Raw genomic sequence first — 57,671 nt, 5'->3', positions numbered from 1 at the left:
CAATTACTTATGAAGTTTTTTTAAGCAAACCGTTCCATATGTGGGGAGCGGAAATGGGTGTAAATGAATTTGGGCTTTGTATTGGCAATGAAGCCGTTTTCACAAATCTAAAAATAGAAAAACAAAACAATGGTTTGACGGGAATGGATTTAATCCGCCTGGCTTTAGAACGATGTAAATCTGCTAAAGATGGATTATTTCTCATCACTGAGTTATTAGAAAAATATGGACAAGATGCCTGCGGTGGATACAAAAACCGTTCTTTTTTCTATCACAACAGTTTTATCATAGCGGATAGAACTGATGGTTACGTTCTTGAAACTGCCGATAGATATTGGGTTGCAAAAAAAATAAATTCCTTTTATGCCATCTCTAATGGACTGACGATTGAATCAGATTTCGAATATTCATCATCAAACCTGATTGATAAATTAAGAAAAAAAACAAACAAAGAATTTTCATTTAAAGATCATTTTAGTGATCACTTTTATACGATGATGAGCCATTGCAAAGACAGAAGGTTATTACATCAAAAAACGGCTGAAACCTTAGAAAAAGAAAATACAAATTATACAATTAGGCAATCGATAGAAACCTTAAAAACTCATGCAATTGAAACTGATGAATTTGAACCATCTTCTTCTTCGATGAAATCTTTATGTTTACATGCAACTGGCCCAACAACACCAAATCAAACAAATGGAAGTTTAATTGTAGAATGGGATACATCGGAGACAAACCAAGACCCACTTAGAGTATTTTATACAGGAACTTCTACACCTTGCCTCAGCTTGTTCAAACCATTCTTCTTTGGAACCAAAAACTTTATTAACTCATCCAGTTTATTATCGAATGAAACATATTCGGAAACTTTATGGTGGTTACACGAATCGGTAGCAAGGAAATCAAATTTTGATTATCAATCAGTACGTTCGATCTTAGTCCCGGCGCTTATCGGATTACAAGAATCCATTTTAAACATTTCGAAAGAAACTCATTCACTTCAAAAAAAAGAAGAAATCCAGTGGCGATTTCTAAAAGACCATGTGAATGCTCTCAAAAAAATTGATGAGGAATTGCTTCAGGTTAAAATCGGTAGGAGTCGTTGGCAAAATCCTTTTTTTCAAATTTATTGGTCAGGACAAAATTCAAAACTAGGGATTCCCTTCCGCTAATAATAGAATGACGATATCATTTACGTTGGTTCCCGTTGGGCCAGTAAAAAGAAGCGATTGGCTGTCTTTTAGGATTGGATAAGAATTTGATCGGTTTAGCTCCGCCTGCGGATCCCATCCTTTTTCTTTCATCATCCTTAAGCTTTCTGAACTAACAATCCCTCCAGCGGCATCTGTTGGACCATCCGTCCCGTCGGTGCCAGCAGATAAAAAAATCCAGTTTCGACCGCTAAACATCGATTCGGTTTGGATGGCCAGACGAAGGGCCGTTTCTTGGTTACGACCCCCAAGTCCATCTCCATTTACCGGGCAAACCAACTCTCCTCCCAGTAGAATCATTTGTTTGTTTGGATTCTTTATAGCATTCGTTAATTCAACTACCATCCGTTTGGCGGTTTCCTCACTCGACAAATCCCAAGAATCAGAAATTGTTTTTACTTCATAACCCAAACGAATGGCCTTTTTTCCAATAGCTGCAATAGAGGAAGATAGATTCCCCATGATATAGTATTCGCTTCCAGGATAACTTGGGCCTGAAGAGATAATCCGAGGATCATCGCCCAATACATCAGAGATAACAAAGGTAAATACTTTTAAATTAGGATCTAATTGTTTGAGTAACTTACCTGCCTTTACCGAAGACAACTCCATTCTTTTAAGATTCATATCCTGAATCGGAAGTCCTTGTTTGAGTAAGCCCTGGTTGAATTGAATGATTTCTTCTATTGTATATCCTGGTAAAGGAATTTCAAATAAACTAGAACCACCACCGGACAACAAAACAATCAGTTGGTGGTCTTCACCAAGTTTTTTAAGATCTATTAAAACTTCACGAGAGAATTTTTCTGAATTGGAATCCGGAAGTGGATGTGCGGATTCTCTACATTTCCAAACACCCATTTGGCCTTTTGATCTAACTTCTTCAGGAAGGTGATTGTATTTGGTGAGGATAAATCCACGATCTACTGGAAAATACTCTTGGAAAGACAAAGCCATTGCATAAGCCGCTTTCCCTAAAGCAAAAACATAATTTTTCTTTTTTGGATTTGTGAAAAGATTCCTTAGTTCAGGATGTTCCTTCCAGAATGGAGCGGCAAGATATTTGGGAGTCGCAACATTTACGCCCTCCCAATAAAGTGATTCAATATCTTCCCTTAAAGTAGACACTACTTTTCTAATTTAGCAGGAATGCTATCATACAAAATGCCAGTAGGCAACAATTGCCCAAATTCCAAAACATCAGTAGGACATAAAGAAACACAAGCCGAACAACGTACACATTGTACGCTATCTAATGGAATTCCTCGACTAGCATAACCCATTACATCAATTCCTTGATGGCAATTTTTTGTACAAATATTACAAGAAATACATTTTTTCTTCTCAGAGAAAATACGGAACCTACTAAACTTAGCATAGATATGCATAAGCGATGCAAGCGGACAAAACATCCGGCACCATATTCTTCCAGAAAATAAAAAATAAAACCCAACGCCAACAATACCTGCAAGTCCAATATCAACTACCAGATCATAAATCCATTTGATTGAATCTGCGATAAATTCACCCATTTCAAATCCTGGATGAATTGTTTTCCCATAGACCCCCACTAATTTTAAGGCAGTCAGGATAAAGGCGACAAAAAGAATGTATTGACCCGAATGTTCTAATTTGTAAGCCCACTTCCCGTGTGGCATTTTTTGTCTATGTTCATCACCTAAAGTTTCAGCAAGGCCACCACAAGAACAAATCCATCCGCAATAAGCTCCCTTTCCATAACGATATACCAAAAAAGGAATTAACCCAAAACTAAACAGAATCCCATAACCTAACCAGAAATTGGTGATCCCACCATCATACAAAACACCCATACTGAGAGGCCAAGCCAAAATGAATCCATAGGCTTTCCAATAGGCATCATTTGGAAAAATTTCCCGACGAACAAATCCATCTGGACTCCCTAAATATCCAAGATCTCCAAGTTCAGGCAAAATGAGTTCTGGCAAAAGAAACAAAAAGAAAATTTGTACAAAAATCAAACTGAGAGTTTGATAGAGTATATACTTTGTTTTGCGAACCATAATCCTTCTGATTCCAAATACCAAAATGGTTAAAGAATATAACATCGTATAATGGAAAGAAGGATACTTTCCAAATAAGGTATAACCAAAATAAGTTGCGGACAAATAAACAAAAAGAAAATAGAAAAAAAGTGCCAAAAGATAAGTATTACGAATCAATATCCATGGTTGGAAAACCTGTTTTCTCTTTCCCCATTTCAAAAAAATAAATAACAACAAACTAACGATTGTTAAACCAGAAAAACCAGTAGCCAAGAGAGAGAACCAACCAGGGCCATAAAAAGAAGCTTTTCCCAAATAGGCGAGCCCAGCGAAGGAAAAAAGAGTAAAAAAACCGACCCAATCTGAAATCGATTTTTCATTCTGAATTTTGATTCCGATTTTTTTAAGAAACGAAATAGGTGCCAAATTTCCAATAAGAACATAAACCAAATCAGCCTTACGTTTGCTAGATGATACAGGTGATTTTATAAAAACATTCTGTTCCGAAATTTCCGTTATTTCTGATTCCTGAAGGAGTTTGATTTTCCCTTCCTTGATTTTTTCCTCTAGTAGGATTTTATTTTGTTCTTTTGGTCTTGAAAATTCTTTTCCTCGATGAACCAAAGATACTTCATTTGCAAAATCAGAACATAGAATGGCAGCTTCAACAGCGCTGTCTCCACCTCCGACAATCACAACCGATTTGTCCTTAGTATCTTTAGGATCAAAAAAACGATAGAACACATTGGGGTTAGATTCACCTCTTACACCCAATCGTTTAGGATCTCCCGATTTTCCAATCGCAATCACTACGGAGTTAGTGAGATAAGAATCTCCTGATTCTGTTTTAACTATGTATAAAGAACCTTCTGATTGAATAGAGGAAACTCGTTTCCCAACATACAATTCAATCGAATCTTTTTTTAATAAATCATTTAGGTATTTTAATAAATCTTCTTTAGTAGAATCAAAAATTTTAATTTTTGATTTTGTTTCAGTTTGTTTAGGTTCTGCGAAAATTGGTTTTTGTTTAGGATAACTATGGATGGTTTGAAAAGGAAGATTTGCTTCTAGAACTACATACTTTTTTTGTAACCGACTAGCCTCATAAGCACAAGATAATCCGGCAGGCCCAGAGCCAATAATGACAACATCCAAACAATCTGTTTTATTTTCTCGAATGTGTTTCCAAACATTCACCCCACTTTCCGCTGCTAGTTTCAACAGAGGAACACCCGTTAGGTCACCGATCACAAATATGTTAGGGAGATTCGTTTCATAGGAATCTGAAATTTCCGGATAGATTTCTACACCACCGGTGGGAACAGATTTGGTTAACCAGCTAAAATAAGAAGAAGGCCACATATTTTATGATTTAAATTCGGTATAAAAAAAAAGAAATGAATTTAACGTGCAAGAGGCAATTGGATGATAATTTTTGTTCCTATCTCGGGATTACTTCTCACACGAAGAGATCCTCCTTGTTCTTTTAGCAACTCCATACAAACCAAAAGTCCAAGACCTGTTCCTTTTTCACCAACAGTGCCAAATCCAGAAGTAAAACGTTTACCTTCGACAATCTTTTCCAAAAGTTCATCTGTCATCCCAATTCCTTCATCCTGAAATCTAATTTCCATAAACGAAGATACTGGTTCCGCTTCTATGATGACCTTTCCTTTAGGATGAGAATATTTTATCGCATTGGATAATATATTACGCAACACAGTTGAGGTCATTCGTTCATCACAATAGATCGAATCACCATTTAAAACTTTTATTTCCCAAGTTATTTCTTTATTAGTGGCTTGGATGTTAAGTATATCCATAGCATTTTTTAATAATAAAGATAAATTTAAATTTTTGGGATTGTATTGTGTTTTCTTTGTTTCGTTCCGAACCCAATCAAGTAAACTTTCTAATACTAAGTAAGATTGATTAGTACTCTTTTTAAGTTCTTTTAATCCAAAAATCAGCTCGTCCCTTTCCGGTAAGGAACTAGTCAGATAACCTAAATAATTACTCATTGTACCAATGGGGCCTTTTAAATCATGAGCTAAGATAGAAAAAATACGATCTTTATGATCATTGATCCGAACCATTTCTTTATGAATCCGATTGATGTTTCTCAAAAAATAAAACATAAACAAAGCCACAAAGGATAAACAGGATACTACAGAATTAATTCGAAACAGATCCTGAACTTGCTTTTGATATAAAAGAGTCCCCTCTTTGAAAACACCTGGAGTACCAAAAAATTCAAACCAAACATAAAACATCGTGTTCATCAAAAAAAGAAAAAGAATCCACCACTTATCATCGTAGGAAAAAAGCACAAAAGGAATAATTGCAAACACTAGAAAATAATAATAAAATCCACCCGAAGTTCCAAAACTAAAGGTAGAAACACATAACAATGGAACTGAAATAATAAATACTAAGATGATCCGAGATAAAGAGTATTTTCCTTTTACATTTAAATATAATATCACTAGGAATACAAAGACAACAAAGGTATGAATATAGTTCATAAACTGATAAAAAGGAGCTTCTGCTATGGTAAAAAAGATAGAGTATTGTATATTTGAAAAAATACCCAAAACCGCAATTAAGTTAGAAAGTTGTACACGGACAGAGGCTTCCAAACCTAAATGTTCAGTCACGCCTAAATTCAGTAACTTACGGATGCCTAACCAATCCAGTATCACTTTCATTTGATATCGATCGTAAAGTATGTTACGTCATCTGACAAACGAAATGCGAAATTTCGAATATCCTTTTTGATTTTTTCGTTGAGGTCATGTAAGGGAAGGTCGATACCAGCGGCCAATTGTTCCCTTAGTCGCATTTCTCCGTACAATTCCCTGTTTTTATTTTGGCTCTCCGTAATCCCATCGGTATAAAAAAAGAAACGATCCCCAGATCTTAGTTCTCTTGTAAATGTCTCGACAAAGACATCCTTCTTCCAACCCATAATGGGACCACGCCCCCCGAGAGGAGTTAAAGATTTTGAATTCACGTTCATCGAATATGGGCTTGGGTGACCCATAACCGAATACTTTAGTATAGATTTTTCTAAATCAAAATGACTAACAACAGCCGTAATATAATTTTTTTCGACTACAGGTAACATTTTAAGGTTTAATTCAGATAAAAAAAGCGCAGGGTCTTTTTCTTTAGGAGCAATTTCCAAAAAATTTACCTTTAACATACTCGCAATCAATGCGGCAGCAATTCCGTGGCCCAACACATCACATAACAAAAAACTAATGGAACCATCTTTATGAATAAAATAATCAAAATAATCACCGCCTATTTTTTCCATAGGCATAAATACAGAAGCAACGCTTAAACCATTATGTTTAAACTCCATAGGAGGAATTAGTTTTGACTGTAGTCCAGCTGCCATCACCAAATCATCATGTAAAAGTTTATACTGTTTATGTAACTCTTGTGTACGAAGGGTGACTAACATTTCCAAAGATTCATTTAGATTTCGAAGTTCTCTTCTAGTTCGTGCACTTTGTAGGGCAATGGCAAGTACTCCCGAAAACAAAAATGTTAAGATTCCGTATTGGGTTAAATAAGCGTTTTTTCCGGTCAGTATGTCTGTAATGACATCGGCAATTCCAAAAAAAGTTGCGACAAGTGCACCGAGCGAAACAACAATTGCTTCGGCGGTTTTTTTATAATTCTTTACTAACAATTGAATGAGAATCGGGACCTTTATCCCAAGCAATAGATACCAAATATATACAAGATAAAACCGACTATCTGGATCCATAGAAAACAACTGAAAAAAAGCAAGGACAGTATCCAAAAAGAAAGTGATCACAGCCAGCTTAGTGATGCGACGATCAAAAAGACTATGAACAAATAACATGATAAATACAGGAAAGATAAACTGACTAAAGAACAACAACCGAACCAAAATTTCGGGTTCAATCAATAGAAAATGAATTTTATTGAGAACCGGCAATCTCCAACCTACAAAAAATATTGCAGTGCCAGCAAGATACAGTCCTGACTTAGAAGATCGATTTAATGCGTAACCAATCGCTTGTTGTAAAAAAATCCCAAAGAATAAAGCTGCGATTAAAATTTGATTCACATCTTCAAAAACCATTTTGTCTTTAATTTGGTCTTGAGTTCCGAAAATTGGTACCGAACGAAAAATCCCACACCTAAACTGTGTTTCACGACACTCTATTTCAACAGTGAGTTCATTTTTCCCCTCTCTCAAATACGAAATCGGAATTTCATAATAACGAACTTTGTGCCAATAAGGATAATACTCGGGAGAAAAACTTCCAGTCGAACCGATGGATTTTCCATTCCAAAATGTTTGGTCTGCGGAATGGATTCTATCCATATAAATGGCTTGGGAAGATTCAGGAAAGGTTGGAAACGGAATTTCCAATCGATACTTACCACGTAAAGGAACTTGGTAACCTTGGTCCACCAAAGGTACACCGACTAGCACTGGTTTTGAATTGGTTTCTCCCTCTAACTGGAATGTCCAACCCGAATCCAATGATTGAACCTCCGCACTGAGTGATGCAGTCAAAAGAAACACGAATGAAAAAACGAGTTTCATGGAATTTCTGGAGAACACCGAAAGGATTGAACAAAACTTCTAAAGAAGTGCAAGGATTTTTTAAGGTTGGTAAATATTAGAAAACCCTGCCTGCCTTTGGCAGACAAGGGTTATAGGCTTATAAGCCAGTTTTTTCTGCGATTTTTTTTCCGTATTCAGGATCACATTTGGTAAAATGTTCAACATTCTTTTTTACCAAATCTTTAGGAATCCCTTTCATCGTTCCTGCAATGACCGAGGTAAGACGTTCTCTTTCTTCCGGTTTCAACATTCGATACAAATCACCAGCTTGGGAAAAATCATCATTCTCCTTATGGCTATTGTAACGATCCGCATCTCCTGAAATTCGAAGTGGTGGTTCACTCACCTGTTCGTTCTCAGTAGGCCCAGAAAAACCATTTGGTTCATAGTTATCATAGGAAGGGTTTTCTTCTGAACGGTAACCATCCACTTGATAATTTTTTGTAGGAGAAACAGACCGATTTACAGAGATTAGTTGGTAGTTTCCACCTAATCGATACCTCTGTGCATCAGGATATGCAAAAAGTCTTCCTTGTAACATTTTATCAGGAGAAACTCCAATCCCAGGAACCAAATTACTTGGACTGAAAGCCGCTTGTTCCACTTCAAAAAAATAGTTTTTTGGATTTCTATTCAATTCAAGTTCACCGACTTCAATCAAAGGATAATCTTTATGAGACCAAACTTTCGTTAAGTCAAAAGGATTTACCTTATAATTCTCCGCATCCTTTTCAGGCATAATTTGAATACAAACCTTCCATTTTGGAAAATCCTTTTTATGAATGGCTTCAAACAAATCTCTCGTCGCATAATCTGGATCGGATCCTGCTAACTCTCCTGCTTTTTCTCTTGTTAGATTTTTGATTCCTTGTTTGGATTTAAAATGAAATTTCACCCAAAATCTTTCAGACTTCTCGTTCCAAAAACTAAATGTATGGGATCCGTATCCATTCATAAACCTGTATCCATCAGGAATCCCGCGATCACTAAATAAAATTGTGATTTGGTGCATTGCTTCCGGTGACTTAGCCCAATAATCCCACATTCTTACAGGATTTTTATAACCAGTCACAGGATCTCTTTTTTGTGAGTGAATGAAATCAGGAAATTTTAATGGATCTCTTTCAAAAAACACGGGAGTGTTATTTCCTACAACATCCCAATTCCCATCTTCAGTATAAAACTTCACGGCAAAACCACGCGGATCACGTTCGGTATCTGCAGAACCTTTTTCACCTGCAACAGTAGAAAACCTTAGAAACATTGGTGTTTCCTTTCCGACTTTTTGAAACAGTTTTGCAATCGTATACTCAGATAAATCTTTTGTTAGGCGAAATACTCCATAAGCACCAGCTCCTTTTGCATGGACCACTCGTTCTGGAATTCTTTCCCGATTAAAATGTGCAAGTTTCTCAATCAAATGAGTATCCTGAATGAGAACGGGACCTCGATTTCCTGCGGTTAAGCTGTGTTGGTTACTAGATACAGGTTGTCCACCTGCCGTTGTTAATTGATTGTTGCTCATATTTGAGCCTCCTTTTTATTTTTTAAAAATGTATTTCTTATGGTTTGAAGAAAAAATTGGATCCAAAGAATCCATTTCTTTTGGTTCCCTTTGATTCTGCTTATGGGATATGTCGTAAGATAGGTTACGATTTTCTTTCGACCAAACATCGTAGCGTAATCAAGTGCAGTGAATCCTTGTGGATTTTTATAATTAGGATCTGCACCGAAACGGAGAAGTAAGGAAACAACTGCTAGGTGTCCTTTAAAAGATGCTCCCATAAGAACAGAATTTCCTGACCGGTCAGATTCATTTGGATTTGCACCCCACTCGAGTAAATGCCTCGTGAGATCTTCGTGGCCATGATAAGAAGACAATAATAAAAGTGAATTTCCCTTTTCATCCTTCCAATCCAAAGCCTCTGGTAGATGGATTTCCTTAGAAAGTCCCGCAACATCTCCTATCCGTGCAAAATGAAAGGCAGTTTCCTTTTCCAGATCTGCGCCCTGAATTGTAGATTGGAATTCCCTCCATGCAGTGGATTCATTCAATTCATCCATTCGACCTTGTTTTTCTGCTTCCATCTGGTTTCCCTCTACCGATCCCCTGTTTTCAGAAAGACCGTCATTTAGACTAAGTCTAAATTTATACCAAATACACTCAAATGATTTTTTAGACTTAGTCTAATTATTGACAAAAAAATGCGTTCGGAGAACTTGAAACTGAGATGGATCTAAGTTACCAAAAAACCAAGGAATTGCTTGAATCCCACGGGATTCGGCCGACTTCCCAAAGATTGGAAATGGCGCATTTGCTTTTGGAACGCCACCAACACCTCTTTGCCGAAGAGGTATTTCATTTGGTGAATTCCCATTTCCCCCATGCATCACGAGCGACCATTTTTAATAACCTCAAACTCTTTGCTGAGAAAGGAATGTTAGGAACTTTGGAATTAAAAAATGGGGTAACTCATTTTGATTCGAATATTGATCCTCATCACCATGCTTTAAACGAAGAAACGGGAGAAATCACGGATGTGGAAATGGATGAGGTACTAGAATCTAAAGTTCTAGAGGAACTAAAAGATAGTTACTTTAAGAAGACAGGAAAGAAACTAGATAACGTAAAACTTGTCATCACTCTTAAAGGAAAATAATTCCTTAGTTTCATTTCATATGCCAAATACTTTTCCCTCCATTGCGATCAGTGGGCTTGGATCCGTAACGGTAACCATCATTCACGCACTTTATCAAAATAAAGTGCCTTTCAAAATCCTTTGCCGAAATGAAAACAGATTACAAACTTTAAGTAAAACTCCTTTGCGTTTCAAAGGTCCCAATGGAAAAGTCACAGAAATCGATCTCAAAGATCATCTAACAAACATTAATAAAAATACAGAGAAGTATGATTATATTTTTATTGGATGCAAAAACCAAAATCTAAATGAATATTTAGAAGAAACAAAGGTCTTATTATCTTCCACAGGAAAATGGATTCTAATTCAAAATGGAATTCCTGAATCCCATTTTGAAGCCTATCAAGACAAAATCATTGGCGGGGTTGTGGGCTGGAATACCCAAACATTAGCAGATGGATTGTATTACCAATCCAATGTAGGTAGTCTCATCCTTGGAGAGGCAAAAGGTATAAAACCAAATCTATTTTGGAATCAGATTCTCCCACCTTTTTTACCAGTAATTTTGACCGACAAACTCAACGGATTTCGATGGCATAAACTAGCAATTAACTCCATTATCAATGGACTTGCGGCTGCCAAACATCAAAGTTTAGGAGAATTATTCCTAAACAAAAAATCCAGAGATGAAGCCCTTGAGACATTAACGGAAATCAAACAAATTATAAACAAACTTAACATCGAAGAACAAGTAGTTCCAGGATCATTTCCAATTGCTAAGTTAGGTAGTGGCAAAGGGTCTTTACCAACATGGATCCGTCACTTAATTCTTATTGTCCTTGGCTTAAAATACTTTCGCATCCGTACTTCGATGGTACAAGATTTAGACAATGGACGGAAAACGGAAATTGATTATATCAATGGAGAAGTGGTGACAATTGCAAAAGAACTCAATGTCCCTGCACCGAAAAATGAATGGATTGTTTCTAAAGTCAAAGAACGCACAAAATAATTTTTATTACGACTAACTTCGTTATTTTCCCAAACTTAAAAGTTCTGAAATGGAATGATTGGATTCTAGGGGGTGGCGCAACTTTTGTTCTGTTTGGATAAGGTATTGGTTCCTACGTCCATCCTTACTTTTTTCTAAAATTTCCGCATCCGCCAAATCTTTGACAATGGTTTGTACGGCTCTCTCTGTGATTCCCACAAGTAATGCGACATCTTTCAATCGCATTTCAGGATCTTTACTCAAACAAATCAAAACATGAGCATGGTTGGAAAGAAAGGTCCATTGAGCGACCTTTTTAGTAGATTCTTGAGGTTTTCTTTTTTGTTCTTTTGTCATTCTTTACATAAACCAATTAGAGTTTTTACATTCGATCAAATTAAATTAAAATTTAATTTTGTTCCTCTGAGAATTTAAAATCCCTAACAAACCAAGCCCAATAAATAAATAAAAACTGAACCGGTAAACGTGCATACAAAGCCCAAATCGGAAATCCATAATCTTTTCCATCTAAGGCGGTTAACAACATATTAATGTTAGCAGGATAGATTGCGAGTAACAATAAGATAATTCCATAACAGGTTATCTTTCGCATTCGTTCATAAAGAACAAGGGAACCAAGGGTTATTTCCGCAAGGCCACTGGTTACATTCAAAAGTTCATGGAAAGGAAGATAATCTGGCATCATTTCCAAATAAAACTCGGGAGAAAAAAAGTGATTAATTCCCGCCGTAATATAGAACCCACCCAGAGAGTACACGAGAAATTTTTTCATCACCGAACTAGAACATAAGGGAAGAAAAAATCATTACAATTTTTTACCCGAAGGAAATTTCTAGCAAAACTTACGATGTTTTAAGCGACAATTTGCCCTTCTTTTGATTTGTAATGCCCCAATTTTTCTTCCAACCTTTTGCGACTTTTAATGGTAATTCTACTTGGTTCGATGACTAAGTTGGTATCACTCAGAAATTCTTTGATGCTTTCTGATTTGACTTTGATGATTCCACACATATTACAAAGTTCTTCCATCTGAATATAGATGGTATGGGCATTGGCCAGACTTTCATCTAAACTTCTCCCCAAACGAATGTCTTGGTCTCGAATGGAATTATACAGATAGGCATAAAGACGGATCACAGGAGTTTTTAGTCGTAGGATCACCAAACGTTGGTGAGAGAACCAAATACGTCTGGCGATACTTTCGAAAATTTTCTGTAATAGAGACGGTCCAACTGATTCAAATAAATTTTCTGCCGTCACACGAAGGATTTTACTTTTGGTTTCAGTGATAGCAGAAGCCATCCTTGGTGCATTATCAATTAATGACATCTCACCAAAAATTTCACCAGGTCCCAAAACATCGATTACGTATTCAAAACCTCTAACAATTCCAAATAGTTTAACGTTTCCTTCTAACACGACATAGATTTCGTTACTCTTTTCACTTTCGACAAAAAGAATTTCACCCGGTTCCAAATTTGCTTGCATACTATCCCAAACAAAAGGTTTGTAATTGGAACCAAAAGATTTTAGTAAATCGGTTGCTTCTGTTAGGTTCTCTGTGGAATTATTTTCTTTAGACCAGTTCAAAAAACTCTGAATCGAATAGGCTGCTAAATTTGGTTTTTGCCAAGATAAATAAGTTCTAGCATTCAGAACCAATCGTTCTGGATGGTAATCTCGGTCAGCTGGTTTGTTTGCTTTGGAAAGATGTTTTTGGAGTGTTCGAAGTTCTCTTGAATAAAGACTCAAAATCTTCATCGCCAGTTCTTTTCTTTCCTTTAGGTAGGAACCCAAAAGTCGAATGGGAATTTGAACCAGTTCAACATCCGTATCGGCAAATAATGTCACTAAAAATCGATGTTCGGTTAGCGCCGATACGAGTCCAAAACTGTCACCGGCTTCATAATACGCGAGTTCGTGATCAACAACTATGTGTTCGGAATCAACCGAAACACGGCCAGACCTAACAATAAAAAAATTCCCAGTATTGATGGAATTCTGCACAACAATGGCAGCACCTTTGGAATAATTAACGACTTTGATTTCTTCTACGGACACTGAATCAAAAATATTGGTTTTGAAGGTAAAGAGTCAAACATTTAATAAATTCCAGAAGTCATCTGATTCCAAATCAAATCGTACACTTTATTAGCAGAAATTTCTTTTTTGGAATATGGGATTTCCGAAGAAAAAATTGGATAAAATTCTTTTTTTCCATGAATGGCCCCATGAGAGCCTTTTACCAAATTGGCATCGAGCGGAATGACATTCATCAGGTAACGAAATCCCAGTTTTTTGCGGAGCAATTTAAGACCAGCTCGGAGACGAATTCCTGGTTTATGGGGATCCATAAACATTTCACAAGGATCATATCCTGGTTTTCTATGAATGTCCACCAAACGAGCATAATCTGGAGCATTTTTATCATTTAACCAATAGTAATAAGTAAACCAAGAATTTGAATCTGCCACAAGAACAATGTCACCAGAACGTTTGTGATCTATATTGTATTTTTTTTGTGCTTTTTTATCTAGAATAAGGGAAATTCCGTCAATATTTTGTAACAATTTTGTGACTTGGGTTTTTGTTTTAGAATCCTTACAATAAATATGAGCTATTTGATGGTCAGCTACGGCAAAGGCAGAAGAGGCGCCGGGATCAAGAAGTTCATACCATCTCTCTTTACGAACAGCAACAAGCCCCTCCTCCCTTAGGATTCGATTGATATGAATCGGACGAAAGACTGGAGTGATTCCGTATTCGGACAACAATATGATTTTTGTATTTTTACTTTCATAGTATTCGATCAGTTGTTTGAGAACTGAATCAATTTCCGAAAGTTCTTTTTTGATTTCTGGAAGGTTTGGCCCAAACTTCTGAAGGCAATAATCTAAATGAGGAAGGTATACCAAAGTGAGTGTAGGATCATATTTTTGATCAACAAAGATGCTAGCGTCAGCAATCCACTTTGTTGATTTGATATTAGCATTGGGTCCCCAAAAATTAAAAAGTGGGAACAATCCAAGTTCAGATTGCAATTCATCTCTTAACTCTGGAGGATTGGAATAACAATCGGGAGCTTTGACACCATCAGCATGGTATTGTGGTCTCGGTGTGACTGAATAGTCGGCACTAGAATACATATTGTACCACCAAAACATTTTGGAACAAGTGAAGTTAGGATCCTTTTTTTTAGCACGTTCCCAAATTTTTTCTGCTTCCACCAAATGATTGGATTGTTTCCAAAATTTTATTTCCGCATCATCATGATCATACCAACCATTTCCGACAATTCCATGTTCACTCGGCCACTTCCCTGTCAAATAAGTTGATTGAGAACTTGTCGTGAGCGCCGGCAACATCGGCTCAATCAGTAGAGTTTGTTTTTTTTCCAAATATTTTTTCAAAAAAGGAGTATATTCTCCCACCAAATACGTGCTAAGTCCCACGACATCAATCACAACTGTCTTTTGAAAGGTTTTTGAATTTGGTTTTTTCATTTTATATCCTATTCTATTTTATCATTTTGATTTTCCAAAACCGACAACACCCACTGTACCTCTCGAATGATGGAATCAGATATTGGTAACTGTAATTCCTTTGGCAAAACTCCCCAAGTATAGGTTTCTATCTCTAAAGCATTCGTAAAAAGATATTTTTTTTGTAAACTTAAGAGTTCTAAAAGTTCATTTCTAGTGGAGGATACGAGTCCGTAAGAATCTAAAAATACGGGAACATGGAAATGGATCCGCCATTCCTCGTTTGGTTCTGCCCCTTTTTCTAACGCTTCTGGTAAATCGGGAAAGGAAACCAATTCAGAAGAATTCTTTTTTGAAAGGACTTGATGGAGATAAGTTGGTTCATTAAAACTCGTCAATAAATCGAGTTGTTCTTTTCTTTGTTGGTTAAAAATTACTTTTAAAGCGGAACTAATTTGAATTCGACCCACTTGGATCAAATTCTCTTTTAAAATATTAACAATTGTTTGGTTTCTTTCAAAACTAACAGCAGAATGACAAACATCTAAACAAATACGAATGTGTTTCCTGATTGTATCTTCTGCAATCTCTTTTGAAAATCCAAAGTGGTTTTGTATTTTGGAAATTGCTAGCGGCAAAAACAATTCGATAAACCATTTTACCCAAAGGTTAACATTTCCCAAAATCCCATCTGGTTCTGGTTCTATATCTAGATGTAAGGTTTTACCAGTTTCTTTTTGGATTTGGATTAAATGGAGAAGGATTTCTAAAATATTCTGAGTCGCAAAACTTATCCTTTTGTTTCGTTCGGAATCACTAGAATCAAAATATTGGTAGGATAGAGGTGGTGTAGAAACTCCTCCTTCCATCCCTGCGGGAAGTAGTTGCGATAAAATAGAAAATAACCGAATGGTATATTCCAATCTTTCCTTTGTTGCCCAATCAGGTTTGTATACATTTTCCTTAACATTCGTTTGATGAAAATTACCATAAGGGAATCCATTGATTAAAAAAACATAAAACCCTTCGTCTTTTAACCAGGTTTGAAATTCATACATGGTTTTTGGATTTAAAAGTTCAATCGAAGCTTCATTTGCTAATCGAAGGCCCAATCCCATTTCTGAATTTGGTGCCATCGTTTTACGAATTTTGGGAAGGTTTTCTTTTAATTGCAAAAAATGGTCCGACCAAGTTTCTCCAGGATGGATGTTAGAACAATATGTTAGGTGGCCATATTTAGTTTTCACTATAGTGTTTCCAAAAAATCAACAGAAGTTGCTAGTTTTTTTGGATCCATTTCATGAACTTCTCTCGATTTACCAATACCAGTTAACAACATAATGGTGAGCCTTCCGCCCAAATGTTCCTGAAACTCTTGTAATCCCAAATATAAATTCTTTTTTTCTCCGGCAGATAGTTGCGGATGATACAAAGTAAAACCAATTGTTTTTAGAAGGGAATGAATCCGGTTTCTATCTTCTTCAGATAACATTTGAGTTTGAAAAGAATACTCTGTATCTAATGCCATTCCAATCGCAACAGCTTCACCATGTCGTAACGAAAAATCGGTGAGGTATTCTAATTTATGTGCTGCCCAATGCCCAAAATCAAGTGGTCTGGAGGATCCAAACTCAAATGGATCTCCTTTCGCAATATGTTCCATATGAAGTTTGGCACAAGTATGGATCAAGGTAGCCATCTTTTCTAAATTACGATTCCGCAGAGCTTCTGCATTCGATTCTATCCAAAGAAAAAAATCTTTATCTTTGATTAGTGCTACTTTGATTGCTTCCGCCATCCCAGAGCGCCAATCCCGATCATCCAAACTTTCTAAAAACAAAAGATCATTAAATACGGCAACAGGTGGTGCAAAACTTCCTAAAAAATTTTTTTTACCTTGGAAGTTGATTCCGTTTTTAACACCAACACCAGAATCATTTTGGGATAGCACCGTAGTGGGGATACGTACCAATCGAATCCCTCTATGAGAAACAGACGCTACATAACCAACCAAATCCAAAATGGCTCCACCCCCAATGGCAATGATATAAGAGTGTCGATCAATTCCATACTGATCAACAGCATTGACTAGCGATTCCCAAAGTTTCGGATGATTTTTGCAATCCTCTCCGCCTGGAATCACCATTACCTCATTCATTAAGTGGATAATCGAATCCAGTTTTTGAAAGTATAAACGAATCTCTGAAACTAAATTAGGATGATGAAGGATCAATCCTTGGTCGATGATGACTAAAGCTTTCTTGGTGATTCCTTCTTTTTTTTCTGAGACAAAAAAATCATACAGACAAGGGTTGTTTTGAAAAAATATTCCATTGGTAAACTGAACAGTATAACGAAAAGGAACTTGGAATTCGGAGGAAAGAGCGGGAAGAAAATCTTCATTCATAATAAACTCTAAGTTACAGAAAAATATTTTGCTAACACCAAAGATAGTGGCAACAAACAAAGAATAAAAATTGCCAGAGGAAAAAATCCAAAACTAACAGCAAAACTAGCATCCAAAATGATTAATGAAATCACACCCATTTTCACCGCCTTACCAATATTTGGTCCAATTGGAGTTAGATAAGCATTGTATAACGGAGGAAAAACCATTCCCAGATGCAAAATAATAAATGGTAAACTAAATAAGAAATTTCCCATTTGAAATGATAAAAAAGACAAAGTCAAAAAAACGGATACATATAATATTCCAGCAAATACTAAGGGAGTTTTTTTCCCACCATGAACTTCATCCCGACTAATCATTGTGATGGCAGCAATATAAAGAATTGGCAAAAAAGATAATGAAGTTTCAGAAACCGTCAAATCAGACACTAAACTCATCCCTAAAACTAAATTCCCACCTCGACACATTCCCATCACAATTGGCCCCAAAATGGAATGATGCTTCGCAAAACGGTTGTAAGCAAGAATAAGCAAAACAACAGAAGAAGCGATAAAACCACTTTGTATTTGATAAAAAAAAGCAAAACCAATACCCAAACCTAAAAGCGTACTTCCAAAAATCAAAGCCGAAGATTGGGATATTTTTCCACTAGGAATTGGCCGTTCTGGTCTTTCTTTAGTATCAATCGATACATCAAAATAATCATTCAGAACCACTCCACCACCATACAAACAAATGGTGGAAATAACCAAAAAGAATGGGGTTTTATCATTCCAAACAAAACCGACAATCGCCATACCGGCAAGTATATCAGCCACCGCAGTGACTACATTAGCTGGTCGTAATAAAGTTAGATATGCCTTTAGATTCATTTATTGAATAAACAAAGAATTTTTATTAATCACTGGTTGTTGACCACCACGAAGGATCGAATTACCGTGAAATTTTGCATTGGGATCCGGTTGGCTATCTGTTTCAAAATCAGTGACATCAATTTGTCCACTTTTAGCAAAAGCATCAATGGCATTTTGATAAGTTACCTTACGAATGACATCCAAAGGAATTCCTCTCTGTTTCATAAGGGCTGCTGTTTTAGGGATGGCAAGAGGATCTGAAATTCCCCAATCTGCACTTGAGTTTATCATAATCCTTTCAGGGCCGTATTTTTCAACAACGGCAACCATTCTTTCATTTCCCATTTTGGTAAATGGATAAATGGTAAAGGCAGCCCAAAAACCTTGGTCTAACACAGACTTAACGGTTTCTTCGTTATTGTGATCTACAACAACCCAAGAAGGATCCAGTCCATGTTCTAAAGCAATCGACATACTTCTTTCCGTTCCTCTTTTTTTGTCGCGGTGTGGAGTATGAATTTGCACAGGCAAATTTGTTTTTTTAGCAAGATCTAGTTGTAAACGATAATATTTTTCTTCCAATTCAGTTTGGTCATCAAAACCAATTTCTCCAATGCCAACAACACCTTCTTTATAAGCAAACAACGGCAAAATTTCCATTACTTCTTCCGCCAGACGTTCGTTATTTGCCTCTCTAGAATTTAATCCCATGGTGCAATAATGTTTAATTCCAAATTGAGAAGAACGAAACCTTTCCCAACCAACAAGACTACTATAATAATCCTTAAAACTAGCGAGACCCGTCCTCGGTTGGCCTACCCAAAAGGCAGGTTCAATGATGGCCACAATTCCGGCTTTCGCCATCATTTGGTAGTCATCTGTTGTTCTTGAAATCATATGAATATGAGGGTCAAAAAACCGCATATCCTTGATTAGGTTTTGATAATCCTCCCACAACAAATCTCTGTGAGTTGGAGGTCCTTCGTTTTGGCCTGTGGATTCAAAATGCGAAGGATGATTCGTTTTATCGTTTGGATTATGGCACATAAAATTTCTATTCGGGAATGATCTCAAACTTAGACCATTCCAACTCTCCCTTTTGTATTGATAATTCGAATCCTTGTTCTTCCTTTAATAAGGAACGAATCTTAGCATCTTTTGATTCATAACAAACAAGTGCTGCCACTTCTTTTTCTGCTTTGATATCAGAGGAAAACATATGAAGTAATTTATCAGCCATTGTCTCACTAGTAAAACCAGAGAGTAACCTCCATATCTGAAGAGGGACGGTTCTTCCCGCGGCCGAACGTTCACTGATGAAATCAGAAATGGATATGGCTAGTTCTTTATTTTTACGTTTATCGATTCCAGAAATCCAATGAATGGGTTTTCCATTAAAAATGGTTTTTAGTACAAGTTGGTTCCATGCAAATTCTGGAAAATATAGTTCTGGATATGGATTCCGGAGTGCAATCGAATCAAATACAAAACCCATATTGGAACGGACTGCATCTGTGGCTCTTGGTAACCATTCAGTAGGATAAGGCAGAAGTGGTAGAGCAGAATACAACGCAACCAGTTCACCAAGTTCAGCAGTATCAAACAATGTTTCTATATTTTTAATAAATTGTTCTTTTGGTTCCGAAGGTAAATGCAAAAGCAACCAAACTCTCGCTAAACGGACTAAATTCCAACCATCTACGTCAAAACCTGGCAAATTAGGAATCATAGTCCCCATAGATTTTGAATCATATGAAATATTCTTTTTAGATAAAAAACGTGGTGTCGCAACAAAAGCTGTCATCAAATCCAAAACATTTGATTTGATTTTCTCTTCTAACCATTCACGCTCTATCTTAGTAGTTTGTTCAAAAAGGAATTGAGAAAAATTTGTGGGAAGATTTGCCATAAGAAACTAATAATTGAAATCTTCTGACGATTCCCTCACTTCGTAAATCAAATATTCCATTTAGGTCTCCCTTTCCCAAACAATTTGATTATTTTTTTATGAATTCTTGAAAAAATCAATCCAGGGTATCATAACTTAGATTACACTCATTTCCATAGAATCAAAACTGGTAATTCTATTACCGAAAAATTTAAAAGGATTTTTTGGTATGTTTAAAGATATGTCCGAATATAACGAAGAAACAGTTCTTAACCAAACCAAAGAATGGATATTAAAATCTGTGATTGGACTCAATCTCTGCCCTTTTGCAAAACCAACATTTCATTCAAATACAATTCGTTATGTGATCAGCCATTCTAAGAACAAAAAAGATTTGTTAACTGATTTAAAATCAGAATTATTATTTTTGAAAGAGGCAGATCCTCTCCTTACGGAAACAACCCTCCTAATTCATCCTTATGTTTTGGATGACTTTTTAGACCAAAACGATTTTTTAGATGATACAGACTTACTTTTAAATCACTTGGATTTGGAAGGTATCATTCAGATTGCAAATTTTCATCCAAAATTTCAATTCGCTGGGAAAAACAAAAATGACATAACAAATTATGTAGGCAGATCCCCTTATCAAACCTTACATTTGTTACATGAAGATAGCATCAGCCGCATCGTTGACTCTCATCCAAATATTGACAGTATTTTTAAAAACAACCGGAAAAAATTAAAAGAACTGGGGCATGAAGGTTGGAAAAAACTGGGATTGTCTTTCCTTCAATAATTGCTTACAAAACGTACACAAACTTTCAGAAAACCTAGGATTCCTACCAATCAGTAAATATAAGATTTGAATCTTGAATCTATCTGTGTCCACTGGCTGAAATACAGGTGGTTTCAAATGTCCGCATACAAACAGCGAATCGCAATAGGACTTGTTTCGCTAGGATTTTTCCTATTTACTTCTACTTTGCCATTGGATGCTCAGTTCATCACTCCCGTCAAAAAAGAGGTTCCGGAAACTCCCCCACCGCCGCCGCCACAACAGCAACAGCAACCGCCTGCACCACCGGCTCCTCCTGAAGAACCTGTTGAATATGTTAGCCCACAAAAAGGCAATCTGTCTGGCGAATATCTCAAAAGCATTCAGGTTACCGCCAAACAAAGAAAGGCGATCCAGGAAAACACAAATCTTTGGTTTGCTGATCGATTTCGAGTTGGTTTTGGAATTCGACCTAAAGCGGATTCTCTTTACAATACAGACTTTGATAGATCCACTCCAGACAATCGAAACACTGTTAGTAACCAAACACAGTTTTATTTAATCGGAGATTTATCTCCCAACATTGCATTCAAACTAAGTTTTCAAGATGTTAGGCTATGGGGTGGAGAAATTGTAAACGGCTCTTCTGATCAAAAGTTAGCTGTGATTCCAAATTCCGGCAACTTAATTGATACCTCTAAACAAAGAGACGTTGCAATCAATAACTACACTGGATTTCGAGAAGCATTTTTAGATTTAAAAACAACCAACCAAATGTTTCGAGTGAGAACTGGCCGACAAATTTTAGATTATGGTGATGGTCGTATCGTTGGATCGCGTAATGATAGTTTGAACGGAAACTCTTTTGATGCGATTCGAACGACAATTGCTGTTCAAAAACATAGTTTAGATTTTTTTGGTGCCATCATCGGATCTGAAAACAATGCAAATAGTATGGTTTCCAATAATTCCACTCGTGTGGGAGGAACAGGAAATGCATCTTATTATGGGGCACATTATGGATTCAAACCTTGGGAATGGTTAGGAATCGAAGTTTACAACTTCACTCTTTATAAACAAAAACTAAAAGCAACCAATACAACTGCAAATTATGGATCCGATATTTATTACCGAGGTCCTGACCAACTTAATACTTCTGGATTTCGCCTCACCAATCGTACGAAAGGAAACATGATTTCTAGCGAAACAGGAATCGACTGGATGGTTGAAGCAGCTTGGCAAACTGGATTTACCGGCGAACGTGTATCTCCAGATTGGCTTAACAAAACAGGAACTTACACTACAGATAAAAAAACAGGGGAAGCCCCTCCCCTTTCCTCACCTGTTCAATATAAGGCGAATATTGTTGCCGTCCAATTGGGATACACCCCTGTTAAAGAATTTCGGATTGGAATACAATATGTCCAAGCATCAGGTGATCCAAATCGAAATGATGGTAGTGTAGCCACTTACAATCCACTATTTGCAACAAGAAGGATGGCAGGCGGAGGATTACCTTTCGCTGGAAACGGAAATTCAGGAATGGTGTTTTGGCAGAATGTCAAAGACTATTCGATTCATTTAAAATATGAATCTTCTAAATGGGGGATATTTATTTTGAACCCTCACTGGTATTATAAAGTGAAACTCCAAGACGGTTATTACGATAACAACAACTATGTTGCAGGAAGTAAAGCCACTGGAGAAACCGCTTCGACAGAAGATTATTTTAATACAGAAGCTTATAACCCAAACAGACCAAAACTGGGTAGGCATGTTGCGACAGAAATTAACTTTATCTATATTGTAACACCCTTTGAAAATGTCTCTTTTTGGTTTGGCGCCAGTTCCTTATATGCAGGTGATGCAATTCGAAATCAAAAAAACAATCCATACGAAACCGACCCTTACCACAGATATGATTTCAAACCAAACTCTAGTTATTTCACAATACAAAGTGTATTTGCCATTTAGTTAAAAGAATTTCATTGACACCTCTGATTAATCTTAGTTTGTTTATCAAAACTAAGATTAATCAGGAAAATATGAGAACAATCATTACATTAGCAATTACAATTACACTATTCAATTGTCGCTCCAAACCGGACATTTTGCCGAATTATCCCAATAAATCTTCGGCAATTGTATTTGAGCTTGGCGTACCCAAACTTTTCTTTGGTGATGCTGGCGCCGAAAAAGTTTGGCTAGTAAAACTTGAAAAAGGTAAAAACAAAATCAGCGAACTAAAATTACTCGAAACAAACTTTCGCTCTAGGTCTCGTTTATATTATTTAAACATTGAACCAGGTGAATATGCATTTGTTGGAGCGCATATATATCAAAAGGGAAACCAAAACCAACCGGAAGCTAATTTTTATCACGTTTTTGATAGAATCAATCTTGAAAAATCTAAATTCACGGTAAAACCTAACCAGATTCTTGTTTTAGGAAAATATCGAATTGAGTTTAACGGAACTCCTTTAGAACAAGATCCGGATATGGATAACGTGGGCGAATCCATTGTTGGAAATTTTAAAACGGGTATTGGTATCAAAATTGCTGCAGCAGTCGCAACAGCATTATTAGGTGGAGGAAGTCCCGATAGTTCTGGTTATTCAGGATTCACCGAAATTGTTCAGACTCCAGAAATGAAAGCCGAAATCGAAAAAGAATCTAAATTAGATTTAGAAGGAACTGAATGGTTTGTGATTCCTATAGCAAAATAAAATATTCTAATTTTATTTTCTATTGAGAAAATTTAGTCTAATGCACAAAACAATCATTAGACTAAATTTACCAAACTATTTTTGTTTTTCAAACCTTTGTAAATCAGCAGAAAACACTTTAGTTTGTTCCAGTTTTAATAATTTGGCTCCTGCCGGAACAGAATAAATAGCACGAATAGTTCCCTTTCCTCCATTTTGCGCCAACCAACCAGTAGTAGTCCTTCCAGCATCTGTATCTCGCGACATAGGAATCCCATACTGACAAGCAGTCATGGCAGCGGCATAAACATTCCCATTCACTTTTGGAAAAAGTGGTTTGCCTCCATAAGTAGCTGTTGGAACTAAATTTTGGTTCGGAATCTCAACAAACAATTTCATTTCAGGAAAACCAACAAGAACGTCGTCTTTTTCAAAACGTGCTGGTGAAGTAACATAATAGCGGGCATAATCTGAATTTTTGATTGTCCATTCTAAATTTCTTTCTGTAAGTTTATCATCACAGATATTGAAAAATCTAAAATTTTTAGTTAAGTTGGTTACCTCAAGAGTAACAACATAAAAATCTTCGCCCCACCAATCATTGTTAACTTTGCGGTAAAATCCTAATTCCACTAAGTTGATTTTAAAATCGCTTGTTAGGTTTTCCTGGCTTGGTGAGTTAAAAAAAGGGGCTTTTGTTTCCAAAGATTTACATTGGTAAAACAATCCGAATAACAAAAAAACAGAAACAAATTTAAATTTAAACATATTGGACAACCTAACTAAAAATTAATTCTTCTGTAAATCTATTTTCTGATATTCCATTTGGTTAGAAACTACTAAGATTGATCTGAATCCAATTTAGTTTTTAAAGTTTATTTGTGCTTCAATCCATCTAAAATTAAATTCAGACCAAACTCGAAGTTATGCAGACCATCATATTTTCCTTCAATCACTTCTTTTGTAAGATTGGTAAGGTATGGATATGGACTCGATTCTAATAATGGCAGAAACCCTTCTGCTTTTTTGGCATATTCATCTGGTTCGATTGGAAAATTCAATTCTTGTAATATATAACCATAAATATGACTATCGATTGTATTGATAATATGATCTGCCTCTTGAAGAGAAAAACCCGCTGTGTGGAGGCATCCTAGTGTCGTGTCAAAATAAGTTAACATGGCGTTCCCGACATTCATACGAGAAACAACAAGTAACGTAGCCCAAGGATGGAGGATCAAAATCTCACGAACAGACCTTGCCCTTTTTTTCATTTCATCCTTCCAGTTTGCACCTATTACCGGTAAGGTGATTTTAGAAATGACAAAATCAACCATACTATCGAGAAGATCATCTTTGTTTTTTACATGATTGTACAAAGACATTGCCTCAACACCAAGTTTCAATGCCAAGTTTCTCATCGATAACTCGTCGATTCCATACTGATCTGCAAAACTAATGGCAGCTTCTAAAACCAATTCTTTCGAGAGGGTTTGACGTTTTTTAACTTTTTTAGAAAGTTTAGCAGTAGTTACCTTTTGTTTCTTTTTTTTCTGCACTTCCTCTCCTATATTTATTTTCTATCATAAATTCCCTGAAAATTCCAATATTTTCTAAAAATAGGGCGTGGAATATATTTTCTTGACAAACTTACAGTGTAAGTTTATTTAGTGATTCAGGAGCTCACCATTGAAAGTCATCACATGCCGAAATTACGGAACACCCGAAGAACTCCGATTAGAAATCTGGGGAACACCCACTCCCAAAAAAAATGAAATTAGAATCAAAAATCATAATACATCCGTTAATTCCGCAGACTGGCGTTTACGAAAACCAGACCCTAAACTGGTTCGATTGTTTTTTGGGTTAACCAAACCAAGGCAACCCGTCCTCGGTGCTTCAGTATCTGGCGTGGTTGACGCAGTTGGAAAAAATGTAACAAAATTTAAACTTGGAGATCGAGTTTTTGGATCCACCGGAATGAAAATGGGAGCTTATGCAGAATCAGTTTGTATTTCCGAATCCTCTGTCATTAAAATCCTTCCACAGGAAATTTCATTTCCAGAAGGAGCAGCCTTACCTTTTGGTAGTTTAACAGCTCTTGACTTCATTCAAAAATGTAATATTCAAAAAGACCAAACCATCATTATTTATGGAGCCTCGAGTTCGGTCGGAACCTCTACGATACAGTTGGCAAAACATTTTGGTGCTACCGTAACGGCTGTTTGTAGCAAGGGAAATTTTAAAATTGTCCAATCACTGGGAGCGACAACGGTTATGGACTATGAAGAATTTCATTCCGAAACCCATCAGAAAAAATATGACATTGTATTTGAATGTGTAGGAAAGTCGACCATTCCATCCAACTTAAGAGTTCTTTCTAAAGATGGAGTTTTGGTTCTCGTAGGTGCTACGTTTAAAGAAATGTTCCAAGCAAGTTGGTTATCACTTACGAAAAAAATAAAAATTAAGTTTGGCCCCATCACCGAGTCTTTAGAAAATTTAGAATTTTTAACCGAATTAACCAAGAATGGAAAGTTCAAAGTGTTCATTGATAAATCTTATCCACTAGAAAAAATTCCTGAGGCCCATAGATATGTAGAAGCAGGCCATAAAAAAGGGAATGTAGTGATTGATATCTTTAGTTAATGCGGTAGACTTCGAGGATTTGTCCGACTACTAAATCCTAACCTCAAGTGATACATCGCTTTTTAATCTCAATCTATTGGTTACATTGGAATCGGAGGTAGAACGTAAAACAAAATTGCAAAAAAATGGCAGATACTACCAGACAACACAAACAAATGCCAAATGGCATGATTGAAGGGCAAACTATCCCAAAGATAAAAAATGACCCCTACCGTATAACTAAGTCCCCCAGCCACAAGCCAAGAAATTCCACCAATACCGATGGCGGCTCTGATGTCCTTAACAACAAAAATCACAAGCCAACCCATTAGGAGATAAACCACAACCCGAGCGCCACTATATTTACCAGGAAACAATAACAATAATAAAACGCCAATGATGGCAAGGGTCCAGATGATGATAAAAAGTGCCCAGCCCCACTCCGAATGTTCCCGCAAACTAACAAGAGTAAATGGTGTATACGTTCCTGCAATCAGTAAATAAATAGAAGCGTGATCTATAACTTTAAAAATACGTTTCGTTGCTGTGTGATAGATTCCATGATATAAGGTGGATGCTAGATAAAGAATGATAAGAGTAACACCATAAATTGCAGAACTCACAATATGCCAAACATTTCCATAGAGAACTCCCATAGTCAATAGAAGAGATAAACCTGCAATGCTTAGGCCACCTCCAATCCCATGAGTGACTGCATTAGCAATTTCGTGACCGATCGAATACTCATGAATGGTATCGATAAGTTCAGAGACTGTATGATTTGGCTTTGAGTCCAAAGAAATTTTTAGTTCTTTGGATTTCAGTTTAGAGATTGTATTTTTTTTAGAGGAGGCAGTCGCTTTCTTGGATTGTTTTTTGGCTAGGACTGACTTTTTTCGCGGTTGGGATTTAGATTTTTTCGCGTTCATGGGTTAATTCTCCATAAGAGAAGAACAATCCGTTCATAACGTCAATCGAAAGAAAACTTAAGATTGACGTTATGAACCAAGAGAACCATTTTTAAAGAATCAACTGACCCGCTTCTGTTCTTATTTGAGGTTCCAATATGCAAACCAAGTCCAATCCCTCTCCTTGGTGGCAAAATCCAATCGACGAAACGTTAAGATCATTAGGTGTGGGAACCTCTGGTCTTAATGCAGATGAGGTAACCTCAAAACTCAAACAATTCGGTGCCAATATTTTTGTGGACCGCAAAACAAAACCAATATGGCGAAAACTTTTATCTCGGTTTAGAAACCCTCTAATTCTACTTTTATTATTTGCCAGTGCTGTTTCAGCATTTATGGGAGAATTTTCTAATTTCATTATCATTACTGTTTTGGTTTTTTTTAGTGTTCTTCTAGATTTTATCCAAGAACACAAAGCGGGAAAGGCTGCAGATAGTTTACGCCATTCCGTTTCTGTTCATACAACGGTTGTTCGCGATGGACTGCCAATAGATATTCTTGTTTCAAAAATTGTTCCAGGAGACCTTGTATTACTTTCTGCAGGTGATCTAGTTCCTGCTGACGGAAGGGTGTTAGAAGCTAAGGATTTTTTTGTCAAACAAGCTTTACTAACCGGCGAAACATATCCTGTTGAAAAACATCCAGGAGAACTGGGATCAGTATCTAATGATATCACGGATGCATCCAATGCCGTTTTTATGGGAACCTCTGTGATTAGCGGAAGCGCCAAAGTACTAATTGTGAATACAGGTTTGGATACTGCGATGGGAGCCATTGCGGACAACCTAACAGTCTCACCACCACCCAATTCCTTTGAACTCGGTACAGAAAAATTTGGAATTCTTATCATGAGAATGACCATTCTTCTTGTACTTTTTGTTTTATTGGTAAATGCAATTTTGCATAAACCTTGGCTTGATTCTTTTTTGTTTGCAGTGGCTTTAGCAGTTGGTTTGACACCAGAATTACTGCCGATGGTAACTTCCATCACACTCTCTCGTGGTGCCATGTTGATGGCAAAAAAGAAAGTCATCGTAAAACAACTTTCATCCATCCAAAATCTTGGATCTATGGATACACTTTGTACGGATAAAACGGGAACTCTGACTGAATCAAAAATTAAACTAGAGAAACATGTAAACATTCATGGAGAATCGGATACAGGTGTTTTAGAGTTAGCTTACCTAAACAGTTATTTTGAAACTGGATTAAAAAGTCCATTGGATGAGGCCATTTTAGAACATAAAGAGGTCCAAACAGACCATTGGACAAAAATAGATGAAGTTCCATTTGACTTCGAACGGCGAAGGGTATCTGTTTTATTAGATCATTTAGACAAAAAAAAACGAATGCTCGTGGTAAAAGGAGCTCCAGAAGAAATCATTCGACTCTGCACTCATTACGAATCAAACAAAGAAACCTTTCAATCCATTGACTCTGATGCATTAGAAAAAATTCGTTCCGTTTACACTTCCTTAGAAAAAGAAGGTTTTCGCGTATTAGGAATTGCCTGGAGAGAAGAAACAAAAGAACATATACATGCAGTTGTCAGTGATGAAACGGAACTAACACTTTCTGGGTTTGCCGCTTTTTTAGACCCACCGAAAGAAAGTGCTAGAACCGCCTTATCTGAATTAAATGAAATAGGAGTTTCTGTAAAAGTCATTACTGGTGATAGTGAACTCGTTACTTTACATGTATGTTCTGAACTAAAAATGCCAATCCAAGGAATTCTCACAGGCAAAGAACTGGATCAAATGGATGATTCGGCACTGAAGTTTCATATAGAAACAACCAATCTATTTTGCCGGATGAATCCATCACAAAAAAACAGAATCATTTTAGCACTAAAAGAAAAAGGCCATGTAGTTGGGTATTTGGGGGATGGTGTCAACGATGCACCTTCACTGCACTCTGCGGATGTTGGATTGTCCGTGGATTCTGCAGTGGATGTAGCGAAAGAAGCCGCGGATATGATTTTATTAGATCACGATTTACATGTGTTATATGAAGGAGTGATGCAAGGGAGAAGAACTTTTGGGAATATCATGAAATATATCATGATGGGAACAAGTTCCAATTTTGGAAATATGTTCAGTATGGCAGGTGCCGCTTTGTTTTTACCATTTCTTCCGATGTTACCTACACAAATCCTTCTCAACAATCTATTGTATGATATTTCGGAAATACCCATTCCCTTAGATGAAGTAGATAAAGAAGAACTAAAATTCCCGCGAATCATGGACATTGGTTTCATTCGAAACTTTATGTTAACAATTGGACCAATCAGTTCTGCTTTTGATTTTTTGACCTTTTATGTAATGTTAACACTTTTACATGCAAACGAAGCTTTATTCCAAACGGGTTGGTTTGTGGAATCCCTTTGTACGCAAGTTCTTGTAATCTTTATCATTAGAACACGAGGTAATCCAATCAAAAGTAGACCAAACAGAATACTTGCAATTGTTTCATTCAGTATCGCGGCCATTGGTGCCTTGTTACCATTCACAGCCATTGGATCTTATTTTGGATTGGTTCCCCCGCCGATGGAATTTTATGCGATTTTGGCTTCAATGGTTGTGATTTATTTGATTGTGGTGGAATTGGTGAAACGAATGTTTTATCACTTTCAATATAGAAAATAAAATCCAAGCGCCAGGGATCGTAGTGGAAATCCTTTACACGAATGTGTAAAGATTGGAGCGGAGAGCCCGGTCGGATTACAATCGAATGATGATATTGAATCCAATCCGAGGCGCCCGCACACAAACGGTTGTTATTCTGAAGGTTTAGTTTTTTTTTCGTCTTTTTTCTTTTTGGCTTCTTTGACTTTGTCTTTCATTTCTTCTTTTTTCTCATCCCGTTTTTCTTTCCTTGCTGATTTCATCTCTTCTAAAGTCACAGATCCATCAGCGTCTTTATCAAGTTCGGTAAAAAATCCCTCATGAAATTTTTGCCATTCTTCTTTGGAAATTTTGTTATCACCATTAGTGTCCATTTTTTTGAAATGATCACCTGGCATTCCATTTTTTCCGTGACCTTCATGGTCGTGGGCAACAAGGGAAACGAAGGAAAGAAAGGTTACACCTGTCAATATGGTTAGAATTTTTTTCATAGAAAAACCTCGGCTGTAGTTTTAAGCAGATTTTTATCCGAGTCAACATCTTCGTTAGAAATTTATTGATTTCATATTTTTTATATTGATTCTAGTTTTTGATTTCCGAAACGATTTTCGTTCGTTTATCGTATTGGATCGGGAATAAGTGGTTTCTTAATGGAAAACAAATCAAAAAAAATGGCCAGAATCCAAGAAAGACCCTGACCATTTTCCTCTTACATTTTGCCTACTGTAACATAGACAACTTACGACAATCTCATTCTCTTTATCCGAAATTTTGAATTCGATACAAAGAAGATTGGGCAATGGCTGCACTATCGATCACAAAGGCTCTGCTGTCTTTTTCCCAAGAAAGTTTTGCATTTGAGTCTGTGATTTTTGGAATTGATTTTTCGTATAACAAACTGCAGAGGTACCGAGCCATTTGGATCATTAGGTTTTCTGCAACCGTTTCTTTTCGAACCTCTTCTTCAATGCCTCGCATCACTCGAATGGATTCTTCCAATACTCTCTCTTGTTCTAATAAAAAGGAGGATGGTGAAGGAATCTCTGCTTTTAACGAACTCAAATACTTTCTAAAGTTTCCATCTCCTGCCATACCCGCAAGGATGGCACCTGTCGCAATGCGAACGTGGATTTGGCTTGTGCCTTCATAGATGGTATTGATACGAGAATCACGAAACATTCGCGAAATATCATAATCTTCTGTATACCCTGCTCCACCAAATACCTGTACGGCGAGATTTGTACATTTATGTCCTTCTTCGGAACTATAATACTTGGCAATGGGAGTGAGAGTGGAGGCAAGAGTGGACCAATACTTTACCTTTGTGTCTTTTCTGATTTCCCGATCATCCTTTCCTGCTTTTTCCATTCGAATTTGGTGGTGTTGGTACATATCAATCACTCGAGCGGTTTCCAAAGTGAGAAGTCGCATTGCATTGGTTTCACGTTTGATTTTATGAACCATTTCTGCTACTGCTGGAATCTCACCAATGGCTTTTCCAAATTGTTTTCTTTCGTTGGCATACTTTACACATTCATAATAGGCAGCAGCTCCCCCACCGCATCCACCGGAGGCACTAACAAGACGCATAAAATTTGTCATACCCGCTGTATAACGAGTGAGGCCAAGGCCCTCTTCCCCTAAAATTTCGCCGTAAGTGTTTTCATAAACAATCTCACATGTGGGAGAAGCATGGATCCCCATTTTTTTCTCGATACCCGCAACAAAAACATCTTCACTTTTTACAATGAATACAGAGAGTCCTCTGGCTCCACCCTCAGATTTTCCGGTGCGTGCTAAAGTGAGAAGAAGCGCAGGATGATCACCCAATCCACAACCTTGTGAAATAAATCGTTTAGTTCCCGTTAAACGGTAACTTCCATCTTCTTGTTTGACTGCATAAGTTCTGACATTATTAAGATCCGAACCATAATCAGGTTCCGTGAGAGACATTGCAAACAAACATTCACCCGTCGCAGCCTTTGTAGCATAGGTTTCCACTTGTTCGGGAGTTCCAAACCGGTCTACAATTTGAGCTAAGTTGAGTAAGGTGGTTGTCATACAAAATGCAACATCGGCTCTTGCCATAAGCATGGCATAAAGTGCACCAACAGTTGCCGGGAAAGCAAGACCACCCGCCTCTCTGGAAAGGGAATACGCCATAAGGCCGGTGTTACGAAATTTTTCATAGATCTCTACTGTTTCTTTGGGAAAAATCACCTTTCCATTGGAATACTTCAATTCATTTCGATCCATAGTTTGGGATTTTTGTGAAACATCGTTTCCAAAAAAATCACCCATTGCATCCAAACTCGAAGTGTATAATTCGATAGCTTCTTCTTTTGTGGAAGGAGCCATTTCGTAACGAGGGTTATTTGTTTTTACAAATGTTTGGTGGTCGAAAAAACCTTCCCCTTCGGTTTCTTTAATGATGGAATCCCAATCAAGAAGTTGGTTAAAAATTGTTTGTAAATCTTCGTCTTCTGAAAAATAGTTATTTGCGATCATATTTATCTCCTAATGAATGCTATGTGCTGCTTCTAAACCTTCTAAAAATGCTCTTTTGGCATCAATGTTCCTTGGATCTTTTGCTCCACCAATCACGATGGTTTGTTTGTTAGGGTATTTGGTTTGAAATTCTTCAAGAACGGAAGTTTCCTTTTCCTGACCAACACACAAAACAAGAGAATCACAAGGATACAAAAATTCTTCTCCGTTTTTTAGTTCTACTTTTAATCCCTCTTTTGTCACTTCTTTGTATGTGAGTCCATGATAGAACTCAACTCCCACAGACTCTAACTCTTGTTTGAGTGCCCAAAACGTTGTCGGCCCAAGACCAGCTCCATGTTTTCCATTCCTACGAAACACGGCAACATCTCGGTGTGCTTTTTCTTTTTGAACCACAGCATTGGTAAAGGAACTGATATTGTATTTTTTATCATAGGAGTTTAAAGTAGGATCTTCTTCTTCCGTCAATCTATGTGCTACGTCCACACCAATCCCTCCTCCCCCAATCACTGCCACACGTTTTCCTGGTTTGAATTTTCCTGTGAGATAATCAGTATAATTTCCAGACGGAAGATTTTCTAGTCCTTTTAAAGAAAACTCACGTGGTTTCACACCACTTGCAAAAATGGTAACATCCGGATTTTCTGTTTCTAACAATGTTAAGGTTGCATCTGTGTTCAAACGAATGTTTACACCGAGGACTGGAAGTTCATTGGAAAAATAACGAATGGTTTCTTTAAACTCTGACTTACCCGGAATGTTGGATGCCAATTGGAATTGACCACCAAGTACATTTGCTTTTTCTACAAGAGTGACTTTGTGTCCGAGACTGGCACTCGCACGTGCCGCTTCGAGTCCCGCAGGTCCCGTTCCAATCACGAGGACTTTTTTTGGATCCTTTGTTTTTGGTTTTGTAAATTCCAATTCATGAACAGCTTCTGGATTCACAATACAAGAAACAAATTTTTCTTGGAAGGCATGGTCAAGACAGGCTTGGTTACAAGCCACACAAGTGTTGATTCGGTTTGACATTCCCTCTTGGAATTTTTTAACAATGGATGCATCTGCAAGGAATGGCCTTGCCATCGAAATGATATCGGCTTTGTTTTCATCAAAAACCTTTTGCATCGTGATGGGATCATTCACTCTATTTGAGGCAATAATAGGAACTCCCGGTGTGTTCTCTTTGATACGACTGGCAATGGGGATCCAAGCCCCTCTGGGAACTAATTGGCTAATAGTGGGGATTCTTGATTCATGCCAACCAATTCCAATGTTTAAAGCAGATACTTTTTCATCTCGCAAAACCTGCGCTAGCCGAATGACTTCTTCAAAACTTGGATTTCCTGGGATTAGATCAATCCCTGACATACGAAAGATCACAGGGAAACCTTCGGGGAGTTGTTTTTTTACAGCCCGCAAAACCTCAATGGATAAATTCATCCTCCGTTCTGCATCCCCACCAAAATAATCATCTCTATGATTTGTCACAGGAGAGAAAAACTGATTTAAGAGGTACCCTTCACTCCCCATAATTTCAACAGCTCCAAACCCAGATTCTTTGGAGAGTTTTGCAGCCACGCCAAAGTCTTCGATGGTTTTCCAACATTCATCTTCTGTAAGAGCTTTTGGCACATAACGATTGATTGGTGCACGAATTGCAGAAGGAGCCACACAATTTCTATCAGCAGCATACCGACCTGCATGGAAAAGTTGCGCACACATTGTCCCTTTGCCTAGGAGTAGTTCGTTCATACGTTTTAACTCTTTGGCATGTTCTGGATTTTGGATGTTAAAAAATGTTCGTGAACCCTTTCCCTCTTCATTCACACTGATCCCACCAGTAACAATGAGAGAAACTCCACCTTCGAACCGTTTGCCATAAAAAGCCGCCATCCTTTCGGCAGTTCCGGTTTCTCCTTCCACACCGAGGTGCATGGATCCCATAATAAAACGATTGGGGAGAGTTAAGTTTCCAATGGAAATAGGTGAAAATGCTGTATTCATACTCGCGAAATATCCTTAGATCTGAATAATTTACCATTGGTAACATAATTACAAATGGCGACAAGCCGTAAATTTACCACCGGTAATTAACACTAGTCACTAAAAGAGTCCTTGGTAGAATTGGGGAAATGGCGGTTTCAAAAAAAAAAATTAGTCTCAAAAAACCAAAACCGGTAGGCCGCCCTTCCAAAGAAAATGGAATGAATGTTCGTGAGGCTCTCATCCAAGCAGGAGTAGAACTACTCGAAAATACTTCTTTGGAAGATATTTCCCTCCGCAAAGTGGCGGCAAAAGCTGGGGTGAGCCATGTCGCCAGTTACCATCACTTTGAAAACAAAAATGCTCTCTTTTCTGCGATTGCGGAAATTGGTTTTCAAAAGTATTTCGAAACTTACCAAAAAGAATTAGAAAAAACAGACCAAGACTTCAAAGGAAGATACCGTGCTCTAGGATGGACTTATTTTCAATTCATCATGGCCAACAGACAATTCGCAAGGATTATGTTTGGTGGGATGGGTGTGGACCTTAAAAACCATCCGACACTTTCTGGTGTATCAAGAAGGACCTATCGTCAGTTACATGAAATCATTCGAATGGGCCAAAGACTCGGATTTTTGGAACAGGGAAAAACGAGAGAAAAAACATTAGCTTCTTGGGCCATGATCCACGGGATTGCGATGTTGTTTTTAGAAGGTCGCTTACAGATGAAAAACGATCCAAAAGAGATGGAAAACTTCATCCAAACGGTCACAGAGTACGCATATATCGGAATGAAATAAATTTACCGAGATTCTAAGAAATCCTTAGAAATTCATTGCCTATTTACCAATTACAGATATCCTACTGATTCATCTGTGATGCGAAAATATATAAAACCTTCCCAAACGAATCTAATCTTAGTTTTTGTTCTTATATTTTTTCAATTCCATTGTTTGTTGAATCCGATTGTTCGGGAACTTTTAGATTTAGATCCCTCCAAAAAGAAGAACAACCTTCTCCAGTTAAGTATCCTTCTCGGTTTGTATGGGGGCCCTTCCGCCACCGTCACTCCGTCAGTTGGATGTGTCATTCTCGCCAACACAAAAATCCGAGTGGTCTTCAATCGGAGTATGAATCCGACTTCTCTTTCCGCCGTTTTAGGAACTCCACTCGATCAAACTTGGTCAAACACTTTCGCGGCAAACGATACTGTAGATCTTTCTGGTTCCCTCCCAGTAGGAAAAAACAGTTTCCAGTTGGATGGGAATGACTCGAATGGATTTCGTTTAGCAACCGTTACAGGAAATTATACTGTTCTTGCTACCAATACAAATTTATACTATGTTAGCCCCTCTGGCAATAATGGTAATCCAGGAACCACACCAGGAAGTGCCAAACTCACAATTCCTTCTGCCATCACAGGAGCAACCGCTCCCGCAGCCATTTTAGTCTCGGAAGGGAACTATCCTGTGGACAGTGGGCTCGGAACTCAAGTTAGTTTGGTAAATAATGTTTCGTTATACGGTGGGTTTAGTTCTGATTTTTTAAATCGGAATTCAAATCTATACATAACAAAAATTGAGGATACAACAGTATCAGTGGTTCCCGATTCTCTCACAATCAGTGCAGGCGCCACCATCACATCCTCTACCATTTTGGATGGATTTACGATACGAGGATCATCGAATCCAAATGCCACCACAGGAACCTTCATGGCGATCTATTGCTTTTCTGGTTCACCGACAATCACAAACAACCGTGTGGAAGCTGGCTCAAACATTAACGGAAATTCGGTGGGTATACTCTTAGAGTCATCTTCTGCAAATATAGCAAACAATACGATACATGGAGGAGTTTCGACTACCCAATCTACTTTTGGAATCTCCGTTGGACTTAGTTCCTCACCAACCATTACCAGTAATGTCATATATGAAGGAAATGCTCTTGATTCTGCTCATGGAATCTATAACACTCCCGATGCGAACACTCCGACCATTATAAATAACACAGTTGCGGGAGGTACTGGAAATATTTCTTATGGGCTCAATTCTAGTCATCCTTCTAATTCCATTGTCACGGGAAACAGTTTTGATGGAGGAACGGGTAACACTAGTATGGCGATCTATCATGGTTTTGGCGCCGGTAATGTAAATGCCTACCAGCAAAATACACTTTTTACCACTGGCGGAACCACTCGGTATTGTTTTTATGAAGGTGGGGGAACCAATCCCATAAGTTTCAATGGGAACAGACTTTATAATTGTCCCACAGCCCTATATTTTGATAACGCAACAACCTTCATTAACGATATTGGAACCATCAATGGAGGGACTGCTGGTGGTGCTAGTTTTACTGGTAACTACCAATAAAAACACATTTCTATTTTGGTTTGCAAACTTCTGGTAGATAATTTTTTAAATACGAGATCGTTGCCTTTTTTGCTTCTCCCACCATCCAAGGAGTAAAGTCTCCATAGGTTCGGTAAGAAAGTTTCAAAAGAGAATCGGCAATGGAAAAGGCAACCGCAAAGATAGGATCTGTATTTTCAAAGGTTGGTAGTTCGAACCGATCCATCAGTCCCAGTTTGGCAAGGTTTGCTAGTTTTGCGTCTAACTCTTGGCCCACTTGACGCATCTCAGGGTTACTCATCCTGTATCCATAAATCAAACGAGGAAAAGCAATTTCTTTATTTGTGACTTCCACGGCCACGTCGATCGAACGTTCGATATATTGTTCCCAAGAATGAAAGGTTTCTCTTTTTAATAAAAGTGATTTTTCAATCAAGCTTTCGGAGTGTAATAACCGGATTCCATGGAAGATGGCTTCCACATTGGGGAAAAAATGATAAGCGGAAGGCCTGGGGATTTTTGCCTCTTTGCAGATATCAGCAAAGCTAATCTCTTCTGGAGATTTTTCCCTAAGGAATTCCAATGCAATGGTTAACAAACGAGTGCGTCTACTCCTCCCTTGTTTGCTAGTGAACTTAAAGGGCCTAGAAGCGAGGTCAGGGGATAAGGATGCGTCGACCAATTTATCCATAGTACGAGCCTTCTAGGAAATGAAACCTAGTCAATCCCGTTGCAAAGAAAATACCTGACCTTTTTAGGGGTCAGGCAAGTGAGTTCAGATATTACTGCACTGTGAAATTATTTGTGACTCCTTGGTAAGCGCTGATGGCTCCCGTCCAACCACTTTTCCAATGGCCACGGTGGCGGATGCGGTAAGTTCCCGATGGGAAGGAGCTCGTTTTCCAAGTGACGGTGACTTTGGAATAGGCAATCCCATCCCTTTGCCATTTGTAGGTAGTGGAAGGATCATTATCTCTAGCCACCACAGTCCAAGTAGATCCATTTTGTTTTTCCACATCCACAAAACTACTTCCGATGAGCATATTGTTTTTAGGATGGGCGCCCCAAAATACAGCGCTCACAGTGGCTCCGTTTGCATAAGAAGATGCTGGTTGTGTGAAAACATTTCCAAAACTTTTAAAGAGAGGAATATCATCAAAGACAACTCCAGTTTGAAAAGTTGCTTGGTAGTTTGTTAGATCAGCCGGTGTAGGTCCAGCAGGGGAAACACTTCCGTTTCGCAAAGCGCTTGCTAACTTACCAAATTCTTGTTCATAACCGACAAGTGTGTTTGGTCCAAATTGAGTGGAAGCACCTTCATATTGTTGGGAAGAGTATTCTTCTCTTGTTGTCAGATACGAGGTGTAAGAGTTAGAGAGACCAGCAATCACCGTGTATTCATTGGCCAAAACATTTTTCACAAGAGAACGAAGTCTACGTCCTGCCATTGTCGATACTTCCGCAGGAATGGCAAGAATCGCTAAGTTACCAATTTTAATGATTTGCATGGGGATGACAGGAGGTGTCCAAGGATTCCCATCAAAACTAGCAACCCCTGTAGGAATGAGGACAGGTTTTTCGGCATGGCAAAGTTTGTAAGCTTCACTTGTAGAAGCTGGCCAAAGAACACCGAGTGCTCCCCCAAGGAAACTAGACTTAAACGCATCTGCAGAATTGGTATTCCAATCCAACGAATCAACGGTAGTCCCTTCATCAAAAAAATCAAGAGAGACAGCATTGTCTTCCACACTTCCAGCAGAAAAAGATGCTCCCATACCAGCTTGGCAGGTTGTAGTTCCTACACTGCTTACATAAAGATTGGAAAAGTTAACAAACGTGTGGCGAAAGTCAACGGAACCTGAAAGTTGAGTTGTGGCAGAAGAATAAAGAGATTGGGCGCGGTTTAATTGTTTTTCTGCAATGATGTTTTGTCTCGCATAATCATTCACCCCATCCGCTGGGCCCCAAAGGTTAGGAGTGACATCTCCTGAATTTGTTTGTGCAAAAGCAGCCACAAAGGTTTGGTTTGCTGAATAATTAGTTCCTTTTGTTTTTTCAAAAAGATAAGAAGCGAGACCTTTATTGTCACCACCGATGAGTTTGTTTGTAGGACCAACGTTGGTTGGATGCACTGCAAACCAATTGAGCATCCCTAACTCACGACCATCCGCCGCGACTAATTTTAAAAGAGTCATCGTTTGGTCTACGTTAGAAGAATAAAAATTTCTTTCAGCAACAGGGTTTTTATCATAAGCAGCCACCGAACGGTTTTTACTCGCATCTGTTAAATTTCCTTGGTTGATATAAACATTACCTGGAACTAAATTTTGATGAGCGAGTTTGATGGAACGATAAATTCCATCGACAATCACATCAAAGTTTTCTTTGATAAATCCGGAGGTAGTGGCGTTGTATAAAAAATAATGAGAATACCCACCAGGCCCACTATGTGTATGTGTCGCCGAAAGAAGAACGTTCGCCTGATTGTAATAAGGTGATAGTTCTGCATCTAAGGCAATTTTTTTACTCACTGCTTGTTTGATGGATTGAAAAATCATTCCTAAGTCAGCACTCACAAAAACCACTCGTTTGGATGCATCCCCAATGATATAGGCCCTTGACCAAAGGCGCATATAAATCCCTTCTGTTTTTTGCGCTGATTCCGCAAAACCCATCATCCCTACTTCGGCGGCGGGACCCGTGATATCATAGATCCCTGCACCCACAAGATACGGCGACGAACCAAGAGAAGGAGCAACGGCACGGCTCACACCGGAAGAACTGAATGCGGAACTAGAGTTATCTGTGGCACTAGAATCCACCAAACCGAGGATTGGCGAAGGGGAAGATTTCTCGTCTGAACAAGTCAAAACCAGAAAACAACAAACAATGGTAAAACCCAAGCGCACTCGGGATTCTCTTTTGGAATTCATATACTTTCTCCGAATCTAAATTTCTAAATAAAACGGTTTTTCGCATCCTCTTGTACTGAGAGGGATCTAGGTCAATTTCGGGATATTAGTCTAAACGATGTTAAAAATATGGCAAGCAAATTAACCGACACATGTCGGTTTTTTATAGACCAGTGTTCAGAATTTGACTACAAAGGAGTGGAGATCTCCCCACAAATCTGACAATTAGAGCAGGAAAGGGAGTTTATTTTTCTGAAATTGGAAAAAAGTAAGTCAGTTTCTTTTTCCAGCGACTGTCATTTTTCAGTGATGGGATTTCTAAATTCCATATTTATGGAAATTTGGTGTCAGTTTTTTAATCGACAATTGTCGGCTAGTATGTAGCAAGTGACCGTATCTCCTAATCTCCAAAGGAAATGGGAGCGAGGTACTATGAAAATAAAATCGAAAACCCTATCCGTTTGGTTGGTCTCTGCCATCCTTTTTCTGACAGCGAGCTCTTGTGCTCCCACCAAAGAATCGCCATCGACTTTCCTTCCCTTACTATTGCCTAGTGATGGTTTGTCTTCGCAAACAAATGGTTCTTTCTCACAAACACGGGCTCTCGCAGTATCGGGATCCCTTCATAACCTAGACTACAGTAACTCTTCTGGCGATAGAGAGATTTTTATCTCTGAAAAAACTAACAACCAATTCACAGACCAAATCTTTGTGGATGGGCTTGGACGTGAAGTCAGTTTCCGAGGTTTTAATATCTCAGGGAATATGAAATTGGCACAACATGGATTCAAACCTTTTGCAAATGCATCGGATGCTGAAATAGCATTTGGTCGGCTTGGCAAAACCACAGGGTCAAATATCATTCGTTATACGATTGCTTGGGAAGGAGTTCATCCTGCAGTTGATACCATCGATTATAATTATTTAGATGCCATCATCTCTCAAATGAAAAAAGCAACCGCCAAACGAATGTACATTCTTTTGGATTATCATGAAGATTTATTTTCTCGCCATCTATTTAATAAAAACTCTTGGCATACAGGTAATGGAGCCCCGGCTTGGATCACCAAAGGGGGAAGTTATCCTACCGAATATTGTGGAATCATTTGTGCCAGTTGGAGCCAGAACAATTTAACCAATGAAGCGGTTCGGAGAGCTTTTCGTAATTTTTGGAACAACGCCCCACTATCGACAAGTCTTGGTTCGAGAAATATGCAAACTGAGTTCCTTTGGCAAATTGGAAAAACTTCTGCTTATCTGAAAGAGAAACTGACTGCGGAAGAATTTTCTTATGTGCTCGGACTTGATCCCTTTAATGAACCTGTGGATGGGGGAATGGAAGGATTGACACCTGCACAATGGGACAATCAAAAACTTTGGCCTATGTACAAAAAAGTCAGGACCATTCTAAACCAAAATGGTTGGGAAAACAAATGGGTATTTGCAGAACCTCTAGTATTCTGGAATACAAACATTGGTTCGGCGATTGCACCTGCTACAGGAGGAGGACATTTGTTATCCCCACCTGGTCCTGGTTTTGTTTTTAATTCTCATTTCTATGATGCCGGTCGTATGGGAACAGATCTCACAGGAATCGACAATGCTACTTATTTTAAATACTTAGATGAAATCAGAAAGGAATCTAGATACTTAAAAATCCCTGTTTTCCTCAGTGAATTTGGTATGTGGTTAAAAGGAACGGGGGCAAAAGATACACCTCGAATGATCAATGCCGTTTACCAAGCGATGGAAGTTTCGGATGGAAACCAAACTTCCAAATCTAGGTTTGCCGATTTTTACAATCCTATCGTTTCGGGAACACAATGGCATTGGGATTATTATTATAACAACCATGCGGAGTATATGAATGGAAATCCTTCGAAACTCATCACAACAAAAGATGCATGGAATGAAGAAGACTTTTCTGTGGTTGGAAATTATGGAACCAGTTTTAACCTAAACAACCATGTGATCGAACGTGGGTATTTACGAAAGAGCCAAGGGCGATTGATGAGTAGTCATTACAATGCGGTTGGATCGGATACATGGAATAAAGTTTTTTCTTGGGCGGCTATCAAACCAGGAAATACAGAGTCCAAATATTTTGCCGATAAAAGATTCCAATTGGTCATTTGGAAAGGAAGATTTTCCGATGCGCCCACAGAAGTGTATCTTCCTTCTCACTTTGATCTGACCAAGGCTATCGTGATTTCCGAAAAAAGAATCTATAACCAATCGATACCAACCACCCCGAGCCAAGAAACAAACGAAGCCATTGTCATTCCGGATCGCAACCGAGAGACTGGTTCTGGAAACATTTTACATATTTGGGATGATTTAGATGTAGAGGAAAATCCAAATTCTTCTTACCATTATGTTTTGGTTGTGGATGGGGCGGGTGCATCCTATTCCGCACAGACCTTACAAGAGATCCAATCCAAACTCAACACTCGGATTCTTTTGGAACAAAAAAGTCCCATTTATCTAACAGGAAAAATGACTTATAGTGGATATCCCACCGAACAATAATTAGAGAATCTTTTGATGGATTGACGAATACCTCACTCAATCTCAAAGTTCTATCCCAATCTCACTAGGATTTAGTTTTCCTAGTGAGATCTTTACACCAAGCAAGAGATCCCACTTTGCCAAATTTCTGGAGGTTTTCTCGAAAACTATGGTTCCAAAGGAAATTCAGATGGTAGGTTGGGTAATTTTCCAAATTCCTGATTTGGCTGTTTCTTTCACATAGGTACCAAAGTCTTTTGGCTTTCTTCCAAGTGCCAATTCCAAATCCTTCACTACCGATTCGTTTCTTCCATCAAGGACGGTGCGAAACAAATAATCAATTAGCCATAGTGCATCTTTAGGAAGACCAAACCCCTTTAAGGTTGCAATATAATCATCTAATGGAAGTTCTTCGATTGCAATGGATTGGTTTGTTGTTTCCGCTATCTTTAAAATTACATCCTGAAAACTCAAAAGTTCAGGACCTGTCAATTCATACACCTTGTTACGATGTTTGTCTGTCACAAGTGATTCGAAAGCGAGATCGGCAAGGTCATCCAAATCCACAAATGGTTCCTTAACGGTTAACTTAGGTAACAAAACTCGTCCTTCTTTGATTTGGTCTAGGAACATTCCTTCGCTGAAATTTTGTAAAAACCAACTAGAACGAAGGACAGTCCAAGCCAACCCTGAGTTTTGTACAATTTGTTCGCAAGTCTCTGCTTCCGGCTCTCCCCTACCCGATAACAAAACCAATCGTTTTACTTGGTTTGATTTACAAATTCCCACCAATGTTTGGATCGCACTGAGGGAAGAAGGAACTGCCAAATCCGGTTGGAAGCTGATATAAACTTGATCGACTCCTTGAATCACGGTTTCCCAATCCTCCGGTTTTTCCCAGTCAAAGGCGGGTGTTTCTTTTCTTGATCCCAATCGAACAGGATAACCTGCTGTTTTTAGTTTGGATAGAATTCTTGATCCTGTTTTTCCGCTGGATCCAATGATTAATGTTTTTGGTTTCATGGATTCAGAATAAAGGAAAACAAAAAATAAAAATTGGACAAACCCGACAGGGTTTAAATTTTTTCTCGAAAACGGAAAGGTTTTTGTTTGGTAAAAGATTTGAATTGGCGAATGAAATGAGACTGGTCAGCATATCCACTAACGTATGCTATGTCCGTTAACTTAGATTTCGCCTCACCATTTAATTCATTTAAACTGGATTGGAAACGAATGATACTTGAGAATTGTTTGGGAGTGAGGCCTACATAGTTTTGAAATCTTCTTTGTAAGGTTCTTTCAGAAAGTCCCAACTTTTTGGATAACTTTCCAATTTCACAATTTCCTTTTTCTTCTAAAATTTCTTCGATACAAAGATGTAAGATTGGATCTGGACGAAACTTACTCCCTTTTTTCATAATAAAAGTCATTAAGGCATCTATTGCTAGAGAAGAAGAAAACTTCTCTCTCGATAACTTAAAGTTAGGTTCACTAATCCAATCAGACTGCGGGATTGTGAAACAAGAATTGGTCAGTTCCACTACAGGAATTCCTAATGATTCTTCCACCACAGCTGGAAAAAGTTGTATCATCACAAAGAAAAATGGACCTTCCATTTGGATTCGAATGGGTTCGATGGTTTGTCCATAAACAAAAACTGGATCCATTACTTTGGATTCAGATCCTACATAAACGGTAACTGGATTTTCTGAATGGAAGAATACTAATCCAGGAAATCCATCTGCATAAAAGGGGAGCATTTGTTTTTCTTCCGTATCGGATTCAAAAACAAATACAGATTGTATGAGTGATTTTGTTTCTAAACTTAAATCAGGTTTCCAAACTTTCATTTTATCTTCATATAAACTATCTTAAGTATCCATCTATGACTTTGTCTTTTTTTAGTCATCCCATGTTACAAGACAACAATCACCTTTGGTTTTCAAAGCACTTAGACATTTAGTTTCCGGTTTTAGTTGATTTTTTTTTCGAAATTTAAAATTCAAACATTCTTTCACGCATAACACTTGTATTCGAATTTTGAACCAAAACATGATTTTATTTTTTTACACATTTACACCGGAGAGGCGAAAAAGGGAATGTGTTCTTAATGGCACAACTCTCAATTCTCGATTTAGTATTCATCAACGAAGGAAATACACCCAAAGACGCCTTGGCAAATTCGGTACGTGTGGCACAGGCCGCAGAAAGTTTGGGTTACCACCGTATTTGGGTAGCAGAACATCATAACTTTCCTTCTATTGCTAGTGCCGCTACCTCAGTAGTCATTGGTCATTTAGCTGGTCACACAAAATCCATACGAATCGGTGCCGGCGGGATCATGTTGCCGAATCACTCCCCACTTGTCATTGCGGAACAATTCGGAACTTTAGAAAGTTTATATCCAGGCAGGATTGATTTAGGATTGGGACGTGCCCCTGGGACGGACCAACTCACCTTACGTGCGTTAAGAAGAGATGCCATGAGTTCACAAACATTTCCAGAAGATGTTAAGGAACTACTTTCCTATTTCGAAGATGATGGTAACCAATTACAAGTTCGTGCCATTCCAGGAACAGGAACACATGTACCGGTTTGGATTTTAGGATCTAGTTTGTTTGGAGCACAACTTGCGGCAATGTTTGGTCTTCCCTATGCCTTTGCTTCTCATTTTGCACCCGATGCCCTAATGGAAGCCATCACAATCTACAGAAAACAATTTAGACCTTCCCAGTATTTGGACAAACCATATGTAATGGTGGGAGTGAATGTGATCGCAGCGGAAACAGACAAGGAAGCAAGTTTTTTATTCACAAGTTCACAACAGTCCTTTACTCGTATTCTCAGAAATAGGCGAGGGACTTTTCCACCGCCAATTGAAGACATAGAATCTTATTGGAGTCCTGAAGAAAAACAAATCGCCTCACGAATGTTATCCTATTCGGTTGTGGGCTCTCCTGAAACGGTAAAAGCAGGAATCACTAAAGTTTTAGAGGAAACAAAGGCAGATGAACTGATGACAGTGACTTCGGTTTATGACACCGATGCTAAAATCAAATCTTTAGAACTACTCGCAAAATTGGAACTTGAGGTTCTTCAATGAAATACAAATCTAAATTTCTACTATTTTTACCTTTCCTTCTGATCATTTTTTTTAACGTATCTTGTTCCCGAGGTTGGTTACGAAGTAAAATCCAGGAACGATTCCAAAAGAAAATGGAAGAAAAACCAGCTCCTGTCGCCTCTTCTGACCTAACAACGAAAATTGAAAACCCTGGCGATTATACATTTACCTTTTCCCATGGAGGTTTCCCTCGTTATTACAAAGTGCATGTTCCAAAAACTTATTCACCAAACAAAGAAACACCTTTATTATTAGTTTTACATGGCGGTGGTGGGGATATGGAAATCCAATCGAACGAAGATTATTACCATCAAATTTCCAAATCAGAAGAAAACGGCCATATCACCATCTTTCCGAACGGTTATAGCAAATACAAATCAGGGAAAATTGCAACATGGAATGCAGGTAATTGTTGTGCAGATGCCCGTGACAAAAAAATCGATGATGTGGGTTTCATCAAAGAAATTCTAAACCATGCCAACAAACAACTGCAAATCGATAAAACCAAAGTGTATACAACTGGAATGTCTAATGGAGCCATGATGTCATATCGTCTTGCCTGTGAAATGACAGACCAATTGGCAGCCATCACTACCGTTGCCGGAACCGATAACACCATTAGTTGTAATCCTACAAAACCCATTTCCATTTTACATATCCATGCCAAAGATGATGACAAAGTTTTATTTCATGGAGGGGCCGGAAACAGTTTCAAAGATAGATCCCTTGTGACTGATTTTGTTTCCGTTCCAAAAACGGTTTCTAAATGGGTGGATTTGAATCAATGTAACCCAACACCCAAACGAGTTTTAGAGGAATCTGGTGTGACTTGTGATGAGTATGGTGAATGTAAGGATGGTGTGAAGGTAAAACTTTGTATCACAGAATCGGGAGGTCATTCTTGGCCTGGTGGCAAAAAACCTTCCTTTTTCTTTGGATCTGCCACTCCCTCCAAGGCAATCAAAGCAAATGATGCCATGTGGGAGTTTTTCAGAGCAAAATAATTAGATTAAATTCATTAGTATGTCTTAAATTTAAGACATACTAATTGATAAAACACTTCCAAGTTCCAAAAATTTTTCCCTTTCGAATTAGAATCACTTCGCCCATCTCTGCCATTACCTTTTCACTTTGAGTGGGTCGGAAAAAAACATAATCATCAGGTTGTAAACCGGTGGCACGACTTCCATTCAAAATTCCCTGGTTCGTACTCGCACCATAAAGACCATTATCAAAAAGACCTTGTGGAGATTCTTTTTTGGCAAGGTAAGCCCCGCCATAAGTAAAATAAGTAACCTGCAAATTCGGATTCCAAATAGGAAATATAAAAGAAATTGATTCTAAAAAAGGAATGGTAGTTCCCTCTAATCTTTTTAAGACAGGTGCGGCTATGAAAAAAGCCGGTTTGTGTTCTGTCAGTGTACTCACATCAAAATCAGTAGGCATCACAAGTGCCGATCCTACCGATACATCGTTTACAACATGATTATCCTTCTGGTAAAAACGATACGTTTTACTTCCACCCCCATTCAAAAGAAGTTCCTTATCAAATAAGGATGGGAAAGATTTTTTACCTGAAGAAACAAATTCTTCGTATTTGGACAAAGACAATTGAATTTCTTTTGCAATTGCCTCATTTTTATCACCTAACAAACTTGGAACAGAAGCTACATGTGGTTCATATCCCATAAATCCATCAAACTCCAAGTTGTTTGGATTTTTTTGTATTAGGGAAAGAGTTCGATTTGTTTCGTCGGGATTTCGGAAACCTCCACGATGAAGGCCCACATCAATTTCGAGTACAATATGTAACTTAATATTTTTAGATTTTCCAAATTCTAAGTATTGGTTCAGTCTTGTTTCTGTATCCACTAACCAATGGATCTTTTGGAATCGGTCCACCTTTGTTTTTTTATAAACATCTTCTAATGCACGAATTGGCATAGGTTTACCAAGAAGAATATCAAAGGCAGAAAACTCATTCTCACCAAGTAACATAACCAAATCGCCAGAATGAAAAACCATAAGCCGATTGGTTTTTGTGGCCTTTGTAATGTAACGAAGAAGATCGAGCGAAGGAAGAGACTTAACCACAATCCTATAGTGTAAAGGAGGTGGGATGTTTTGGGAAAGGGTAGATAAATTTTCATCCAACCGGTCCAAATCCAAAAGTACCACTGGTTTTCCAAAACCATTATTTTTAAGTTCTTGGTTGAGTTTGGAAAAGTATTCCTGATAAAGAGCACCTTCGTCTTTCGGTCGTAGAAAAAAAACAAAAACGAACGCAGTGACAAGGATTATTAATAAAAAAAATTTATGACTCTTTAACATCGATAATACGTACTCTCAAAGGATTGGTAAATTTCAAAAAGTTCATCCGAACCAATCTACTGCAAACCGAATTTAGGCCTGATTTTTGAGGACTGAATGTTTTTTAAGCAATTATAGAAGTTTGTATTGGTTAAGAGAATTCGGTTTTCTTCGAAGGGTATTCTTTTGTTCTTGGTTAAAATCTGGCATACCCACTAATGATGCAAAAGGCAGACTCTTTTACTTTGGAATTGAAATGAAAGTTCGTTATCTATTTGCGATTTATTGTTCCTTTTGCCTACTGCCTATCTACGCAAGCCCCAATCTTTCAACCTATTCCCTCGACGACCCAACGGAACTGGTCAAACTTTCTGGATCTTGGAAATTCAATCCCAAAGATGATTTAAACCAAGCATTAAAAGAATTTCCTGATTCCGACTGGGGCAGACTGTCCATACCCGCACAATGGAATAATTCGGGATTGTCTGGATTTAAAATTGGTTGGTATAGACAATCCTTCAAAGTATCAAATACATTCAAAAATCAGAATATCAGCATACTCACTCCTCTCATTGCAGATGCCCATGAAATGTATATCAATGGAGTTCTCATCGGTAAAACAGGAGTCATTACAGAATCGGGAGACCTAATCAAAAAAAGTAGCCGAATCTCAGTGTATTCGATCCCAAAAGAACTCATTGCATACGATTCTGAAAACACAATCGCAGTGAGAGTCGCTGACGATGTTGGTTGGGGTGGATTTGTAAATTCTGAATTTTATATTGGGGAATCTGATCTCATCCAAGGTAAATTTTATAAATACATTATGTGGAATTCCGCATCTTGTTTTGCCTTTGGATATTCTGCACTTTATTGTTTAATTCTTTGGTTGAGAAGTAGAAGGGAGAGAGCTTATTTAATTTATTTCTTTTTTGCAACACTTGCAGGTCTTGTGACTTTTGGAAATTTGTCTCTTCCTTACTTTGTATGGGACGAGTTTTGGTTTAACCATTTTATTTTCCATCCCGGATTGAGTTTAATGGGAGTTATAGGTACACTTTTCTTTTTAGAATTTACAAACCACAAACCATCCAAACTTGTGATAGTTGCCCTTTCTGCACACTTTACCATTGGCCTTATATCGTTTTTTACATTCATTCCCTTTGTTATGGAAATTTATTCCAAATATACATTAAACATTACGAATATTTTTTCACTATTTGAACTAATATACGCCTTTGTTCTCAACTTTCAGGCAGTAAAACTCAAACAACCGGGAGCTCGTATTATATTTTTTGGGCAACTTGCACTTGGAGTCACTGCTGCATTTTCTATATTAAGTTATCTACAAATATATGTATCCATTTTAGATAGATCTCTTTCTGAGGGGTTTTTATTTTATACCTTGAGTTTATCTTTTGCATTATCGATACGATTTGCAAAACTTTATGAGGTCACAAATGAACTCAAAAGTGAATTAGAACAAAAGAACAAAGACTTAGTTGTATTGGATAAAATGAAAGATGAATTTTTATCCAATACATCACATGAACTTAGAACACCATTAAATGGAATCATAGGGATCACAGAATCACTCATTGAAGGTTCCATGGGTGCAGTAAGTGCGGGTGTTTCCAAAAATTTAGGATTTATCATCTCTTCCGCAAAACGTCTCTCTGGATTAGTGAATGACCTTCTCGATTTTTCTATGATGAAAAATCAGAAATTCAATCTTTCCCCAATGACTTTAGCGATCCAACCTTCTGTAGACCTTGTGATTGCTCTACTCGATCGAACTGCTGTTGAGAAAGGTATTCTCTTAAAAAATGAAATCGCAGATGACTGTCCCTTAGTTTTCGGTGATGAAAATAGAATCCAACAAATCCTGTTTAACCTCATCGGAAATGCTCTTAAGTTTACAGAATCTGGTTTTATTTCTGTAACTGCAAAACCAACAGACAATGGTTTTTTTAATTATTTAGAAATAGCAGTAACGGATACAGGGATAGGACTCTCCAAAGAGGATCAGGGAAAAATTTTTGCACCCTTTGCCCAAGCTGATTCCAGTATTTCAAGAAATTTCGGTGGAGTTGGCCTCGGACTTTCCATTACAAAAAACTTAGTAGAACTTCATACTGGAACCATCTCTGTTGAATCCGAATTAGGGAAAGGATCTGTTTTTAGATTTACTTTGCCTTTGGCAGTTGGCCAAAACGAATTTCAAAAAGATCAAACTGATATTACAATACCGCAGACTGATCGTTCGGTGATCGACGAAGATCTCCGTGGAAATTTTGTCGTTCAACAAAACTATGTGGAAAGAATGGAAGTTACCACAAACCTTTCAAACGACTTAAATCGTAACCTAACAATTCTTGCTGTTGATGACGATCCGATCAACTTGGAAGTTTTGAAAATTCAACTTAGCGGATCTGGTTTCAACGTAATTCCAGTTTTAGATGGACCAACAGCATTATCTGTAGCAAATGAAGTAAAACCAGATTTAGTTCTATTAGATATTATGATGCCAAAGATGAGTGGGTATCAAGTTTGTAAAATCTTAAGACAAACCTATTCGATTTATGAAATGCCGGTTCTAATGCTCACTGCAAAAAATAGAATTGAAGATGTTCTTTCGGGATTGGAAGCCGGGGCAAATGACTTTTTAGGAAAACCTTTTGATAAAAGGGAACTTCTCGCAAGGGTCAATACTCTCGTTCTTTTAAAATCTGCTGTGGAAGAAAAAGAAGATTATTTAAGTATCAAAGCAGAACTCAAACTTGCCAAAAAAATCCAAGACTCTTCCTTACCTTTACATCCACCAACAGGTGAAAAAGCAAAGATCGTTTCTAGATACAATCCAATGACTGCTATCGGTGGTGACTATTATGATTTCCATACTCCCGACGAACATAGTTTAGGTGTTGTAGTGGCAGACGTTTCCGGGCATGGTATTCCTGCGGCCATTGTGGCTGCCATGTTTAAAATGGCATTTAACTTACAAAAACATGTATCTAAAAAACCAAACGAAGTTTTAAAAAGAATCAACAAACTTCTCTTAGATTCTATCCACAAACAATTTGTTACAGCATGTTATTTATTCTTTGATTTAAAAAACCAAAGAATCCTTTATGCAAGTGCTGGCCATCCCCCCGTTGCCTTTTATAGGCGAGAAACTAACAAAGTCGAACTCGTTCGGCCGAGAGGGAGGATACTCGGATGTTTTCCTGAAATCCCCGATGAAATTTTAGATATTCCATTTTCCGTAGGTGACCGAGTGATTTTATATACGGACGGAATCTCTGAAGCACGAAACCCAGCCGGGGAAATGTTTGGTGATGAGCGTCTTAGCCATTATATAACAGAAAATTCAGCAAATCGATCTGCGGATTTATTTGCCGATGGTCTTTTGGACCAAGTAAAAGAATTTTGTGGAAAACATATTCCTGATGATGACATAACTCTTGTTGTAGTCGATTTATAACACCTCACCAAACATCTAACTTTTTTCCGAAGGCCTAAAAATTTGTAATGATTAATTTTTATATTTAATGAAAAACTGCTCAGATTCTTTTTAATAACTTAGAGGATATTATGAGCGAATATATTTATTGTTCCGGACCTATGTTTAGCCCTGAAGAACTAAACACAATGGCTACGATTGCTGCCACTTTAGAAGCTGCGGGATACAAAACCTACCTCCCACAAAGAGATGGGATCGAAGTGGCACAGGTTATGGCCATGATCAACACTCCGATCATCTCTGGAGAAATTTTTAGAGACATTATGATTTTTGTTCAAAAGGCAGTGTTTGCAATGGACGTTTATCAAGTTGTCGAACGATGTAGTGCAACAGTGTTCAATATGAACGGAAGACCAGCTGACGACGGCTCTATTTCCGAAACAGGAATTTCATTTGCTACAGGGAAACCAATTGTCATATATAAAAATGACCCTAGAACAGAATTTAATGGTTTGGACAATCCACTCCTTACTGGTCTTAGTTACAACTGGAAATATGTCACAGATATATCCCAAATCCCAACCAAACTTGCCGAAATCATTGTGACCGTAAATGCAGCTGGTGAGAATCTTTATCTCAAAAACCCACCTCCAATGGTAAAAAAGACAATGGAAGTGGGAAAGGAAGTTTGGGAGATTTTAAATATCATTCGTTTCTTCGACCATAAAGAAAAAGATCTACTCGCCATTCTCAAAGTACTTGTAGAAAAACTAAAAGGTTCCGCCAATTTTATGAAGTATTTAGAAGCGTAAATCTTGGTTTTTTAGGGATTTTTTTCAAAAAAAATCCCTAGTTTCAAACAACCCCGCTATTTTGTCCTACCTGGATGGTATTCTGGTTTTTAGAGGTTAACCAATATGGAATACATTGAATCCCTACTAGAAGAGTATTATGATCTTTCTTTGCAACTGGCAGCACTCGGTGGCCCAACAAACCACTCTGAGTTATACGATGAGATTTTATCCATTGAGGAAGAAATTTGTTGGGAATGTTCTCTTCCTGCGTCTGCAACAAACCGTAAACTCTTTCAATTCTTCAATCAAAATGAATCAAAAGAAACCAACATCCAGAATTCCCTTGCATCATTGGAACGAACTAGAACCAAATACTTTTACAAACCTGAAAAAACTTTTTTTCAATACTTAGAATCGGAAGAAGAAACAAAAGATATCAAAAATATTAGAGTTCCTATGGTCAATGGAACTTTTTACGAGTTTTTATATCCTGTTTAAATCTTTTATCAGATACTGAATCAGATTTTTTCCCGAGGGCTTCCGATCAAGGGAGCCACTAGGTGAATTCTTTTTCAAGCCGATCAAATCCTGCGTTTGTCCCTTCTACACGGCCGCGAACTTCCTCTTCTGGAAATCCTTCATTATTACCAGGTTCTTTTAAAAGTACAATTTGTTCGGTAAAAGTCATTTTAGTTCTACCTTCCAGCGGTGACTCAAATAAAACAGTAACCAAAGAAACAGAAATACGAATGTCATTTACATACATACCAAAGGCATATACAATTCGTTCATTGGGGACGATGTCATAAAAAGTTGCATCAAAAACATGACGACTTCCTGAAGGAGTCACTACTAAATTGGATTCTTTTCCGCCCACTTTAAAATCCAAACTAAACTCAACAGTTTTCCAATCATCATGGCAAGCAAACCATCTTCGTTTGGAATCTGCATTCGCCCATGCGGCAAAAGATCTTTCTTTAGAAGCCGGCAATATCCTTTCGATAGTAAAAGTAGAGTGGTTCATTTGTCCTCCTTTCATTTTATGTTCCGTCGGAATTTTCATCCGATGATTCGATTAAAAAACTTTCCAACTTGTCAAAACGTTTGTTCCAAGCAGCTTTTCTTTTTGCCATCCAAGAATCAATACTCGAAAGTTGGGCAGGATCCAATCTATATGTGCGAACCCTTCCTGACTTCTCAGAAACAACTATGCCACCCTCTTCCAACACTTTTAAATGTTTTAAAACAGAAGGTAACGCCATAGAGAGTGGCTCTGCCAACTCTTTCACAGATAGAGGACCTAGGCTCAATCGTTCCACCATATTCAACCGACTGCGGTCACTAAGTGCATGAAAGATATGTTCCAAACCAATGGTATTAGACTTCATAAAGTAATAAACATCATCATCTTGTTCATATGAGATTATCCTTAATTTTTTTCATTTAGAAATCGTTTGGGAATTTTATCATAAAGTGGATACATATGAAAATATGGTTCTGCTTCAGCTATCATACGTTTTACGGACTTTCTTTCGAGTAACCGTTCAAAATAGTTTGTGAGTTTGGGATGTGTATTCCGAAAACTTAGAATTGTATCCGCGTAAAACAAAGCAGGCACAGCCGAACAATCTGCCATACTAAAAGTTTCACCAGCGATGAAGGGCTGAGATTGTAATTGTCCCTCCAACATATCATAAGCAATGGGAAATTTCTGGTATGCTTGTTCTACTCCAAGTTTGTCGCTCTGACCCTCTGGTCGCAAACGATCCACAACGATCTTCTGCATAGGTTCGCTGATATAGAGATCGAAAAAACGATCCCAAAGTCTCGTTTCCAACGCAAGTGTCGGGTCACTGGGAATGAGTTTTTCTTTCCCTGGATAAAATTCGTTTAGATACTCAATGATGATGGAGGTCTCAGGAACCGTTTTCGCCCGCATCCGGTCTCGAAGCAGAGGGATTTTACCAACAGGCCAATAAGCAAAGAGTTCTGCACTGGACTCTTCTGACATCAAATCCACAATCCGAGATTCAAATTCTGTTCCATTTTCATAAAGGGCAATCAAAACCTTATGACAAAAGGAGGCAAGGGGGTGGATGTAAAGCAATAGGTTTGGAGTCTGATAGTTATCCATATGGAAAACTATTAAATTCTCCTGAAATCTTGCAAGAAAAAATAGTTATCTATTTGGATAACTATTCCAAAAAAAGTCAACTGAGTATAAAAGGTAACTGAGTTTCGAATTTCAACCTGGGCAAAAGGTAACTAAGTTTCCTTTTTGAGCGACTGAAAAAGGGAAGCGAATCTCCAATTCCAGCAGCTAGAAAAAGAAAGTGAGTTTACTTTTGTCCCTTACGTGAATATCCACCTATTGGAAATCGAAATGCCCTCACTTTCCATCACCCTACTTTGTAAATCAAGGAAAGACCGGCAAAAAACCAAAACATGACATTTGGGATAGGCTGAATTTCCCACTCGTGACATCCAGGACATGGTAAGAAAGGCTGGACCATGTTACCTTTGGTGCATGAAAACACCCAACCAAACAATTCGACATTTTGACAGGCTTCACCGAAGGACCATTCAGTTTGTTCGTTGGAACCTACCAGTTCTCCTGATGACGGGCCTTTCTCTTTTATTTCTAAAATGCGAAGGTACATCTTCAGATCCAAAAACCCTTCTCATTCCTCTATTGGTTTCTGCAGATGCAAACACAACTTCACAGCTTGGAAACAACCCAACAGGAACGGGAGGACAAACCATTCCTATTGCCGTCGGTGAACCAACATCAAGTGCACCGATACTCAACGATGTTTCCTTTATTACAAACAATGCCAACCCAGCGGATGACCCCTATTCCACAAAAGGCCTTCTACAATTTCAAAAATCAAGCGTTAGCTTTCAAAATCCTGTCCCAGCGAATACAGAACTCAACTTTTACTTCGGTAAAAAAAATATGGAACTACAACCGGATGGAACTGTAACCAATGCATTACAGACTCTAAACCGAACTGCAGGAAATTTTTCAGGTCATACTTTCCTCGTAGATTCGGACAAAAAGTACAAAGTGTTCGTTGTTGCAAAAAATGAATTTGGAATTTCAACAAAACAACTCAAGATTGGGCATGCTAGAAAATGTGCGGAAGCAATCAAAACACCAGGAACGTTTGGAAATTGTGTCGACCATTGTTTCGAAACAAATCAGTTAGGTGATAAGATTGAAATTACGGTAAAATACAATCTTCCGATTGATGGAACTTCTCTTTCTCTAGATCTTACGGCTTTAAGTCCAAGAAGTTTACCCGAAACTATTGCACCAAGAGTTGATTTATCAATTGGTACTCCAAAAGCAGGTGAACATACAATTAAAACGAACTTTGGAATTCATGAAAAAGAATTTCTTTGCGCAGAAATTAGCTCATTCCTCACGGTGAACCAACCTTATCGTTTTTCGATCTTAAAAGGATACGTTGTCATTCCCAATGAATGAAAACGCTTACGTTAATGTACAAAGCCTAACTGGTAATATAACCATTTTATTTTTATCTTTAGGTCTCTTCACAAATTGTGACCCATCGCAAATGGATAACAGTTGTGACCTAAGTTCAGAATCATTTTCTAAAACCATGGTAGTCAAATCAATCTTAGGTGACAAAAGCTCCCATTGTTTGTCAAACGCCAACACAAATCATACAAACTTTAGTGTTGGCGGTAAAATATCAGGTCTAACCGGCGCAGGTCTGATATTAATTCTGAATCAAGATACATCACTCAATGTACCTCCTGGTAGCACAGAATTTTCTTTTCCCAATCGAATCTCTATTGGTTCTCCATACGAAGTCAATTTTTCAAACCAACCACAAGGAAATTTCTGTGAATTGGTAAATCCAAATGGAAAAATTTTTAACAAAGATATTACTGAAATTGAAATCAATTGTTTTGCAGCTTGCACAAACTGTAAAATTTTTGTGACCCAAAATTCCTATCCTGCCAATGTCGGGAAGGCATCAAATTTTGATTCATTTTGTCAGTCAGATCCGAACTACCCGGGGACAGGAAAGTTCAAAGCAATGGTCGTTGATGGAGAGTCAAGGAGAGCAAGTTTCACTCCTAATTCAGGAGAAAAAAAAATTGATTGGGTTTTTAAAGCAAACCAGGCATACATTCAAGATAATGGATCCAATATTGAATCCTCAAATAACAACGGATTGTTTACTACGGGAATCTCCATACCCATCACGAATATAACGTCAGACCATTGGACGGGCCTCAATACAGATTGGACAACGAATACAAACGCTACTTGTAAAAAATGGATAACCAATTCAGGATCAGAAACAGGAATTTCCGGTGATGCGTATACTAACGATGTCGTTACACTCACAGCAGGCCGTGGGCCGCAACCCTGCTCCACAATTCATGAACTAGTATGTGTGGAACAATAAATTACTAACGCAGAAACTTTCAAACCATCACTTTATGATTCGTTTGTGGCCAACTTTTGTTTGGACAAAAATACTGTTAAACGTTGTAATTGGTCTTTTGAAGTTGTGTTCGTCTCAGGCAAAACTTTGGCATAAATATTCTTTAAATGATTCCGTAAGGTTCCATCTGAAACATTCAAAACCAAACGAATGAAGGAACGGCTATGGCCTTCTGCAATCAATTCACAAATTCTAAGTTCTTGTTTAGATAAACTATAGTTTTCGAGAGGGAGAGAAAAAGATAAGTCAGGTTTATTATCTTTTAAAGTAGATTTTAATAAATACGTAAAAAACAATAAACTTGTTAACGTAGTTACAATTGAGACAATCAACTCTCTAAATGTAAAAACAGGTATGATGGCTAAAACCAAAATCCCAATGATCAAACCCACAGCAAGTGAGATGAGGATGGATGCAATCAAACTATAGATACTTGGTTTTGATGCATTATAACGATTCAGATAAATAGACAACAAAACAGAAATAGTAGCATCGACAACAGGATGTAAAGGCGGGAAATCAAATCCATACATAGGCAAAAAATTCGAAAAAAGACTAAACCACCAAACACATAATGCTAATATAAATGTTTTTCTATTAAAGAAAGAATTCCATTCCAAAGGAGAAAGAACAAAGTATAAAGAAATGGTTATGGCGAAAAAATGAACCGATCCACCCAGAATGCCGCCAAAGATAGTTAACATCGGTGCGAGACCAAAAGAAAACTTAACAAATCCATAAACGATCGTTTTAGGAATAGAGGAACAAAGTAAATCGACTACCAAGGCATAAATTGCGATGGATATGGTTGCTTTATTAAATAATCGTCGCCCCGTACAAAAAGAACACAAAGCAACAAGGACGGGAGCCAAAAGAAAAAAAGAATGGCATTGGAATATCCAAAAGGCGATTCCTGCGGTCTCATCGGGTGCAAAACAAAGAGCAGCTGTTGCCGCATTCTGAACCCCGATGGTAAAATAAAAGATGCTGAGGAGTCGATGAAAACGATGGTCTCGAGTGATATTTTCAATAAAACAACTTAGATTTGCCAAAGAAGCAAACAACGGCACTAAAAAAAATATACCAATCACAATGAAGTTTCGCCCTATTTATGCTAATAGAGCCACTAGTTAAGATTTTTTACCATTCAATTTTAAAATTTATGAAAAAGATTTTAAGAATATAATACAATTGTTTGGTGGATTTTATGAATCAAAAACTCCATGTGATAGCTTTGTAAGATTTTGTAATTCTATATTCAAAAGCAAGAGTTTCCATACACTGATAACAAAGGCAATCAGCATACTGTGTAGCCAAATAATTTCTTTCCTCTAAGGAAAGGTTCACTTTTGTACATTGGCAAAGACTGATTGAACCAACCTTACATTCAAAA

The 57,671-nt window shown here is 37.8% G+C and carries 49 protein-coding genes (2 of these 49 cut by a window edge); 18 read left to right on the top strand and 31 right to left on the bottom strand.

Features of this window, described 5'->3' with window-relative positions; all coding sequences use genetic code 11:
- A protein-coding gene (locus tag EHQ70_RS06255) for a C69 family dipeptidase (RefSeq protein ID WP_135584591.1) crosses the window boundary here: on the top strand, positions 1 to 1,175 show its 3' portion. Its footprint begins 172 nt before the window's first position; only the last 1,175 of its 1,347 coding nucleotides appear in the window; the start codon falls outside the window, past its left edge; its stop codon occupies positions 1,173 to 1,175.
- Here the strand turns inward: EHQ70_RS06255 and EHQ70_RS06250 are convergent.
- From EHQ70_RS06250 to EHQ70_RS06225, 6 genes are all read right to left on the bottom strand, one after another.
- The gene (locus EHQ70_RS06250; protein WP_135584589.1) at positions 1,155 to 2,342 is read right to left on the bottom strand and encodes a glycerate kinase type-2 family protein; all 1,188 of its coding nucleotides are present in this window, start codon (positions 2,340 to 2,342) and stop codon (positions 1,155 to 1,157) included. The genes EHQ70_RS06255 and EHQ70_RS06250 overlap by 21 nt on opposite strands.
- Complete coding sequence (locus EHQ70_RS06245) at positions 2,342 to 4,603, bottom strand: NAD(P)-binding domain-containing protein (protein WP_135584587.1); 2,262 nt, start codon at positions 4,601 to 4,603, stop codon at positions 2,342 to 2,344. Before EHQ70_RS06245 ends, EHQ70_RS06250 begins: the two co-directional genes overlap by 1 nt.
- A 41-nt stretch (positions 4,604 to 4,644) precedes the next feature.
- A complete protein-coding gene (locus EHQ70_RS06240; RefSeq protein ID WP_135584585.1) occupies positions 4,645 to 5,949 on the bottom strand; it encodes a sensor histidine kinase in 1,305 nt (434 codons plus the stop codon).
- Positions 5,946 to 7,832, bottom strand: coding sequence for a PP2C family protein-serine/threonine phosphatase (locus tag EHQ70_RS06235; RefSeq protein WP_135584583.1), 1,887 nt, complete (start codon positions 7,830 to 7,832; stop codon positions 5,946 to 5,948). The genes EHQ70_RS06240 and EHQ70_RS06235 overlap by 4 nt, the downstream gene beginning before the upstream one ends.
- A gap of 118 nt (positions 7,833 to 7,950) precedes the next feature.
- The gene (locus EHQ70_RS06230; protein ID WP_135584581.1) at positions 7,951 to 9,378 is read right to left on the bottom strand and encodes a catalase; all 1,428 of its coding nucleotides are present in this window, start codon (positions 9,376 to 9,378) and stop codon (positions 7,951 to 7,953) included.
- Positions 9,375 to 9,941: an ankyrin repeat domain-containing protein gene (locus EHQ70_RS06225; protein ID WP_135584579.1), complete on the bottom strand. Its 567-nt coding sequence runs from the start codon at positions 9,939 to 9,941 to the stop codon at positions 9,375 to 9,377. The genes EHQ70_RS06230 and EHQ70_RS06225 overlap by 4 nt, the downstream gene beginning before the upstream one ends.
- Positions 9,942 to 10,084: 143 nt before the next feature.
- On the opposite strand from EHQ70_RS06225, the gene perRA reads away from it, so the two are divergent.
- Positions 10,085 to 10,513, top strand: a complete 429-nt coding sequence (gene perRA / locus EHQ70_RS06220) for a peroxide-responsive transcriptional repressor PerRA (RefSeq protein WP_135584577.1) — start codon at positions 10,085 to 10,087, stop codon at positions 10,511 to 10,513.
- Positions 10,488 to 11,504, top strand: coding sequence for a ketopantoate reductase family protein (locus tag EHQ70_RS06215; protein WP_244288236.1), 1,017 nt, complete (start codon positions 10,488 to 10,490; stop codon positions 11,502 to 11,504). Before perRA ends, EHQ70_RS06215 begins: the two co-directional genes overlap by 26 nt.
- A 21-nt stretch (positions 11,505 to 11,525) precedes the next feature.
- Here the strand turns inward: EHQ70_RS06215 and EHQ70_RS06210 are convergent, their stop codons facing one another.
- From EHQ70_RS06210 to EHQ70_RS06170, 9 genes are all read right to left on the bottom strand, one after another.
- Complete coding sequence (locus EHQ70_RS06210) at positions 11,526 to 11,840, bottom strand: MarR family transcriptional regulator (protein WP_135584574.1); 315 nt, start codon at positions 11,838 to 11,840, stop codon at positions 11,526 to 11,528.
- 52 nt (positions 11,841 to 11,892) lie between these two features.
- Positions 11,893 to 12,276: a DoxX family protein gene (locus tag EHQ70_RS06205; RefSeq protein WP_208729509.1), complete on the bottom strand. Its 384-nt coding sequence runs from the start codon at positions 12,274 to 12,276 to the stop codon at positions 11,893 to 11,895.
- A gap of 80 nt (positions 12,277 to 12,356) precedes the next feature.
- Entirely contained in the window at positions 12,357 to 13,565 is a 1,209-nt protein-coding gene (locus EHQ70_RS06200) for a Crp/Fnr family transcriptional regulator (protein ID WP_135584570.1), read from the bottom strand.
- Between the two features lie 41 nt (positions 13,566 to 13,606).
- On the bottom strand, positions 13,607 to 15,007 hold the full coding sequence (locus tag EHQ70_RS06195; RefSeq protein ID WP_135584567.1) for an alkaline phosphatase family protein: 1,401 nt from the start codon (positions 15,005 to 15,007) through the stop codon (positions 13,607 to 13,609).
- Positions 15,008 to 15,015: 8 nt separating this feature from the next.
- Positions 15,016 to 16,233 carry a metabolite traffic protein EboE gene (eboE, locus tag EHQ70_RS06190; RefSeq protein ID WP_135584565.1) on the bottom strand — a complete coding sequence of 406 codons (1,218 nt, stop codon included), beginning with the start codon at positions 16,231 to 16,233 and terminating at the stop codon, positions 15,016 to 15,018.
- Complete coding sequence (locus EHQ70_RS06185) at positions 16,233 to 17,393, bottom strand: 3-dehydroquinate synthase (protein WP_135584563.1); 1,161 nt, start codon at positions 17,391 to 17,393, stop codon at positions 16,233 to 16,235. The genes eboE and EHQ70_RS06185 overlap by 1 nt, the downstream gene beginning before the upstream one ends.
- Before the next feature lie 8 nt (positions 17,394 to 17,401).
- Positions 17,402 to 18,268, bottom strand: coding sequence for a UbiA-like protein EboC (gene eboC / locus EHQ70_RS06180; RefSeq protein WP_135584561.1), 867 nt, complete (start codon positions 18,266 to 18,268; stop codon positions 17,402 to 17,404).
- Positions 18,269 to 19,297 carry a TatD family hydrolase gene (locus EHQ70_RS06175; protein WP_135584559.1) on the bottom strand — a complete coding sequence of 343 codons (1,029 nt, stop codon included), beginning with the start codon at positions 19,295 to 19,297 and terminating at the stop codon, positions 18,269 to 18,271. It abuts the gene before it with no gap.
- A gap of 7 nt (positions 19,298 to 19,304) precedes the next feature.
- Positions 19,305 to 20,159, bottom strand: coding sequence for an EboA domain-containing protein (locus EHQ70_RS06170; RefSeq protein ID WP_135584557.1), 855 nt, complete (start codon positions 20,157 to 20,159; stop codon positions 19,305 to 19,307).
- A 208-nt stretch (positions 20,160 to 20,367) separates the two neighbouring features.
- Between EHQ70_RS06170 and EHQ70_RS06165 the strand changes: the two genes are divergently transcribed.
- The 3 genes from EHQ70_RS06165 (at position 20,368) to EHQ70_RS06155 (ending at position 23,642) form a co-directional block, all read left to right on the top strand.
- Positions 20,368 to 20,937, top strand: coding sequence for a DUF1415 domain-containing protein (locus EHQ70_RS06165; RefSeq protein WP_135584555.1), 570 nt, complete (start codon positions 20,368 to 20,370; stop codon positions 20,935 to 20,937).
- Positions 20,938 to 21,054: 117 nt separating this feature from the next.
- Positions 21,055 to 22,890, top strand: a complete 1,836-nt coding sequence (locus EHQ70_RS06160) for an alginate export family protein (protein ID WP_135584553.1) — start codon at positions 21,055 to 21,057, stop codon at positions 22,888 to 22,890.
- A 71-nt stretch (positions 22,891 to 22,961) separates the two neighbouring features.
- Positions 22,962 to 23,642 carry a hypothetical protein gene (locus tag EHQ70_RS06155; protein ID WP_135584552.1) on the top strand — a complete coding sequence of 227 codons (681 nt, stop codon included), beginning with the start codon at positions 22,962 to 22,964 and terminating at the stop codon, positions 23,640 to 23,642.
- Between the two features lie 75 nt (positions 23,643 to 23,717).
- Here EHQ70_RS06155 and EHQ70_RS06150 read toward each other — a convergent pair whose 3' ends face one another.
- The gene (locus tag EHQ70_RS06150; RefSeq protein WP_135584550.1) at positions 23,718 to 24,389 is read right to left on the bottom strand and encodes a hypothetical protein; all 672 of its coding nucleotides are present in this window, start codon (positions 24,387 to 24,389) and stop codon (positions 23,718 to 23,720) included.
- Between the two features lie 107 nt (positions 24,390 to 24,496).
- Positions 24,497 to 25,180, bottom strand: coding sequence for a TetR/AcrR family transcriptional regulator (locus EHQ70_RS06145; RefSeq protein WP_135584549.1), 684 nt, complete (start codon positions 25,178 to 25,180; stop codon positions 24,497 to 24,499).
- Between the two features lie 130 nt (positions 25,181 to 25,310).
- Between EHQ70_RS06145 and EHQ70_RS06140 the strand changes: the two genes are divergently transcribed.
- Positions 25,311 to 26,270, top strand: a complete 960-nt coding sequence (locus EHQ70_RS06140; RefSeq protein WP_135584547.1) for an NAD(P)-dependent alcohol dehydrogenase — start codon at positions 25,311 to 25,313, stop codon at positions 26,268 to 26,270.
- A gap of 80 nt (positions 26,271 to 26,350) precedes the next feature.
- Here the strand turns inward: EHQ70_RS06140 and trhA are convergent, their stop codons facing one another.
- Positions 26,351 to 27,178: a PAQR family membrane homeostasis protein TrhA gene (trhA, locus tag EHQ70_RS06135; protein WP_135584545.1), complete on the bottom strand. Its 828-nt coding sequence runs from the start codon at positions 27,176 to 27,178 to the stop codon at positions 26,351 to 26,353.
- A 137-nt stretch (positions 27,179 to 27,315) separates the two neighbouring features.
- On the opposite strand from trhA, the gene mgtA reads away from it, so the two are divergent.
- The gene (gene mgtA, locus EHQ70_RS06130; RefSeq protein WP_135584543.1) at positions 27,316 to 29,862 is read left to right on the top strand and encodes a magnesium-translocating P-type ATPase; all 2,547 of its coding nucleotides are present in this window, start codon (positions 27,316 to 27,318) and stop codon (positions 29,860 to 29,862) included.
- Positions 29,863 to 29,993: 131 nt separating this feature from the next.
- Here mgtA and EHQ70_RS06125 read toward each other — a convergent pair whose 3' ends face one another.
- From EHQ70_RS06125 to EHQ70_RS06115, 3 genes are all read right to left on the bottom strand, one after another.
- Positions 29,994 to 30,332: an EF-hand domain-containing protein gene (locus tag EHQ70_RS06125; RefSeq protein ID WP_135584541.1), complete on the bottom strand. Its 339-nt coding sequence runs from the start codon at positions 30,330 to 30,332 to the stop codon at positions 29,994 to 29,996.
- 268 nt (positions 30,333 to 30,600) lie between these two features.
- Entirely contained in the window at positions 30,601 to 32,349 is a 1,749-nt protein-coding gene (locus EHQ70_RS06120) for an acyl-CoA dehydrogenase family protein (protein ID WP_135584539.1), read from the bottom strand.
- 9 nt (positions 32,350 to 32,358) lie between these two features.
- Entirely contained in the window at positions 32,359 to 34,356 is a 1,998-nt protein-coding gene (locus tag EHQ70_RS06115) for an oxidoreductase (RefSeq protein WP_135584537.1), read from the bottom strand.
- Between the two features lie 128 nt (positions 34,357 to 34,484).
- Here EHQ70_RS06115 and EHQ70_RS06110 point away from each other — a divergent pair, with 128 nt between their 5' ends.
- Together EHQ70_RS06110 and EHQ70_RS06105 are read left to right on the top strand one after the other, a co-directional pair.
- Positions 34,485 to 35,135: a TetR/AcrR family transcriptional regulator gene (locus EHQ70_RS06110; protein WP_135584535.1), complete on the top strand. Its 651-nt coding sequence runs from the start codon at positions 34,485 to 34,487 to the stop codon at positions 35,133 to 35,135.
- Positions 35,136 to 35,213: 78 nt separating this feature from the next.
- The gene (locus EHQ70_RS06105; protein ID WP_135584957.1) at positions 35,214 to 36,704 is read left to right on the top strand and encodes a right-handed parallel beta-helix repeat-containing protein; all 1,491 of its coding nucleotides are present in this window, start codon (positions 35,214 to 35,216) and stop codon (positions 36,702 to 36,704) included.
- Positions 36,705 to 36,714: 10 nt separating this feature from the next.
- Here EHQ70_RS06105 and EHQ70_RS06100 read toward each other — a convergent pair whose 3' ends face one another.
- Both EHQ70_RS06100 and EHQ70_RS06095 read right to left on the bottom strand, forming a co-directional pair.
- On the bottom strand, positions 36,715 to 37,374 hold the full coding sequence (locus EHQ70_RS06100; RefSeq protein WP_135584533.1) for a TetR/AcrR family transcriptional regulator: 660 nt from the start codon (positions 37,372 to 37,374) through the stop codon (positions 36,715 to 36,717).
- Positions 37,375 to 37,465: 91 nt separating this feature from the next.
- A complete protein-coding gene (locus EHQ70_RS06095) occupies positions 37,466 to 39,616 on the bottom strand; it encodes a neutral/alkaline ceramidase (protein WP_135584531.1) in 2,151 nt (716 codons plus the stop codon).
- Between the two features lie 411 nt (positions 39,617 to 40,027).
- Here EHQ70_RS06095 and EHQ70_RS06090 point away from each other — a divergent pair, with 411 nt between their 5' ends.
- Positions 40,028 to 42,124 carry a glycoside hydrolase family 5 protein gene (locus EHQ70_RS06090; protein WP_135584529.1) on the top strand — a complete coding sequence of 699 codons (2,097 nt, stop codon included), beginning with the start codon at positions 40,028 to 40,030 and terminating at the stop codon, positions 42,122 to 42,124.
- Between the two features lie 165 nt (positions 42,125 to 42,289).
- On the opposite strand, the gene EHQ70_RS06085 is transcribed toward EHQ70_RS06090, so the two are convergent.
- Positions 42,290 to 43,126 carry an SDR family oxidoreductase gene (locus EHQ70_RS06085; RefSeq protein ID WP_135584527.1) on the bottom strand — a complete coding sequence of 279 codons (837 nt, stop codon included), beginning with the start codon at positions 43,124 to 43,126 and terminating at the stop codon, positions 42,290 to 42,292.
- A gap of 53 nt (positions 43,127 to 43,179) precedes the next feature.
- Positions 43,180 to 43,953, bottom strand: a complete 774-nt coding sequence (locus tag EHQ70_RS06080) for a helix-turn-helix domain-containing protein (RefSeq protein WP_135584525.1) — start codon at positions 43,951 to 43,953, stop codon at positions 43,180 to 43,182.
- A 260-nt stretch (positions 43,954 to 44,213) separates the two neighbouring features.
- Between EHQ70_RS06080 and EHQ70_RS06075 the strand changes: the two genes are divergently transcribed.
- The gene (locus tag EHQ70_RS06075) at positions 44,214 to 45,206 is read left to right on the top strand and encodes an LLM class flavin-dependent oxidoreductase (protein WP_135584523.1); all 993 of its coding nucleotides are present in this window, start codon (positions 44,214 to 44,216) and stop codon (positions 45,204 to 45,206) included.
- Positions 45,203 to 46,231: a CE1 family esterase gene (locus tag EHQ70_RS06070; RefSeq protein WP_135584521.1), complete on the top strand. Its 1,029-nt coding sequence runs from the start codon at positions 45,203 to 45,205 to the stop codon at positions 46,229 to 46,231. The genes EHQ70_RS06075 and EHQ70_RS06070 overlap by 4 nt, the downstream gene beginning before the upstream one ends.
- A gap of 40 nt (positions 46,232 to 46,271) precedes the next feature.
- On the opposite strand, the gene EHQ70_RS06065 is transcribed toward EHQ70_RS06070, so the two are convergent.
- The gene (locus EHQ70_RS06065; protein WP_135584519.1) at positions 46,272 to 47,558 is read right to left on the bottom strand and encodes an alanine racemase; all 1,287 of its coding nucleotides are present in this window, start codon (positions 47,556 to 47,558) and stop codon (positions 46,272 to 46,274) included.
- Positions 47,559 to 47,793: 235 nt separating this feature from the next.
- Between EHQ70_RS06065 and EHQ70_RS06060 the strand changes: the two genes are divergently transcribed.
- The 3 genes from EHQ70_RS06060 (at position 47,794) to EHQ70_RS06050 (ending at position 52,292) form a co-directional block, all read left to right on the top strand.
- Positions 47,794 to 51,021, top strand: a complete 3,228-nt coding sequence (locus EHQ70_RS06060) for a SpoIIE family protein phosphatase (protein ID WP_135584517.1) — start codon at positions 47,794 to 47,796, stop codon at positions 51,019 to 51,021.
- 110 nt (positions 51,022 to 51,131) lie between these two features.
- Positions 51,132 to 51,812, top strand: coding sequence for a nucleoside 2-deoxyribosyltransferase (locus tag EHQ70_RS06055; RefSeq protein WP_135584515.1), 681 nt, complete (start codon positions 51,132 to 51,134; stop codon positions 51,810 to 51,812).
- A gap of 105 nt (positions 51,813 to 51,917) precedes the next feature.
- A complete protein-coding gene (locus tag EHQ70_RS06050; RefSeq protein ID WP_135584513.1) occupies positions 51,918 to 52,292 on the top strand; it encodes a hypothetical protein in 375 nt (124 codons plus the stop codon).
- 58 nt (positions 52,293 to 52,350) lie between these two features.
- Here the strand turns inward: EHQ70_RS06050 and EHQ70_RS06045 are convergent, their stop codons facing one another.
- Genes EHQ70_RS06045 through EHQ70_RS06035 form a run of 3 tightly spaced genes read right to left on the bottom strand, consistent with a single transcriptional unit; the run spans position 52,351 to position 53,928 of the window.
- Positions 52,351 to 52,818 (bottom strand): SRPBCC family protein, encoded by a 468-nt coding sequence (locus EHQ70_RS06045; RefSeq protein WP_244288235.1) that lies wholly within the window; start codon positions 52,816 to 52,818, stop codon positions 52,351 to 52,353.
- Between the two features lie 16 nt (positions 52,819 to 52,834).
- Positions 52,835 to 53,182, bottom strand: a complete 348-nt coding sequence (locus EHQ70_RS06040) for an ArsR/SmtB family transcription factor (protein WP_135584509.1) — start codon at positions 53,180 to 53,182, stop codon at positions 52,835 to 52,837.
- Positions 53,183 to 53,223: 41 nt separating this feature from the next.
- Positions 53,224 to 53,928, bottom strand: a complete 705-nt coding sequence (locus EHQ70_RS06035; protein WP_135584508.1) for a glutathione S-transferase family protein — start codon at positions 53,926 to 53,928, stop codon at positions 53,224 to 53,226.
- A 393-nt stretch (positions 53,929 to 54,321) separates the two neighbouring features.
- On the opposite strand from EHQ70_RS06035, the gene EHQ70_RS06030 reads away from it, so the two are divergent.
- On the top strand, positions 54,322 to 55,284 hold the full coding sequence (locus EHQ70_RS06030) for a hypothetical protein (protein WP_135584506.1): 963 nt from the start codon (positions 54,322 to 54,324) through the stop codon (positions 55,282 to 55,284).
- The gene (locus EHQ70_RS06025) at positions 55,277 to 56,239 is read left to right on the top strand and encodes a DUF1554 domain-containing protein (protein WP_135584504.1); all 963 of its coding nucleotides are present in this window, start codon (positions 55,277 to 55,279) and stop codon (positions 56,237 to 56,239) included. The genes EHQ70_RS06030 and EHQ70_RS06025 overlap by 8 nt, the downstream gene beginning before the upstream one ends.
- A gap of 32 nt (positions 56,240 to 56,271) precedes the next feature.
- Here EHQ70_RS06025 and EHQ70_RS06020 read toward each other — a convergent pair whose 3' ends face one another.
- Positions 56,272 to 57,369 carry a helix-turn-helix transcriptional regulator gene (locus EHQ70_RS06020; RefSeq protein ID WP_244288234.1) on the bottom strand — a complete coding sequence of 366 codons (1,098 nt, stop codon included), beginning with the start codon at positions 57,367 to 57,369 and terminating at the stop codon, positions 56,272 to 56,274.
- 121 nt (positions 57,370 to 57,490) lie between these two features.
- Positions 57,491 to 57,671, bottom strand: the 3' portion of a protein-coding gene (locus EHQ70_RS06015; RefSeq protein WP_135584502.1) for a cysteine-rich CWC family protein. 95 nt of this gene lie beyond the right edge of the window; only the last 181 of its 276 coding nucleotides appear in the window; its start codon lies off the right edge, out of view; the stop codon is at positions 57,491 to 57,493.

The organism is Leptospira congkakensis, assembly GCF_004770265.1.
GTDB lineage: Bacteria > Spirochaetota > Leptospiria > Leptospirales > Leptospiraceae > Leptospira_A > Leptospira_A congkakensis.
Note: the sequence above shows the minus strand (reverse complement) of the source record. Positions and strands in the feature narration are given on the sequence as shown.

What these genes read in the sequence shown, in the direction of transcription:
- EHQ70_RS06240 (WP_135584585.1), bottom strand. Translation starts at nt 5,949, where the DNA reads ATGAAAGTGATACTGGATTGGTTAGGCATCCGTAAGTTACTGAATTTA.
- EHQ70_RS06025 (WP_135584504.1), top strand. Translation starts at nt 55,277, where the DNA reads ATGAATGAAAACGCTTACGTTAATGTACAAAGCCTAACTGGTAATATA.
- EHQ70_RS06110 (WP_135584535.1), top strand. Translation starts at nt 34,485, where the DNA reads ATGGCGGTTTCAAAAAAAAAAATTAGTCTCAAAAAACCAAAACCGGTA.
- EHQ70_RS06115 (WP_135584537.1), bottom strand. Translation starts at nt 34,356, where the DNA reads ATGAATACAGCATTTTCACCTATTTCCATTGGAAACTTAACTCTCCCC.
- EHQ70_RS06185 (WP_135584563.1), bottom strand. Translation starts at nt 17,393, where the DNA reads ATGAATGAAGATTTTCTTCCCGCTCTTTCCTCCGAATTCCAAGTTCCT.
- eboC (WP_135584561.1), bottom strand. Translation starts at nt 18,268, where the DNA reads ATGAATCTAAAGGCATATCTAACTTTATTACGACCAGCTAATGTAGTC.
- mgtA (WP_135584543.1), top strand. Translation starts at nt 27,316, where the DNA reads ATGCAAACCAAGTCCAATCCCTCTCCTTGGTGGCAAAATCCAATCGAC.
- EHQ70_RS06050 (WP_135584513.1), top strand. Translation starts at nt 51,918, where the DNA reads ATGGAATACATTGAATCCCTACTAGAAGAGTATTATGATCTTTCTTTG.
- EHQ70_RS06085 (WP_135584527.1), bottom strand. Translation starts at nt 43,126, where the DNA reads ATGAAACCAAAAACATTAATCATTGGATCCAGCGGAAAAACAGGATCA.
- EHQ70_RS06100 (WP_135584533.1), bottom strand. Translation starts at nt 37,374, where the DNA reads ATGGATAAATTGGTCGACGCATCCTTATCCCCTGACCTCGCTTCTAGG.
- EHQ70_RS06160 (WP_135584553.1), top strand. Translation starts at nt 21,055, where the DNA reads ATGTCCGCATACAAACAGCGAATCGCAATAGGACTTGTTTCGCTAGGA.
- EHQ70_RS06030 (WP_135584506.1), top strand. Translation starts at nt 54,322, where the DNA reads ATGAAAACACCCAACCAAACAATTCGACATTTTGACAGGCTTCACCGA.
- EHQ70_RS06060 (WP_135584517.1), top strand. Translation starts at nt 47,794, where the DNA reads ATGAAAGTTCGTTATCTATTTGCGATTTATTGTTCCTTTTGCCTACTG.
- EHQ70_RS06125 (WP_135584541.1), bottom strand. Translation starts at nt 30,332, where the DNA reads ATGAAAAAAATTCTAACCATATTGACAGGTGTAACCTTTCTTTCCTTC.
- EHQ70_RS06205 (WP_208729509.1), bottom strand. Translation starts at nt 12,276, where the DNA reads ATGAAAAAATTTCTCGTGTACTCTCTGGGTGGGTTCTATATTACGGCG.
- EHQ70_RS06080 (WP_135584525.1), bottom strand. Translation starts at nt 43,953, where the DNA reads ATGAAAGTTTGGAAACCTGATTTAAGTTTAGAAACAAAATCACTCATA.
- trhA (WP_135584545.1), bottom strand. Translation starts at nt 27,178, where the DNA reads ATGAACGCGAAAAAATCTAAATCCCAACCGCGAAAAAAGTCAGTCCTA.
- EHQ70_RS06230 (WP_135584581.1), bottom strand. Translation starts at nt 9,378, where the DNA reads ATGAGCAACAATCAATTAACAACGGCAGGTGGACAACCTGTATCTAGT.
- EHQ70_RS06165 (WP_135584555.1), top strand. Translation starts at nt 20,368, where the DNA reads ATGTTTAAAGATATGTCCGAATATAACGAAGAAACAGTTCTTAACCAA.
- EHQ70_RS06210 (WP_135584574.1), bottom strand. Translation starts at nt 11,840, where the DNA reads ATGACAAAAGAACAAAAAAGAAAACCTCAAGAATCTACTAAAAAGGTC.
- EHQ70_RS06150 (WP_135584550.1), bottom strand. Translation starts at nt 24,389, where the DNA reads ATGTTTAAATTTAAATTTGTTTCTGTTTTTTTGTTATTCGGATTGTTT.
- EHQ70_RS06195 (WP_135584567.1), bottom strand. Translation starts at nt 15,007, where the DNA reads ATGAAAAAACCAAATTCAAAAACCTTTCAAAAGACAGTTGTGATTGAT.
- EHQ70_RS06070 (WP_135584521.1), top strand. Translation starts at nt 45,203, where the DNA reads ATGAAATACAAATCTAAATTTCTACTATTTTTACCTTTCCTTCTGATC.
- EHQ70_RS06245 (WP_135584587.1), bottom strand. Translation starts at nt 4,603, where the DNA reads ATGTGGCCTTCTTCTTATTTTAGCTGGTTAACCAAATCTGTTCCCACC.
- EHQ70_RS06120 (WP_135584539.1), bottom strand. Translation starts at nt 32,349, where the DNA reads ATGATCGCAAATAACTATTTTTCAGAAGACGAAGATTTACAAACAATT.
- EHQ70_RS06170 (WP_135584557.1), bottom strand. Translation starts at nt 20,159, where the DNA reads ATGGCAAATCTTCCCACAAATTTTTCTCAATTCCTTTTTGAACAAACT.
- EHQ70_RS06105 (WP_135584957.1), top strand. Translation starts at nt 35,214, where the DNA reads ATGCGAAAATATATAAAACCTTCCCAAACGAATCTAATCTTAGTTTTT.
- EHQ70_RS06045 (WP_244288235.1), bottom strand. Translation starts at nt 52,818, where the DNA reads ATGAACCACTCTACTTTTACTATCGAAAGGATATTGCCGGCTTCTAAA.
- EHQ70_RS06040 (WP_135584509.1), bottom strand. Translation starts at nt 53,182, where the DNA reads ATGAAGTCTAATACCATTGGTTTGGAACATATCTTTCATGCACTTAGT.
- perRA (WP_135584577.1), top strand. Translation starts at nt 10,085, where the DNA reads ATGGATCTAAGTTACCAAAAAACCAAGGAATTGCTTGAATCCCACGGG.
- EHQ70_RS06035 (WP_135584508.1), bottom strand. Translation starts at nt 53,928, where the DNA reads ATGGATAACTATCAGACTCCAAACCTATTGCTTTACATCCACCCCCTT.
- EHQ70_RS06225 (WP_135584579.1), bottom strand. Translation starts at nt 9,941, where the DNA reads ATGGAAGCAGAAAAACAAGGTCGAATGGATGAATTGAATGAATCCACT.
- EHQ70_RS06090 (WP_135584529.1), top strand. Translation starts at nt 40,028, where the DNA reads ATGAAAATAAAATCGAAAACCCTATCCGTTTGGTTGGTCTCTGCCATC.
- EHQ70_RS06075 (WP_135584523.1), top strand. Translation starts at nt 44,214, where the DNA reads ATGGCACAACTCTCAATTCTCGATTTAGTATTCATCAACGAAGGAAAT.
- EHQ70_RS06095 (WP_135584531.1), bottom strand. Translation starts at nt 39,616, where the DNA reads ATGAATTCCAAAAGAGAATCCCGAGTGCGCTTGGGTTTTACCATTGTT.
- EHQ70_RS06175 (WP_135584559.1), bottom strand. Translation starts at nt 19,297, where the DNA reads ATGTGCCATAATCCAAACGATAAAACGAATCATCCTTCGCATTTTGAA.
- EHQ70_RS06235 (WP_135584583.1), bottom strand. Translation starts at nt 7,832, where the DNA reads ATGAAACTCGTTTTTTCATTCGTGTTTCTTTTGACTGCATCACTCAGT.
- EHQ70_RS06065 (WP_135584519.1), bottom strand. Translation starts at nt 47,558, where the DNA reads ATGTTAAAGAGTCATAAATTTTTTTTATTAATAATCCTTGTCACTGCG.
- EHQ70_RS06155 (WP_135584552.1), top strand. Translation starts at nt 22,962, where the DNA reads ATGAGAACAATCATTACATTAGCAATTACAATTACACTATTCAATTGT.
- EHQ70_RS06055 (WP_135584515.1), top strand. Translation starts at nt 51,132, where the DNA reads ATGAGCGAATATATTTATTGTTCCGGACCTATGTTTAGCCCTGAAGAA.